The 51,322-nt window shown below is 48.3% G+C and carries 50 protein-coding genes and 1 other RNA gene; 42 read left to right on the forward strand and 9 right to left on the reverse strand.

The features are described from left to right. Positions 1–53 precede the first annotated feature (53 nt). From ACTHSP_RS01805 to ACTHSP_RS01870, 14 genes are all read left to right on the forward strand, one after another. Positions 54–770 carry a lytic transglycosylase domain-containing protein gene (locus ACTHSP_RS01805; protein WP_440345508.1) on the forward strand — a complete coding sequence of 239 codons (717 nt, stop codon included), beginning with the start codon at positions 54–56 and terminating at the stop codon, positions 768–770. Between the two features lie 47 nt (positions 771–817). Continuing rightward, positions 818–1,207 carry a TrbC/VirB2 family protein gene (locus ACTHSP_RS01810; protein ID WP_314512421.1) on the forward strand — a complete coding sequence of 130 codons (390 nt, stop codon included), beginning with the start codon at positions 818–820 and terminating at the stop codon, positions 1,205–1,207. 9 nt (positions 1,208–1,216) lie between these two features. Then, on the forward strand, positions 1,217–1,522 hold the full coding sequence (locus ACTHSP_RS01815) for a type IV secretion system protein VirB3 (RefSeq protein WP_036472428.1): 306 nt from the start codon (positions 1,217–1,219) through the stop codon (positions 1,520–1,522). 62 nt (positions 1,523–1,584) lie between these two features. Continuing rightward, positions 1,585–4,035: a VirB4 family type IV secretion/conjugal transfer ATPase gene (locus tag ACTHSP_RS01820; RefSeq protein WP_440345509.1), complete on the forward strand. Its 2,451-nt coding sequence runs from the start codon at positions 1,585–1,587 to the stop codon at positions 4,033–4,035. 143 nt (positions 4,036–4,178) lie between these two features. Then, positions 4,179–4,949: a hypothetical protein gene (locus ACTHSP_RS01825; RefSeq protein WP_308881183.1), complete on the forward strand. Its 771-nt coding sequence runs from the start codon at positions 4,179–4,181 to the stop codon at positions 4,947–4,949. A 94-nt stretch (positions 4,950–5,043) separates the two neighbouring features. Further along, a complete protein-coding gene (locus tag ACTHSP_RS01830; protein WP_314512427.1) occupies positions 5,044–6,177 on the forward strand; it encodes a type IV secretion system protein in 1,134 nt (377 codons plus the stop codon). Between the two features lie 42 nt (positions 6,178–6,219). After that, positions 6,220–6,729 (forward strand): DUF4189 domain-containing protein, encoded by a 510-nt coding sequence (locus ACTHSP_RS01835; RefSeq protein ID WP_314512428.1) that lies wholly within the window; start codon positions 6,220–6,222, stop codon positions 6,727–6,729. 80 nt (positions 6,730–6,809) lie between these two features. Beyond that, a complete protein-coding gene (locus ACTHSP_RS01840; RefSeq protein ID WP_314512430.1) occupies positions 6,810–7,118 on the forward strand; it encodes a TrbM/KikA/MpfK family conjugal transfer protein in 309 nt (102 codons plus the stop codon). A gap of 45 nt (positions 7,119–7,163) precedes the next feature. Continuing rightward, positions 7,164–7,817, forward strand: coding sequence for a type IV secretion system protein (locus tag ACTHSP_RS01845; protein ID WP_440345522.1), 654 nt, complete (start codon positions 7,164–7,166; stop codon positions 7,815–7,817). Between the two features lie 20 nt (positions 7,818–7,837). Then, entirely contained in the window at positions 7,838–8,359 is a 522-nt protein-coding gene (locus ACTHSP_RS01850) for a DUF4189 domain-containing protein (RefSeq protein ID WP_049328285.1), read from the forward strand. Positions 8,360–8,451: 92 nt separating this feature from the next. Continuing rightward, positions 8,452–8,760 (forward strand): TrbM/KikA/MpfK family conjugal transfer protein, encoded by a 309-nt coding sequence (locus tag ACTHSP_RS01855; protein ID WP_314512432.1) that lies wholly within the window; start codon positions 8,452–8,454, stop codon positions 8,758–8,760. A 130-nt stretch (positions 8,761–8,890) separates the two neighbouring features. Beyond that, positions 8,891–9,379 carry a hypothetical protein gene (locus tag ACTHSP_RS01860; RefSeq protein ID WP_440345510.1) on the forward strand — a complete coding sequence of 163 codons (489 nt, stop codon included), beginning with the start codon at positions 8,891–8,893 and terminating at the stop codon, positions 9,377–9,379. Between the two features lie 56 nt (positions 9,380–9,435). Further along, a complete protein-coding gene (locus ACTHSP_RS01865) occupies positions 9,436–9,945 on the forward strand; it encodes a DUF4189 domain-containing protein (protein WP_440345511.1) in 510 nt (169 codons plus the stop codon). Between the two features lie 81 nt (positions 9,946–10,026). Then, complete coding sequence (locus ACTHSP_RS01870; protein WP_440345512.1) at positions 10,027–10,335, forward strand: TrbM/KikA/MpfK family conjugal transfer protein; 309 nt, start codon at positions 10,027–10,029, stop codon at positions 10,333–10,335. A gap of 244 nt (positions 10,336–10,579) precedes the next feature. Here ACTHSP_RS01870 and ygiD read toward each other — a convergent pair whose 3' ends face one another. Further along, positions 10,580–11,365 carry a 4,5-DOPA dioxygenase extradiol gene (gene ygiD / locus ACTHSP_RS01875; RefSeq protein ID WP_440345513.1) on the reverse strand — a complete coding sequence of 262 codons (786 nt, stop codon included), beginning with the start codon at positions 11,363–11,365 and terminating at the stop codon, positions 10,580–10,582. Positions 11,366–11,609: 244 nt separating this feature from the next. Between ygiD and ACTHSP_RS01880 the strand changes: the two genes are divergently transcribed. The 4 genes from ACTHSP_RS01880 (at position 11,610) to ACTHSP_RS01895 (ending at position 14,149) form a co-directional block, all read left to right on the forward strand. Continuing rightward, complete coding sequence (locus ACTHSP_RS01880; RefSeq protein WP_440345514.1) at positions 11,610–12,128, forward strand: GbsR/MarR family transcriptional regulator; 519 nt, start codon at positions 11,610–11,612, stop codon at positions 12,126–12,128. Between the two features lie 262 nt (positions 12,129–12,390). After that, positions 12,391–12,780, forward strand: coding sequence for a DoxX-like family protein (locus ACTHSP_RS01885; RefSeq protein ID WP_440345515.1), 390 nt, complete (start codon positions 12,391–12,393; stop codon positions 12,778–12,780). Further along, entirely contained in the window at positions 12,777–13,259 is a 483-nt protein-coding gene (locus ACTHSP_RS01890) for a DUF2269 domain-containing protein (RefSeq protein ID WP_314512444.1), read from the forward strand. The genes ACTHSP_RS01885 and ACTHSP_RS01890 overlap by 4 nt, the downstream gene beginning before the upstream one ends. A gap of 41 nt (positions 13,260–13,300) precedes the next feature. Then, positions 13,301–14,149, forward strand: a complete 849-nt coding sequence (locus ACTHSP_RS01895; protein ID WP_440345516.1) for an NAD-dependent epimerase/dehydratase family protein — start codon at positions 13,301–13,303, stop codon at positions 14,147–14,149. A gap of 128 nt (positions 14,150–14,277) precedes the next feature. Here ACTHSP_RS01895 and mobA read toward each other — a convergent pair whose 3' ends face one another. Next, the gene (gene mobA, locus ACTHSP_RS01900; RefSeq protein ID WP_063075735.1) at positions 14,278–14,859 is read right to left on the reverse strand and encodes a molybdenum cofactor guanylyltransferase MobA; all 582 of its coding nucleotides are present in this window, start codon (positions 14,857–14,859) and stop codon (positions 14,278–14,280) included. Positions 14,860–15,119: 260 nt separating this feature from the next. Here mobA and ACTHSP_RS01905 point away from each other — a divergent pair, with 260 nt between their 5' ends. The 3 genes from ACTHSP_RS01905 (at position 15,120) to trmB (ending at position 18,386) form a co-directional block, all read left to right on the forward strand. Further along, positions 15,120–16,880: a histidine kinase gene (locus ACTHSP_RS01905; protein ID WP_440345517.1), complete on the forward strand. Its 1,761-nt coding sequence runs from the start codon at positions 15,120–15,122 to the stop codon at positions 16,878–16,880. Next, positions 16,877–17,533, forward strand: a complete 657-nt coding sequence (locus ACTHSP_RS01910) for a response regulator (RefSeq protein ID WP_003680203.1) — start codon at positions 16,877–16,879, stop codon at positions 17,531–17,533. The genes ACTHSP_RS01905 and ACTHSP_RS01910 overlap by 4 nt, the downstream gene beginning before the upstream one ends. A 136-nt stretch (positions 17,534–17,669) precedes the next feature. After that, positions 17,670–18,386 carry a tRNA (guanosine(46)-N7)-methyltransferase TrmB gene (trmB, locus tag ACTHSP_RS01915; protein WP_295863935.1) on the forward strand — a complete coding sequence of 239 codons (717 nt, stop codon included), beginning with the start codon at positions 17,670–17,672 and terminating at the stop codon, positions 18,384–18,386. Positions 18,387–18,445: 59 nt separating this feature from the next. Here trmB and ilvA read toward each other — a convergent pair whose 3' ends face one another. Beyond that, positions 18,446–19,969, reverse strand: coding sequence for a threonine ammonia-lyase, biosynthetic (gene ilvA / locus ACTHSP_RS01920; RefSeq protein ID WP_070647156.1), 1,524 nt, complete (start codon positions 19,967–19,969; stop codon positions 18,446–18,448). Positions 19,970–20,174: 205 nt separating this feature from the next. Between ilvA and ACTHSP_RS01925 the strand changes: the two genes are divergently transcribed. Then, on the forward strand, positions 20,175–21,392 hold the full coding sequence (locus ACTHSP_RS01925; protein ID WP_314512454.1) for a D-alanyl-D-alanine carboxypeptidase family protein: 1,218 nt from the start codon (positions 20,175–20,177) through the stop codon (positions 21,390–21,392). 223 nt (positions 21,393–21,615) lie between these two features. On the opposite strand, the gene ACTHSP_RS01930 is transcribed toward ACTHSP_RS01925, so the two are convergent. After that, a complete protein-coding gene (locus tag ACTHSP_RS01930; RefSeq protein WP_003683571.1) occupies positions 21,616–23,244 on the reverse strand; it encodes an ABC-F family ATPase in 1,629 nt (542 codons plus the stop codon). A 185-nt stretch (positions 23,245–23,429) separates the two neighbouring features. Between ACTHSP_RS01930 and ACTHSP_RS01935 the strand changes: the two genes are divergently transcribed. The 5 genes from ACTHSP_RS01935 to ACTHSP_RS01955 all read left to right on the forward strand — a co-directional run bounded on the left by ACTHSP_RS01935 (position 23,430) and on the right by ACTHSP_RS01955 (position 27,099). Then, positions 23,430–23,624, forward strand: coding sequence for a hypothetical protein (locus ACTHSP_RS01935; protein WP_036491242.1), 195 nt, complete (start codon positions 23,430–23,432; stop codon positions 23,622–23,624). 13 nt (positions 23,625–23,637) lie between these two features. After that, entirely contained in the window at positions 23,638–24,087 is a 450-nt protein-coding gene (locus tag ACTHSP_RS01940; protein ID WP_314513556.1) for a DUF4124 domain-containing protein, read from the forward strand. Positions 24,088–24,247: 160 nt separating this feature from the next. After that, positions 24,248–25,084, forward strand: a complete 837-nt coding sequence (gene cysT / locus ACTHSP_RS01945) for a sulfate ABC transporter permease subunit CysT (RefSeq protein WP_314513558.1) — start codon at positions 24,248–24,250, stop codon at positions 25,082–25,084. An 84-nt stretch (positions 25,085–25,168) separates the two neighbouring features. Next, on the forward strand, positions 25,169–26,029 hold the full coding sequence (gene cysW, locus ACTHSP_RS01950; protein WP_314513560.1) for a sulfate ABC transporter permease subunit CysW: 861 nt from the start codon (positions 25,169–25,171) through the stop codon (positions 26,027–26,029). Beyond that, positions 26,026–27,099: a sulfate/molybdate ABC transporter ATP-binding protein gene (locus ACTHSP_RS01955; RefSeq protein ID WP_314513562.1), complete on the forward strand. Its 1,074-nt coding sequence runs from the start codon at positions 26,026–26,028 to the stop codon at positions 27,097–27,099. The genes cysW and ACTHSP_RS01955 overlap by 4 nt, the downstream gene beginning before the upstream one ends. A gap of 54 nt (positions 27,100–27,153) precedes the next feature. Here the strand turns inward: ACTHSP_RS01955 and ung are convergent, their stop codons facing one another. Beyond that, complete coding sequence (gene ung, locus ACTHSP_RS01960; protein WP_440345518.1) at positions 27,154–27,813, reverse strand: uracil-DNA glycosylase; 660 nt, start codon at positions 27,811–27,813, stop codon at positions 27,154–27,156. A gap of 125 nt (positions 27,814–27,938) precedes the next feature. Between ung and ACTHSP_RS01965 the strand changes: the two genes are divergently transcribed. From ACTHSP_RS01965 to ACTHSP_RS01990, 6 genes are all read left to right on the forward strand, one after another. Continuing rightward, positions 27,939–28,364, forward strand: coding sequence for an NfeD family protein (locus ACTHSP_RS01965; RefSeq protein WP_314513566.1), 426 nt, complete (start codon positions 27,939–27,941; stop codon positions 28,362–28,364). 9 nt (positions 28,365–28,373) lie between these two features. Beyond that, a complete protein-coding gene (locus tag ACTHSP_RS01970; protein WP_003683281.1) occupies positions 28,374–29,336 on the forward strand; it encodes an SPFH domain-containing protein in 963 nt (320 codons plus the stop codon). A 75-nt stretch (positions 29,337–29,411) separates the two neighbouring features. Continuing rightward, on the forward strand, positions 29,412–30,674 hold the full coding sequence (locus ACTHSP_RS01975) for a multifunctional CCA addition/repair protein (protein ID WP_314513568.1): 1,263 nt from the start codon (positions 29,412–29,414) through the stop codon (positions 30,672–30,674). Beyond that, positions 30,674–31,312: a hypothetical protein gene (locus tag ACTHSP_RS01980; RefSeq protein ID WP_314513570.1), complete on the forward strand. Its 639-nt coding sequence runs from the start codon at positions 30,674–30,676 to the stop codon at positions 31,310–31,312. The genes ACTHSP_RS01975 and ACTHSP_RS01980 overlap by 1 nt, the downstream gene beginning before the upstream one ends. Positions 31,313–31,375: 63 nt before the next feature. After that, entirely contained in the window at positions 31,376–31,687 is a 312-nt protein-coding gene (locus ACTHSP_RS01985; protein WP_036490806.1) for a hypothetical protein, read from the forward strand. Between the two features lie 167 nt (positions 31,688–31,854). Beyond that, the gene (locus tag ACTHSP_RS01990) at positions 31,855–33,072 is read left to right on the forward strand and encodes a uracil-xanthine permease family protein (RefSeq protein ID WP_003679234.1); all 1,218 of its coding nucleotides are present in this window, start codon (positions 31,855–31,857) and stop codon (positions 33,070–33,072) included. A gap of 117 nt (positions 33,073–33,189) precedes the next feature. On the opposite strand, the gene ffs is transcribed toward ACTHSP_RS01990, so the two are convergent. Further along, positions 33,190–33,286: signal recognition particle sRNA small type (ffs, locus tag ACTHSP_RS01995), an RNA gene on the reverse strand. Positions 33,287–33,546: 260 nt separating this feature from the next. On the opposite strand from ffs, the gene ACTHSP_RS02000 reads away from it, so the two are divergent. After that, positions 33,547–37,380, forward strand: coding sequence for a DUF3683 domain-containing protein (locus ACTHSP_RS02000; protein WP_440345519.1), 3,834 nt, complete (start codon positions 33,547–33,549; stop codon positions 37,378–37,380). A gap of 172 nt (positions 37,381–37,552) precedes the next feature. Here ACTHSP_RS02000 and ACTHSP_RS02005 read toward each other — a convergent pair whose 3' ends face one another. From ACTHSP_RS02005 to ACTHSP_RS02015, 3 genes are read right to left on the reverse strand one after another with little or no spacing between them, the layout of a single operon-like run. Then, positions 37,553–39,007 (reverse strand): LutB/LldF family L-lactate oxidation iron-sulfur protein, encoded by a 1,455-nt coding sequence (locus tag ACTHSP_RS02005; protein ID WP_314597963.1) that lies wholly within the window; start codon positions 39,005–39,007, stop codon positions 37,553–37,555. Then, a complete protein-coding gene (locus ACTHSP_RS02010) occupies positions 39,004–39,705 on the reverse strand; it encodes a LutC/YkgG family protein (RefSeq protein ID WP_107867384.1) in 702 nt (233 codons plus the stop codon). The genes ACTHSP_RS02005 and ACTHSP_RS02010 overlap by 4 nt, the downstream gene beginning before the upstream one ends. After that, entirely contained in the window at positions 39,702–40,481 is a 780-nt protein-coding gene (locus ACTHSP_RS02015) for a (Fe-S)-binding protein (protein WP_049323225.1), read from the reverse strand. The genes ACTHSP_RS02010 and ACTHSP_RS02015 overlap by 4 nt, the downstream gene beginning before the upstream one ends. A 666-nt stretch (positions 40,482–41,147) precedes the next feature. On the opposite strand from ACTHSP_RS02015, the gene ACTHSP_RS02020 reads away from it, so the two are divergent. From ACTHSP_RS02020 to ACTHSP_RS02055, 8 genes are all read left to right on the forward strand, one after another. Next, positions 41,148–43,058 carry an alpha-amylase family protein gene (locus ACTHSP_RS02020; protein ID WP_440345520.1) on the forward strand — a complete coding sequence of 637 codons (1,911 nt, stop codon included), beginning with the start codon at positions 41,148–41,150 and terminating at the stop codon, positions 43,056–43,058. Between the two features lie 154 nt (positions 43,059–43,212). Further along, positions 43,213–44,037 carry an amino acid ABC transporter substrate-binding protein gene (locus ACTHSP_RS02025; RefSeq protein ID WP_049333849.1) on the forward strand — a complete coding sequence of 275 codons (825 nt, stop codon included), beginning with the start codon at positions 43,213–43,215 and terminating at the stop codon, positions 44,035–44,037. Next, positions 44,027–44,743 (forward strand): amino acid ABC transporter permease, encoded by a 717-nt coding sequence (locus ACTHSP_RS02030; RefSeq protein WP_049333847.1) that lies wholly within the window; start codon positions 44,027–44,029, stop codon positions 44,741–44,743. The genes ACTHSP_RS02025 and ACTHSP_RS02030 overlap by 11 nt, the downstream gene beginning before the upstream one ends. Positions 44,744–44,752: 9 nt before the next feature. Then, positions 44,753–45,520: an amino acid ABC transporter ATP-binding protein gene (locus tag ACTHSP_RS02035; RefSeq protein WP_049333845.1), complete on the forward strand. Its 768-nt coding sequence runs from the start codon at positions 44,753–44,755 to the stop codon at positions 45,518–45,520. 171 nt (positions 45,521–45,691) lie between these two features. After that, the gene (locus tag ACTHSP_RS02040) at positions 45,692–47,611 is read left to right on the forward strand and encodes an ATP-binding cassette domain-containing protein (protein ID WP_070712911.1); all 1,920 of its coding nucleotides are present in this window, start codon (positions 45,692–45,694) and stop codon (positions 47,609–47,611) included. A gap of 47 nt (positions 47,612–47,658) precedes the next feature. Beyond that, complete coding sequence (locus ACTHSP_RS02045; protein ID WP_070585344.1) at positions 47,659–48,012, forward strand: nucleolar protein; 354 nt, start codon at positions 47,659–47,661, stop codon at positions 48,010–48,012. A 36-nt stretch (positions 48,013–48,048) separates the two neighbouring features. Next, a complete protein-coding gene (locus tag ACTHSP_RS02050) occupies positions 48,049–48,597 on the forward strand; it encodes a hypothetical protein (protein WP_285070147.1) in 549 nt (182 codons plus the stop codon). 188 nt (positions 48,598–48,785) lie between these two features. Beyond that, positions 48,786–51,230: a DNA translocase FtsK gene (locus tag ACTHSP_RS02055; RefSeq protein WP_440345521.1), complete on the forward strand. Its 2,445-nt coding sequence runs from the start codon at positions 48,786–48,788 to the stop codon at positions 51,228–51,230. Positions 51,231–51,322 lie beyond the last annotated feature (92 nt).

Consider the following 51,322-nt stretch of genomic DNA (forward strand, 5'->3'; position numbering starts at 1 on the left):
AGAAGGTACTCATGGAAAATCCCCTAAATGTCTTAGTAGGAATTTAGGGGATTTTGGGGAATTTTGCAAAGGTCTCAATCTGTGCTAAATTTCACGTCAATACAAATTCATATTTTCATCTCAACATCATGTTTTTTTCCTGCGCCGACTTAGCTGTCCCGCATGATATTATGCATCATGTCGTGAGAGTTGAATCCTCAGGCAACCCATATGCTATAGGTGTTGTAGGCGGACGCTTACAAAGACAGCCTAAAAATTTGGCTGAAGCAGTTGCTACTGCTAAAATGTTGGAACAAAAAGGATTTAACTTCTCCTTAGGATTAGCTCAAGTTAACCGATACAATTTAAAAAAATACGGGTTGCATTCCTACGAACATGCATTCCAAGTGTGCCCAAACGTCAAGGCAGGTTCGCATATATTGCGAGAATGCTACAATCGTGCAAAAGACTGGGGTAAATCTTTCAGCTGTTATTATTCCGGTAACTTTGTAACTGGTTATAAGCATGGATATGTGCAAAAAATTTTTTCATCTATGGGGAAAGGGAGAGCAATCCCACAAAATGCCATTCCAGTCATCAGCAATACTATGAATACCCCTCACCCTATGGGCCAAATGCCAGCACAACAAGCTAACCGCCCAAATTTGACAGTTACCGCTAATCCACAACCATACTCGGCCACTGTCTCTAAAAAACAACATTCCTTGCAAGATAATAGTACTGCACAAGCGAAAAGCAATACTTATAAAGATAGCGCAGCAGTCTTTTAGATAGTTTTTTTTCCACATCAACCTGTAATAAACATAGGAAATTTCAAATGAAAAACACTCAAATTCAAAAAAAATCCCGCTTTACTGCTGAAAATGTCGCAACAGCAGCTTTTGTTGCTGCAGCATTTTTAGCACCGACTGTAGGTATGGCAGCCGATGATTTCACCTCAGCTTCTGGTGGAGCCTGTAAATTCATTAAAAACATCCATACCGTATTGAACTTGATGTCTGTCGCTGTCGTAACCATCGCCATCATCTTTGCCGGTTACCAAATTGCTTTTGCGCACAAACGCATTTCCGACGTCGCACCTATTTTAATTGGTGGTGTGTTGATTGGTGCGGCTGGTCAAATCGCAAAAATGCTGGTTGGTAATGCGGACTCCTGCTCTGCAGCTACAACTTCAGCAATGATGCAAGTATTGCAATTCTTCGCATAATTATTCATTATGCAAAAAAACATCGTTTTTCGAGGATGTACACGTCCGGCAACCTTTCTCGGCGTCCCCTATATACCTTTCTTTATAGGAGCTGGCTCAGGATTATTAATGGGAATGTACTTCAATTTGTTTTTTTTGCTAACCATCCCCTTCATCATTCTGATTATGAGGCAGATGGCCAAGCGAGATGACATGATTTTTCGTTTTCTAGGCTTACGCCTGAAATTCAGGCTTAAAGCCAGAAATCGAGAAGAGTTTCCTGACACATGGTGCTTCTCGCCTAACGAGTACCGCAACAATCCTCCCAAACAATGACAACAACACGTCCGACAGATGCTTTTGTCTGTCGGACAATTCCAACACAAAAAACAAATAAAATGTTTACTCCTGACGCATCAATCAGTCAATTCGTATCCCTCTCCACTCATGTCTCTCCAACCATTGTCAAAACCACTGGTGGAGATTACCTGACAACATGGCATCTATCTGGCCTTCCCTTCGTAGGTCGTGAAGAATGGGAGCTTGAGCACAAGCACAATACATTTAACCGTCTGCTCCAATCCCTGCGTGCACCCGACTACGTAAATGTCGCCTTTTGGGTACATGACATTCGACGTCATCGTAGTATCGATTTACGTCCTGAATTTCAAGAGTCTTTCAACCAAAGCCTCTCTGATCGTTATTTCTCTCGACTCTCCCAAGAAAAGCTCATGAATAACGAGCTTTACTTGACCATGATCTATCGCCCAGTTGTTGATGGCAAAAAATTCGTTGATAAATCGGGTAATATCGATCGTCTCAAAGCCGAGCAGGAACAAGCTATTGGTACACTTAACGAATTAGCAACCAACCTTGAGGCTGTTCTCAAAGACTACCATCCATACCGACTTGGTATGTATGAAGGTAAAAACGGAACTGTATTCTCTGAAACCCTCGAACTTTTCGGTTACATCCTTAACCGCGTTAACGAGCCAGTTCCCGTACTACCAGCCCCAGTTTACAACTACTTACCCCTTAGTCGACATCTCTTTTCTTCCAAAACCGGCGACTATATCGTCCGTACTCCCGAGGGTAAAAACCACTACGGTGCCATACTCAACCTTAAAGAATATCCTGATGGCACCTACCCTGGGATACTGAATGGTCTCAAATATTTGGATGTTGAATACGTCATCACCCATAGCTTCAGCCCAATGAGCCGATACGATGCTATGAAAACCCTCGAGCGCACTCGTGGCATGATGATCTCTTCCGGCGACAAATCATTTACCCAAATTGCAGAACTCGACCATGCAATGGACCAGCTCGCATCTGGCAATTTTGTTCTTGGCGGCTACCATTTCAGCCTTGCTATTTACGCCGACAGCCAAGAGCAGCTTTCCCAAAACATTGCCGCTGCCCGAGCAGAGCTTTCCAACGCCGGTTTTGTAACGACTAAAGAAGACTTGGCCGTCTGCTCCGCATATTATGCCCAACTTCCGGGCAACTGGAACTACCGCACCCGTATTGCCAACCTCTCATCGTTAAATTTCTTGGGTCTTTGCCCCCTCCACAACTTTGCCACAGGCAAACGTGAGGGCAACCCGTGGGGGCAATGCGTTACCGTTCTTCAAACAACCAATGGTCAGCCCTACTACTTCAACTTCCATGCAACCCTTGAAGGTGAAGATTCCGAAGGTGAAAAAGCCATTGCCAACACCATGGTTATTGGTAAGTCCGGTACAGGTAAAACAGCCCTTATCAACTTCCTCCTCAGCCAGGTACAAAAATACGATCCCAAACCCACTATCTTCTTCTTCGATAAAGACCGTGGTGCCGAGATCTTCGTCAGAGCTTGCGGCGGTGCTTATATGGCGCTGGAAAGCGGTCAGCCGACCGGCTTCAACCCCTTCCAATGCGAAAATACAGAGGCAAATGTCCAATTCCTCTGTGGCCTTATGAAGCAATTAGGTGGCAAGGCGCACTATTCAGCAGCAGAAGACGACGATATCCTGCGCGCCGTTCGAGCCATGCTTGATACCCCAATGGCACTGCGCAGTATTTCCAACTTCCAAAAATCGCTGCCCAATACCGGCGACGATTCCCTCTATGCCAATATCCGCAAATGGACTAGAGGAAACAGTCTCGGCTGGGTCTTTGATAACCCTCAGGACAAAATCGACTTCAGTGGTGCCAACATCATCGGCTTCGACTACACCGACGTGATTGAAAACCCACAGGTACGCGATCCAGTCATCGGTTATCTTATCCATCGAATGGAAGAGCTTATCGATGGTCGCCGCTTCATCTACATTATGGATGAATTTTGGAAAATCCTTGATGGCGAAGGCGGCTTGAAAGAGTTTGCCAAAAACAAACAAAAAACCATCCGTAAGCAAAACGGTATGGGTATCTTTGCCACCCAGTCTCCGGAAGACGCCCTCAAAAGCGATATTTCTGCAGCACTGATTGAGCAGACAGCTACCATGATACTGCTGCCAAATCCGAATGCAGATAAAAAAGACTACATCGATGGACTGAAGCTGACCGATTCAGAGTTCCAAGTGATTAAAAGCTTGGACGAGCGCAGCCGTTGCTTCTTGGTCAAACAGGGCCATGCTTCCGCAGTATGCCAACTCAACCTACGCGGATTTGACGATGAATTGGCAGTCATCTCCGCCAGTACCGACAATATCGACATCATGGACGGCATCATCAAGAAAACGGCCGAACGTCTTGGTGTCGGCATTGATGCGGTAAGACCGGAGGATTGGTTACAGACCTTCTACGATGAACGTAAGGGTTCTGGTAAGAAAGCAAGCGCCAATGTGATGCGCAACGCGGATTAGTCGTATAGACGAATAAACCCAAAGGCCGTCTGAAAGCAGCAAGTATTTCAGATGATCCTTACTGAAAAACAAAAAACTTGGATACGTTTAAATAATTTAATTTAATTTAATTTAAGAAAGATTGTAAGCAAATGAAAAACACAATGAGAAAACTGTCTGCAGTTTTAGTGTGCGCAGGAATGCTGGGAAATACATCCGTAACAGCAACAGGTATTCCTGTATTTGATGGAGCAGCGATGACCAATGCCTTCCAGCAGCTGATGAACTGGCAGGCTCAATTATCCGCTCTCACTCGTGGGGGGTTGGACAAATTAAAAGGCGCAGATACAAATGTTCGAGAATCTTCTCAAGTAAAAAGAATGTTTGAACGACGCAAGAAAAAATGTAGGGCAATACAACGTGACAACCCTGCTTCGGGTGCGATTTGTCTAAAAATTACAGAATTAGAACAAAATAAATATGACCTTTTGATTGAAATAGATGACGATCTTAAAAAAGATTTTGACAGAATCAATGGCTTAGTAAAATCCCAAGGCACATCAGCAAGTTCAATGGCTGCTGCAACCCCTTTGTCTAAAGACACGAAAGGTTTTAATTACTCGAATCAGGCAGGCAAAGCTGAAACTGCCGAAAACAATGTACAGATACAAGTAAATGCCGTAATTGCCAAGTACAATCAGTACAAGAACAAAATTGAATTTTTAGACAGCCAGATTGCATATTACAACTCAATGCGCAAAATGCTGACCAAAGAACAGCTTACCGGCAGCAGTTTGAACAAAAACATCACTAAAGGAGCTGCTTACGGCAAACTAACTATTGCTACGGATCACTTTAGACAAAAAGCAAAAGACGTAGTTAAAGATAGACAAGAAATCGAAAGCAAAACCAAACCGATCTATAAACCCAATTGAGTATAAGGCCGTCTGAACCGGATTGATTTCAGACGGCCCAAACAAATCGATCATCTCATCGTTTTACAAAAATTAATCGAAAGCTCTTCTCATTATGATGGATTTACTCCTTTATACCGGCATTCGCGACTATCTTTATGCGCGAATCGGCTACTTTACCGAAGTAGTCTTATCTAAAAACTTAAACCTCGCCCTTACAATGGTTTTGGCATTGCTGACATTATGGATTATGGTTCAGGGCTATCTGATCGTAACAGGTCGGAGTCAGGAAGGCCTCAAAGGATTTATTTTCAGCCTTGGTAAAAACTATGTCGTCATTGCCATTGCACTTGGGGTCTCCTTAGGCAGCAGCTTTAGCGTCCGTGTATTGACTGATGATCTTGCCAATGGCATCAGTCAAGTTATGCATGGCAATAACGATTTCGGCAGCGAGTGTCTGACCGAACAGACCTCCTATATTACCGGCTGTAAAATCGACTTGAACCTGAAAACCACTCAACTTGTCCTATCCGGCCTTTCTGCCATTGATACCGCAGATGACGACCATCTGGAAGATAAGCTTTCCGAAGCCAAATGGTTTGCCGGGGTAGGTACGGCAGGTCCTGCCATCGTGGCGGGCACCATGCTCATCATGTACCGTATCGCGATTTCCCTGTTTGTCGGTTTCGCGCCTATCTTTATTTTGTGCCTCCTGTTCAAAAGAACCGCCCCGCTGTTCCAAAAATGGCTATACTTCGGATTAGCTACTATCTTCTCCAGCGTCTTGCTCGGCGTCATGGCGGAGATTTCCATGGACTTGGTGGGCCACTTATTCGGCGGCGCGGCAGCCGGCAAATTTGTGGCAACCGTCATCGGCGAAGGAGGCACAACCGGCATTATGGAAACCGTTACCCAGCAGCTGGGCTTGGGTTTGATGCTCTCCACCCTACTGATTACCGTACCGCCTATGGCAGGTATGTGGTTTAACGGTGTGATGGGTAGCTTCAGCGCCTACTCAGTTATCGGCAATGGAAATGGAAATCGCCAAGAAGTTCCGCCGCATTTGGATGGTGGGGCAAGTCAGCGGGCTAGCTACGATGTACAGAATAGAGTTACGAATAATGTTGAGAAGTTGGATGCAAATACTAATCAACACACATGGACAATGGGTGGAAGCCAGTCAGGAAGTACAACTACAGATGCAATGAAACTGGCTGAGCAACCTCGTAAGGGAGATAACAAATCCTAGTATTTCACGAATTAAAGATTTAAATAATAGATTGGAAATGAAATGAGAAAATTACTTTTTATGTTATTAGGGTTAATAAACCTTAATATCTGTGCCGCTAATCCTACCTACGATGCGACTAGAGGTGCATTGCAAAATGACCCTGGCTTATGTCAATACGGCTATAATCCCAACTGTGCATCATCTCGTCAACATCAACGAAATCAACCTACGGAAATTGTTCATATTAAAGTACCTTCAAAATACGGAGCATGGGCAATCAATCCTAAAACAGGTATATCAGGTGGCGCGCTCGATATGGATTCACTCGCTGCAGCAAAAAAACAAGCCATTAAAACCTGCGAACAAGGTGGAAAAAATAAACCGTGTAAAATTGGTGCTTGGGTTCGTAATGGCTGTATTGCAGCTGCCCAAAGAAAAGATGGTAGACTTTTTTTCGGTATAAACGACCCTGGTCTTGCTGAAGTGGAAGCATTGAGGAAATGCCAAGCTTCAGGTGGAATTCAATGTAAAATTACAACTCCCGAAGGTTGCTCTATGCCTAAATTCTAATAGACCCAAAGCCGTCTATTTTCAGATGGCTCTTGATATCCTCCTCTAATTACCAATTTAATTTTAACGAGTACGACACGATGAAACATTTATCCATTTTTGTTTTAACAGCGGCTATGCTGCCGTTTTCTGCCTCTGCCGTCAACGCTTCAGATATTGCCGGAAAACTGCTGACAGGCGATAAAAAATATGCCTGCGAGGCCATTACCTGCCTGACTTCTCCGGGTACGCCGCCTAAAGAATGCAACCCTGCACTGCACAGGTTCTATTCCATTCACCACAAATACGCGCAAGACACCATCAGCGCTCGCCGCCGCTTCCTCCAGCAGTGTCCTGCTTCCCGTGACAAAGAGATTGCCCCTATTATCGAAATAGTCGTACATCGATAATCTATCTACACAAAGGCCGTCTGAAATTCAGACGGCCTTTTGTAAATAGTTGGTTTCGCGCCCATCTTTATATTATGCCTCCTGTTTAAAAGAACCGCCCCGCTGTTCCAAAAATGGCTATACTTCGGATTGGCTACCATCTTCTCCAGCGTCTTGCTCGGCGTCATGGCGGAGATTTCCATGGACTTGGTGGGCCACTTATTTGGCGGCGCGGCAGCCGGAAAATTTGTGGCAACCGTCATTGGTGAAGGCGGCACTACCGGCATTATGGAAACCGTTACCCAGCAGCTGGGCTTGGGTCTGATGCTCTCTACCCTGCTGATTACCGTACCGCCTATGGCAGGCATGTGGTTTAACGGTGTGATGGGCAGCTTCAGTGCTTACTCAGTTATCGGCAATGGAAATGGAAATCGCCAAGAAGTGCCACCGCATTTGGATGGTGGGGCAAGCAGGCAAATGACGGAGCATAGGGCCAACCAGGTAACCGAACGGCTGGCACAGGGTCAAAGCCCGCATCAACCTGCTACTCCAAATTGGGCCGCAGGAGGTTACGGGGGCAGTACAACTACCAGTGTTGACCCCAACGCGATAAAAACCCCGTTACAGACTCAATATGGCCTGGCCAGCGGCCCGAAGCCGCCCCAGCCCACACCACAGCCGAAACCCGATCCGAAACAGCAGCCCGACGACTCCATATAACCCGACAAAAGGATGACCTTATGAAAAAACTGTTCTCGTTGGCATTGGGATTAATCAGTCTTAATGCGTATGCCGATCCCACCTATGATGCAACTAGGGGGGCGTTGCAAAATAATCCGGCATTGTGCAGTTATGGTTATAATCCGAACTGTTCCTCAGGCAGCAGCACACCGCCCCCGAAAAAAATCATCTACCACGATGTCATGGTACCTTCCAAATTCGGGGCCTTGGCTGTCAGTGTGAAAGCTGGATATATTGCAGGTTCATTGAATCACGGTTCAAAAGAGGAAGCCCAGCGCGAAGCAGTAAAACGCTGCCGACAAGGCAGCCGCAATACCCCTTGCAAAGCCATCACATGGGTAAGAAACGGCTGCCTTGCTGCCGCAAAAGGAAAAGTAAAAAACAACCAATTTATTTTATCTGATGCAGCAGGTCCACAAGGAACTGTCGAACAAACGGCTTTGCAGAATTGCAGAAACAGAGGGGCGACCGAATGCGAAATTATCATGCCTGAAGGCTGCTCCCTGCCCCAATTGCAGTAATTCAACCCCGTCCGAAGGCCGTCTGAAAATTCTTTCAGACGGCCCTTGAAACCCTCCTCTAATCCCTATTCTATTTTAACGAGTACGACACGATGAAAAATTTATCCATTTTTGTTTTAACCGCAGCTCTGTTGCCGTTTTCAACCTCTGCCGTTAATGCTTCAGATATTGCCGGCAAGCTGCTGACAGGCGATAAGAAATATGCCTGCGAGGCCATTACCTGCCTGACCTCTCCGGGTACGCCGCCTAAAGAATGTAACCCTGCACTGCACAGGTTTTATTCCATTCACCACAAATACGCGCAAGATACCATTAGCGCACGCCGCCGCTTCCTCCAGCAGTGTCCTGCTTCCCGTGATAAAGAGATTGCGCCTATTATCGAAATAGTCGTACATCGATAATCTATCTGCACAAAGGCCGTCTGATATTCAGACGGCCTTTTGAAAATAGTCGGTTTCGCGCCTATCTTCATTTTGGAGCCTCCTATTTAAAAGAACCGCCCCGCTGTTCCAAAAATGGCTATACTTCGGATTGGCAACCATATTCTCCAGCGTCTTGCTCGGCGTCATGGCGGAGATTTCCATGGACTTGGTGGGCCACTTATTCGGCGGCGCGGCAGCCGGAAAATTTGTGGCAACCGTCATCGGTGAAGGAGGCACAACCGGCATTATGGAAACCGTTACCCAACAACTGGGCTTGGGCCTGATGCTCTCCACCCTGCTGATTACCGTACCGCCTATGGCAGGCATGTGGTTTAATGGTGTAATGGCTTCATACTCCGGATACAATGCAATGCAGGGTTGGGGAAACGGTCAGCCTGCTACGCCTCCGGGGATGAATAGTCAACAGACGCAGAGTAATTATATTGTGAGGAGTCATGCTGATAATACTATTGATAATTCAAAACCAGATACTGTTCAGCAAAATCTATGGACGACTGGTGGCAACCAATCCGAAAGAGCAACTACCGATACGATTAAACTGACCTCTCAACCGCATAAAGAAGATAATAAATCCTAGTATTTTTGTCGTAGCCGACTAATAAAGATTGAGATAATCAATAGATTGGAATTGAAATGAAAAAGTTACTTACCGTACTGTTAGGCTTTGCAAGTCTTGATGTTTATGCTAACGGCTGTGGTGGAGAATACCAACCTGCAACAGGCACCTGTCGCATTATCGATAGTTCGGGTCGACAGATTCTATATAACGTAGGAAGACCTAACGGTTACACTCAGAGCCAACCAAGTGTTGTCAATATTGATGTTCCTTCAAAATACGGAGCATGGGCAGTTAATCCTAAAACAGGTATATCAGGTGGAGCACTCGATATGGATTCACTTGCCGCTGCAAAAGAACTAGCCATTAAAACCTGCGAAGAAGGTGGAAAAAATAAACCGTGTAAAGTTAAGGCTTGGGTTCGAAATGGCTGTATAGCAGTTGCTCAAAGAAAAGATGGAAAAGCCTTTTTCGGAATAACTTCCCCAGGCTTAGCGGAAACGGAAGCTTTGAGAAAGTGCCAAGCTTCAGGAAGGTTTCAATGTATAATTACAACTCCTGAAGGATGCTCTATGCCTAAATTCTAATAGACCCAAAGCCGACTGTTGTTCAGAAGACCTTTGATACCCTCCTCTAATCACCAATTTAATTTTAACGAGTACGACACGATGAAACGCTTATCCTTTTTTGTTATAACCGCAGCCCTGCTGCCGTTTTCTGCATCTGCCGTCAACGCTTCAGATATTGCCGGCAAACTGCTGACAGGCGATAAAAAATATGCCTGCGAGGCCATTACCTGCCTGACTTCTCCAGGTACGCCGCCTAAAGAATGCAACCCTGCACTGCACAGGTTCTATTCCATTCATCACAAATACGCGCAAGACACCATCAGCGCACGCCGCCGCTTCCTCCAGCAGTGTCCTGCTTCCCGTGACAAAGAGATTGCACCTATTATCGAAATAGTCGTACACCGATAATCTATCCGACACAAAGGCCATCTGATATTCAGACGGCCTTTTCTCTTCTCAAAATAGGTTAAATTTCAAAACTCTTCAAATACAACCTCATCTTCTGCTCAAATTATTTACATTCTAAACTTACAGACTTAATCTGATCTTTGCCATATTAAGGCTTTTATGTAGATATAAAATGCCGTCTGAAACAACTTGGCACCATCCACAAAGTGGATCGAACAAATGCTTTGTTCTGATTTTTCCCTTTTTATCCCACTAAAACCGACGTCATACTAAGCGATCCCGCAATCAAATTATCATTGAAAAACGTAATCTCGTCTTGCGGTTCACGTAATGCCATGATGTACAGCAACGGCAAGTAATGATCCGGCGTTGGTACAGAAAGCTTAGCCTTTTCGCCTAATTGCTCATAATGCACCAAAGTTTCATCATCTCGTGTTGTAATCGCTTGATTGACTGTTTCCCGAAAAGCAAACGCCCAGTCATACCCTGCACCGATTTGATCAATATGCTCCCAGCTTATCGCCCTCAGATTATGCACAATATTGCCACTGCCGATAATTAGCACACCTTGTTCTCGTAAAGCAGCTAATTTTTTTGCCAAGTTGAAATGCCATTCTGCCGATTGCAAACGGTTAAGGCTAAGTTGCACCACAGGAATATCGGCATCGGAATAGAGATATTTCAACACCGCCCATGCGCCATGATCAAAACCACGCGTTGGATTTAGCTCGACATTTTCCGGCTGTAATAATGACCGCACTTGCTCCGCCAACTCAGGCGAACCGGGCGCGGGATATTGCACTTGGCTGAGTTCATCGGGGAAGCCGTAGAAATCGTAAATCATTTCAGGGTGTTTGTCAGACGTAACCTGCAAACGGCTGCTGTACCAATGCGCTGAAATCATCAAAATGGCTTTTGGTTTGGCAAACTGTTGCGTAATTAGGCTGAAATTCTGATTGAACGGGTTTTCTTTATCTAACACATTCATCGGGCTACCATGCCCCACAAACAATACAGGCATTTTTTTCATGATTTACTCCTCGTTATCGGATACAGCGGATTGTACGGATAAATTTTTATTCAAAAAATACCGGTTTATGAACAACATCTTTTACTGATAAGAAATCATGACTGATAGGGGCTTGAGTTTCTGAGAGAATATGTAGGATAAGGATTTATATAAAAGGCTGTCTGAACATTTTATTTCAGATGGCCAAAAATTTCTTTATTTCTGTATTGACAGAAATAAAAGATAAAAATAGAATACCATCACTATGAAACTAAATCCGACCACTGAAAAATTTATCCTCCACTGGGGCGAAATGGGTACCAAATGGGGTGTAAACCGTACCGTTGCGCAAATCCATGCCCTGCTCTACATCTTAGGCAGACCGATGAACGCCGAAGAAATTACCGAAACGCTCGGCGTAGCGCGCTCCAATGTCAGCACCAGTATTAAAGAGCTGCAAAACTTGAGACTGGTTCATACCGTGCATATCTTGGGCGACAGGCGCGATCATTTTGAAACTTCGGATGATGTCTGGACTTTGTTCCGCACCATTGCAGAAGTGCGTATGCAGCGTGAAATCGAACCGACGCGGCAATTTTTGCAAAGCCTGATCGACAGCCCTGAATTTAGTCAGGAAAATGAAACTGCCAAGCAGCGAATCCAACAAACCCATGATTTCATCAATACGCTGACCATGTGGACAAATGAAATGCTGAAGCTTTCTACTTCAACCATGGTGAAAATTTTGAAAATTGGCGCTGGAATACAAAAATTTTTCCGTTGATGGCAATGGGCTTGTTCTCAATAAGCATAACCAATGCTATTTAGGATATGGAAACATGCTCATAGTATCCTTGTATGGGCATGTTTATCTGAAGCTTGATGTTCTTTGGTAGATTTTGAATCACTGAATATGGATTTCCCTCTTAAAGAAACAATCCAAAAGCCTATCTAAAATTTTTACCCTATAATTTCTCTTTTAACAGAAATTATAGAAATTTCAGACTGATTATATTTTTAAACTGAAATGAAATTAGGAAACCAATATGTCCGACCACACTGCACATACCCTCCCCGCCTACCTGCCTTACTCGATGGGGCTGCTATGGCTCTGGAGCGGTACCCAGCCTCTGCTTTTCATGCCTGAAATGTCATTGGATTTACTGCATTCGGTCGGCATTCCCGATCCGTTGCAATGGCCTACATTAATCGCCGCTTCACTATTGGATATCGGTTTTGCCCTTTTATGCTTCAGCCGCCTTCGTTCCCATTCCTCAGTATGGCTGCTGCAATTGATAACCGTCGCGGCATACAGCCTGATTATCGCCTTCAGGCTGCCTGAAATGTGGGCGCATCCATTTGCGCCTTTGGTAAAAAACCTGCCGATTATGGCTACTTTATTTTTCCTGTATCAATCCGTAGGAGATAAAAAATGAACACTTATTTAATTGTTAAAACCCTGCACATCATCTCGGCTACCTTAATGGTCGGTACCGGTTTTGGTACAGCGTTTTACCTCTTTTGGGTAAACCGCAGCGGTTCGGTTGCCGCACAGTCGGTCGTCTCGCATTGGGTTGTCAAAGCAGATTGGTGGTTTACAACCCCCGCCGTTATTTTCCAACCCCTGTCCGGCTTATGGATGCTGTATGAACGCGGCTACACTGTTGAAACTATGCTGGAACAAAATTGGATATGGATGACACTAGCCTTATACATCTTTTCAGGCATTTGCTGGCTGCCTGTTGTCTGGCTGCAAATCCGCATGGCCAAGATTGCCGAAAAAGCGCACAAAGAAAACGCAGACACCATTCCGGAGCCCTACTGGCATTATGCTAGACGCTGGGAATTACTCGGTTATCCTGCCTTTTGCGCCACTATTGTGATTTACTTCCTGATGGTGATAAAACCGATTTAAAGGTTTTCAGACGGCCTCAGCAACAATATAAAGAAAAACATATGAACATCATCATTTTTGGAGGCAGCGGCTTCATCGGTAGCCGTACCGCTCAAATCCTCAAAGAACAAGGTCACCAAGTTTGCACGCACGACCGCCGCGCCTTCGATTTTCTTCATCCCGACAAAACCGCCGCACGCCGTTTATTGGAAGGGCAAGACGTTCTCATCAACTGCATTGGAATTATGAGCCGGCATGCCGAAATACTTGAAACCGTGCACCACCACACGCCCAAACAGCTCGCCGTATGGGCAAAAGCAGCAGGTATAAAACGCTGGGTGCAACTATCCGCGCTGGGTGCCGATCCATCTCAATCCATCAACTTTGTCGGCAGCAAAGGGCGTGGAGATGATGCCGTCGCCCAAAGCGGCATACCGATTGCCATAGCCAGACCATCCGTCGTTTACGGACGAGGAGGAACCAGTTGCGAGCTATTCATCAAACTAGCCCGCCTCCCTTTACTTCCCTTACCGGAAGCCGGTCGCTTTCATTTACAGCCTGTACACCTTGCCGATGTTGCCGAAGGTTTGGCAAAACTTGCCGTCCAAGCCGTCCCAGCCGACAATAACCATAGCATCATTAATATGACCGGTAGCAAAACGCTGACTTTGGCGGAATACCTGACCACCATCCGCCAAACCCTGCACCATAAACCGCCACAACGTATTCTGTCTTTCCCCCTACGCCTGCTTGACCCAGCGCTGCCGTTGGCAAACATCCTCAGCAACGGCATTATCAGCCGAGACAGCTTTTCCCTACTCAAGCAAGGCTCATGCGCCGACTATTCTGATTTTGCAGCTTTACTAGGCAGGGAACCATTGGTGGCAGAAAACTTTGCTGGTTGCCTATAATTCATTTAACTTTAAAATGACAAAACAAAGGCCGTCTGTTTGTTGTTCAGACGGCCTAAAGCTTTTATAAAATACTTTATTGCAAAACAATTCAGTTCATCAGAGACTTATTGCTTCCACCTACCCAACTACAAAGGCTGGGCCAAATCGTTTTCCGTGTTGTAGCTGATAAAATCCTGCTCATAAGGGAAATGGACAACCCGCGCGCGCTGTTGCTGCAACCAGCCGCGGATGCTGCGCATTCCTGAATAAAGGTATGGCACGGTGCTTTGCAGGATTTGCGGACGGATAAACATCACGCTGTAATGCGGTCTGGACGGGGTTTCAACGTAAAATGCATTGCACAACGGCGTGCGTTTGGCGATAGTCTCAAACTGGGAAACCAAGTTTTCCGGCAAACGCGGCATATCGCAGGATACGATGAGCAGCCAATCGGCAGTGGCAATTTGTAAATCGTTGGCGGCAGTACATAAGGCGGCTAAAGGACCGTAATGCTGCCATTGGCGCGCATCCGAGAAAACGTGCGCGCTGCGTTGGGCGTAAGATTCGAGATTGCGGTTGGCACTGATGGCGATATGGCTGACTTGCGGGCGGATTTTTTCGATAACGTGGTCTATCAAGGCTTTATTGTGCCATTGCACCAACCCTTTATCGACACCTCCCATCCGGCTTCCCTGCCCGCCGGCCAATATCAGTGCAAAAATTTTCATTTTGGTAGTCCTTTGCAAAGCAGAGTGTGTAAGTGTTATTCGCGATGTTGTATTTATGGAATAAGTTTTTAAGGCTTCAGGCCGTCTGAAATCTGATTTTGTGATTTAATTCACTTAAGATGAATTTTATCATAACATGATTTTACATTAAACCCCTGTTTTTTCTTATCATAACCATACAATTATTTTAGACAGGTTGTTTATAAGCCGAAAGAATGATATTTTTATAAGATTATCGGATTAGTCTTCCTGCGTGCTTTATGCGTTTATTCTCCGGATCTTCAGACGGCCTGAGCCTGTCCTCACGTTTAAAACTACTGACTGTGTTATGGGTCGGCTCGGCTTTTTTATCGATTGCCTTTACCCTGCTGCTTTCTTGGCGTTTGGAAAGCGCGGCTAAAACGATTGAAGATGCGGGCAGCTTGAAAATGCAGGTGTATCGCTTGGCTTATATGGCAAGCGTCCGTACGCCCAATGCTCAAATTGACAACCAAATCAAAGAATTTGAACGTACGCTGGCCAATGTAACGCAAAGCGATGCCATTCATCCGCTGATTCCGTCACAAATGCCGCTGGCTTACGATTTGATCCAATCGATGCTGTTAATTGATTGGGAATCCAACATCAAGCCTTCTTTGCAACATTACGAGCGGCCGACCCAAATCGGCTTATACCGTTTTGCCGGCAATATCGAGCTGTTTTTACAAGCGATGGAAAACGCCAACGAGCAAAATACTTTGTGGCTGCGCCGTTTTCAAATGGCGATGATGTTGATGATTTTAGTGGCTGCCGGCTTGATGATTGTTTGGCATTATTCGTGGATCATCCGGCCGCTGGAAAAATTGCGCGACGGGGTAGAAACCATCAGCGAAGGTCGTTTCGGGGTACAAATCGATACAGACCAAATTCGTGAATTCGCCCAAGTCAGCAAGGGCTTCAACCAAATGAGCCGCCGTCTGAAAACGCTTTATACGGATTTAGAAGGACAGGTTGCCCAACAAACCCAAGACTTGGCCCGGCAAAATCGTGACTTGACTCTGCTCTACCAGACTACGCGCAACCTGCACCAAACCTTTACGCCGCAACAGGCCGCAGAAGAATTTTTGGCTCAGATTCTGCCGGCGTTTTCCGCTTTGGGCGGTACAGTATATCTTTCCGATGAAGAACGCAAACGCTCTGACTTGGCGGCAAGTGTCGGTGAAACCGAAGAGGGAAATCGTGTAGAATTCCCAATCGTTTACCAAGACGAACAGCTCGGTGTATTGGCCCTGTATTTTTCAGACGGCCATATGCCCAATGAGCAAGATGAAAAATTGTTGCAGACTTTAAGCGGGCAGCTGGGGATTTCCATCGCCAACAACCGCATGGAACAAGAACGCCGCCTGCTTGCCGTCTTGCAGGAGCGTAACTTGATTGCGCAAGGTTTGCATGACAGTATTGCACAAGCCCTGACCTTTTTGAATTTGCAGGTGCAAATGTTGGAAAGCGCGTTTGCTTCAAACCAACGCGAGCAGGCTGAAGAAAACATCAGCTTTATTAAAGACGGCGTGCAGGAATGCTATGAAGACGTCCGCGAGCTTCTGATGAATTTCCGCACCAAAATCAGTAATAAAGATTTCCCTGAAGCGGTAGAATCGCTGCTGGCGCGTTTTGAACGACAAACCGGTATTCCAGTTGATTTAAAATGGCAGGACGACGGACAGGCTTTGAATTATGATGAGCATTTGCAAATCATCTTCATCTTGCAGGAAAGCCTGTCCAATATCCGGAAGCACGCGCGTGCGCAACATGTCAGCGTCGAAATTGCTAACCACGGCGATTTTGTCATGACGATTCGTGACGACGGCGCGGGCTTTAATAAAGAACATCTATCAAACCGGCCTTCAGGCGAACATGTCGGCTTGGGCATTATGCAAGAACGGGCCCAACGGATTAACGCAGAATTGGCCATTACATCGCAGATTGGGCAAGGTACGGCGGTTATGCTGACTTTGCCGCAACAAATGAGAACAGCATCATGACGATTAAAATTACCCTTATTGACGACCACACCCTATTTCGCAGCGGTATCAAGGCCTTGCTTTCGCGCCAGCCTGATTTTGAAGTCGTCGGCGAAGCTTCAGACGGCCTGGCCGGCGTAAAAATGGTTGAGCAGCTCAAGCCTGACGTAGTTTTGCTGGACTTGGATATGCCGGTCATGAACGGCCGCGAAGCATTGGCTCAAATTCTGAGCATCAATCCGCAACTGACCGTCATCATGCTGACTGTTTCCGAAGACAGTGACGACTTGACCGAATGTATGCGTATGGGGGCAAAAGGCTTTTTGCTGAAAAACATCAACGCCGACTTCCTCTTGGAAAGCATCCGCAAAGCCGTCGACGGAGACAATGTATTCTCCCCTGAAATGACCAGCCGCTTGGTGCAATCGCTGATTTCCCCTTCTCCTTCCCGCTCAGACCATCTGCTGGAGCAACTGACTCCGCGCGAGATGGAAATCTTGGGCTATCTTGCCGCCGGACACAGCAACAAAATCATTGCCCGCCATTTGAATCTGGCAGAGTCAACCGTCAAAGTGCATGTGCAAAACCTGTTGCGTAAGTTGAACCTAAGCAGCCGCGTCCAAGCAGCGGTTTATGCGGTGCAACACAAAGTACCGCAACCGGTATTGTCTTAATCAGGCCGTCTGAAACCTTCTTTTTAAAAGGTTTCAGGAAAAGCGTTTATTCGCTATAATCACGCCGATTTATATGCAGGGTTGTCTGATTTTTCAGACGGCCTTTTTATTTGATTTCTCACTGATTTAAAACGATATGTCCGAAAACATTCCAGAAAATACGCCCGAAAATACCGTTCCAGAAGAACACAAACGCAGTATCCGCAGTTTCGTTTTGCGCCAAGGCCATATGACCGCGGCCCAACAGCGCGCTATCGATACGATGTGGCCGCAATTTGGTGTGGACTTCCAAGAAGCCCCTTTGGATTTGAACCGCGCTTTTGGACGGGACAACCCTAAAGTTTTGGAAATCGGTTTCGGTATGGGCGTCGCGACAGTGGAAATCGCCAAACGTCTGCCCGATACCGACTTTTTAGCGATTGATGTTCACGGCCCGGGCGTCGGCAATATCTTGAAGCTGATTGAGGAAGAACACATTTCCAATATCCGCGTGATGCGTCATGATGCAGTGGAAGTAGTAGAAAAGATGCTGGAAGACGGTTCTTTAGACGGCATTCATATTTTCTTCCCTGACCCTTGGCACAAAAAGCGCCATAACAAACGCCGCTTGGTACAAGTGCCATTTGTTGAAAAGCTGTTGCCCAAACTCAAAAGCGGCGGCTATGTCCATATGGCAACCGACTGGGAAGAATACGCCGTGCAAATGCTGGAGGTTTTGAGCAGTTTCGACTCTTTGCAAAACACGGCTGCCGATTACGCCCCTACGCCTGATTATCGTCCTGAAACCAAATTTGAAGCCCGAGGCAAACGATTGGGTCATGGCGTTTGGGACTTGGTGTTCCGTAAGAAATAAAGCCAAACATAAAACACAAGGCCGTCTGAAAAATTTCAGACGGCCTTTTATCTTACTGATTAAGCCAAGAAAAGTTTATAAGCCGGATTATCGGTTTCTTCTTTATAAACATAACCCAAGCTTTCCAAGAAGTCGGTAAAGGCTTCATTGTCGCTTTCAGGTACATCGATACCGACCAAAATACGGCCGTAGTCCGCACCATGATTGCGATAATGGAACAAGGTAATATTCCATTCGGCACGCATATGGTTCAAGAAACGGGACAATGCGCCGGGGCGCTCCGGAAATTCAAAGCTGACCAAACGTTCGCTGGATACTTTTTCCGTACGTCCGCCGACCATGTAACGGATATGGATTTTGGCGATTTCGTCATTGGTCAGGTCAACATTTGGCAAACCTGCGTCAGCCAGTTGTTTGCTGATAACGGCCAAGTCTTGCGCACCGGCAGTTTGCAGACCGACAAAAATATGAGCATTGTTGTCATTGCCGTAGCGATAGTTGAATTCAGTAATATTCCTACTGCCCAAAACATTGATAAACTTGAGAAAGCTGCCTTTTTCTTCAGGAATGGTAACGGCGAAAATACCTTCGTTGCCCTCGCCCAGCTCGCTGCGTTCTGAAACATGGCGCAGGCGGTGGAAGTTCATGTTGGCACCACTGGTGACGGCAACCAAATTTTGACCTTGGATATTGTTTTTCGCAACGTAAGCCTTCAAGCCGGCAAGGGCCAATGCGCCCGCAGGCTCGGTAATGCTGCGCGTATCGTCAAAAATATCTTTAATCGCGCCGCACAACATATCCGTATTGACCGTAATAATTTCGTCCAACAGCTCTTTACACAGGCGGAAAGTTTCCTCGCCCACCACTTTAACCGCCGTGCCGTCTGAAAACAGACCGACATCTTTCAAATGTACGATTTCCCCTGCTTCTACCGATTGCTTCATACAGCAAGAGTCATCGGTTTGCACGCCAATCACTTTAATTTCAGGGCAAACCTGTTTGATAAACGCCGCTACGCCTGCTGCCAAACCGCCGCCGCCAATCGGAACAAAAATCGCATTGATATTGCGGTGTTGTCGGAGGATTTCCATGCCGATGGTTCCCTGACCGGCAATTACGTCAGGATCATCAAATGGTGCAATATAGGTCAGTTTTTCCTTTTCTGCCAACTCCATCGCATAATCATAGGCATCGTTATAAGACACGCCTTTCAATACCACTTCGCCACCTCGGCTCTTGACCGCATCGATTTTGATTTTAGGCGTTGTTTCCGGCATCACAATGACGGCGCGGCAACCTAAATACTGTGCCGACAAAGCCACACCCTGCGCATGGTTGCCCGCGCTTGCTGCAATCACGCCACAATCCAAGGCTTCTTTAGGCAGTTTCGCCATTTTGTTGTACGCGCCGCGAATTTTGAACGAAAACACCGGCTGCAAATCTTCGCGCTTGAGCAAAACCTGATTGTTCAGACGGCCTGACAAACTGCGTGCCAAATCCAAAGGCGTTTCTACGGCCACATCATAAACGGAAGCGGTCAAAATACGGGTTAGATAATCAGAAAGAGGAAGGGAATGGTTCATAGTATTTTTAGTGTTCGGAAATAAATTGCAATTCGGTCAAATCGACCGGAGGAAAAAGTTAAAACCATACCCCTGAGGCCGTCTGAAGGCAAGAAAAATCTTAGCAAAACCTAAATGAGACGGTATAATGTCCGCTTAATATCTATTTAATATGCCAAACTGTTTGCCTCATAACAGTGTCCACTCATATTCAAATCTACAAATAATGATGAAAAAAACGCTACTTAGCTTAATTTTTGCTGCCCTCCTGAATACTCCTGCCCTCGCTACCGACCCGGTTGCATCCGCACCTGCCGTACAAGGCGAGGCTCAAACGCAGCCGCTGCTACACAGCATCAACAGCCCGACAACGCCGCCGGAAATTGCGGCGACTGCCTATATCGTTACCGACCTGCACAGCAAGCAAACCTTGGCATCCAACAATGCCGATACACCTATCGAGCCAGCCGCATTGACGCAAATGATGACCGCCTACCTTGCCTTTAAAGCACTGGAAAACGGTACACTTGAAGCAAGCCAAATGCTGACCGTTTCCAATGCTGCATGGAAGGTCGAAGGTTCGCGTATGTTCCTCGATCCCAAAGTTCCTGTCAGCGTCAGCTCCTTGATTAAGGGTACAACCATCCAATCGGCCAACGATGCCGCCATTACCCTCGCTGAAGCCCTTGGCAACGGCTCTATCGACGAATTCGTCAAACAAATGAATGAAGAAGCCAAACGCTTGGGCATGAAGCACACCCACTTCAACAACCCGACCGGTATTTCTTCTAACGGCCATGTTTCAACCGTTGGCGACTTGGCCATTTTGGCAGCCGCGCTGATCAACGACTATCCGAAATATTATCCTTTATTTGCAAATAAATCTTTCAAATACAATAATATCGAGCAGCCCAACCGCAATCTCCTGCTCTATCGCGACAGCAGTATCGACGGTTTGAAAACCGGCTATAGCGAAGGCGCAGGCTACCATCTCGCCGCTTCCAGCAAACGCAACAACCGCCGTATTGTTTCCATTCTTGCCGGTGCCGAATCCACCGAAGCGCGCGCCAGCGAAAGCAGCAAACTGCTCAACTGGTCATTGCAGGCATTTGATACGCCTAAACTTTACAACGGCGGAGAAGTGATTTCCCAAGTCAAAGTTTACAAAGGCAGTACCAAAGCCGTAGATATCGGTTTCTTGGACGATGTTTACATTACCATTCCCCACGATACCGGCAAAAACGTCAAACCAATCTTAGAAACGCTTCAGCCCGTCCTCGCCCCGATTGAAAAAGGCCAAGTATTGGGCAAGCTGAAAGTCATGAAAGACGGTAAAATCATTGCCGAAAAAGATGTCGTCGCTCTGACCGGCGTGGAAGAAGGCAGCTGGTTGCGCCGTATGTGGGACGCGATTGTGTTGTGGTTTAAAAGTTTATTCGGTTAATCCTCTTTCTATCAAAACATAAATAAAGGCCGTCTAAAATATTTCAAACGGCCTTTTGTATATCTGCTTTATGGCTTTAATAAAAATTTCTAACAAGAAATTTATCCATTTTAATCTTAGCAGTTTCAGTGATTGACAATATGAAACGCTTCAAAAATGCCGTCTGAAAACACAACGGTTTTCAGACGGCATTTCAATACCTTAATAGCTTATCAGTATGAGCTTAAACTAAGCCTTTTTTCTCCAGATAGCTTTCGTAATCGCCCAAGTAGTGTTCATATCCGCCTTTACCATCCAATTCGATGATTTGGGTAGCCAGCGAAGATACAAACTGACGGTCGTGCGATACAAAAATCAGCGTGCCGTTGTATTTTTCCAGCGCCATGTTCAAGGATTCGATGCTTTCCATGTCCATATGGTTGGTCGGTTCGTCCATGACTAAGACATTGGGTTTCAACAGCAACAGTTTGCCGTAAAGCATACGGCCTTTTTCGCCACCGGAGAGAACCTTCACTTTTTTCACGACATCGTTGCTGCCGAAGAGCAAGCGGCCTAAAGTGCCGCGGATGACTTGTTCGTCATCGCCTTCCTGACCCCATTGGCGCATCCATTCGCTCAGGTCCATATCGACGTCGAAGTCGTTTTCATGGTCTTGCGGGTAGTAGCCGACACTGGCTTTTTCCGCCCATTTGATGGTGCCTTCGTCCGGCAGCAGGCCGTCTGAATATTCGGGGTTGTATGCGCCGGCCAAGAGTTTCAGCAAGGTAGATTTACCTGCGCCGTTCGGGCCGATGATGGCAAGGCGTTGGCCTGCTTCAAGGATGAAGTTCAGGTTTTTAAACAACTGGGTTTCAAAACGTTTGGCCAGTTTTTCAACTTCCACTGCCTGACGGTGCAACTTGGCTTTTTCATCGGCTTCAAAACGGATATATGGGTTTTGACGGGTAGAAGGTTTGACTTCGACCATCTCCGATTTGATTTTGTCGGCCTGCTTCAGACGGCTGGTTGCCTGACGGGCTTTGGATTTGTTGGCAGAGAAGCGGGCAACAAATTCTTGCAGCTCTTGCAGTTTCTCTTTGGCTTTGGCGTTGTCTTTTAGGGCGCGCTCACGCGATTGGGCAGAAGCAAGCATGTAGTCATCGTAGTTGCCCGGATAGATGGTGATGGTGTTGTAGTCCAAATCCGCCATGTGGGTGCAGACTTCGTTCAAAAAGTGACGGTCGTGCGAGATGATGATCATGGTGGAGTCGTATTGGTTCAACACGCCTTCCAACCAACGGATGGTATTAATGTCCAAGTTATTGGTCGGTTCGTCCAAAAGCAATACATCTGGTTTGGAGAACAGGGCTTGCGCCAGCAATACGCGCAACTTGAAGCCCGGGGCAACTTCTGCCATGGTCGCATTGTGCAAATCTTCGGAAATGCCCACGCCGCTCAACAATTCGGCAGCGCGTGCTTCGGCGGTGTAGCCGTCGTATTCGGCGAACTTGGCTTCCAGTTCGGCGGCTTTCATGTAGTCGTCTTCGGTGGCTTCGGGGTTGGCGTAAATTGCATCACGCTCAGTCATCGCCGCCCACATTTCTGTATGACCCATCATCACCACGTCCAGCACGCGCATATCTTCGTAGGCAAACTGGTCTTGGCGTAATTTACCCAAACGCACGCCGTTTTCAATTGCTACTTCGCCGGCAGTCTGTTCCAAATCGCCGCCGAGGATTTTCATGAAGGTGGACTTGCCTGAGCCGTTGGCGCCGATCAAGCCGTAACGGTTGCCTTCGCCGAATTTGACGGATACGTTTTCAAACAGCGGCTTTGCGCCGAACTGCATGGTGATGCCGTTGGTAGAAATCATTATTCGTAAAACCTTTATAAATAGAATGTTATAATCGGACGCGATTGTAGCATATTTTTGCAAAGACCTCAGGATTGAGTCCATGGCAAATGTGCCCAATTTCGATACAAGATGAAAACAGACAACGCTTCACGCAAAAATGCGTTGTAGGCAGCCTTTCAGGCCGTCTGAAACGGAGAAACGATATGGAAACGCACAAAATCTATTACGCCGTGATTATTTTGGTATGCGCCGCTTCCATGCTGCTCAGCCCGTTTTTCTATATCCGCCGCACGCGCTCGGGCGCTGAATTACGACGTGCGCCCAGACAGTGGAAACCTATCCTCTTCGCCAACATCATCATGATTGCGGCTTTGTTTGTTTGGTGGAAATGGTTTTAAGGAAAAATAAAAAATGAACAAAATCTGGATCAGCACATTACTACTCACTTTGACAACTGCGGTTTCCGCCGCGCCTATTTTTGAATGTACCGATTCTGCAGGCCGCAAAGTCTATACCCAAGCCGGCGGTAAAAACTGCAAAGCCAGCAATATCGGCAAACCGTCCGTATATACTTCTGCACCTGTTTCAACACCGGCAACGCCGACTTCCCCAAGCAAAACCGAGCAAGCAGAAGAAGCTGTCGCCCCGGTCAATCCGGCTGACGTCGGCGCAGCCAAGCGTGCTTTAGATACCGCCAAGAAAAATCTGGAAGAAGGCAAAAAAGTGCGTTATGGCAATGAGCGTAACTACGCCCGTTATCTCGAACGGATCAACGGTTTGGAAAAAGCCATCCGCTCGGCTCAGGAAAACTATGACGCGGCGCAACACCAGCCTGCATCTCAAGATCCTGTTGCCTATTGATCCTTACCACACCAGCAATGCCGTCTGAAATTTGATGTTCAGACGGCCTTTTCATCTTTTCAATATAACAAAATCGTCTTTATACCAAACAAAGCATTCTTTCCAGTTTTCAGACGGCCTTGTTAAAGTAAGCGTGTATTAAATTCTGACGGTTGCCATTATGTTGTTACTCAAAACGCCCTCTGTATTGCCGGGTTTCAAGCTCAGCCTGGGTTTGACGGTTTTGTGCCTGTCGCTTTTGGTGGTTTTGCCGTTTGCGATGATGGCGGCCAAAGCGGCGGAAATCGGCTGGAGCGGATTTTGGAACACGATTACCGAACCCAATGTCTTGGCGGCCGTCTGGCTGAGCTTGCGGATGTCGTTTTATGCGATGTTGACCAATATCGTGTTCGGTACGTTGGTCGCTTGGGTATTGGTGCGCTACGAATTTCCGGGCAAAGGGTTGGTAAACGCCTTGGTCGATTTGCCGTTTGCGCTGCCGACGGCGGTAACAGGCATTGCGTTGGCAACCCTGTATGCGCCCAATGGTTGGATAGGCCGTTTTTTCGAGCCTTTGGGCATCAAAATCGCCTTTACGCCCATCGGCATTTGGATTGCGCTGATTGTCGTCAGCCTGCCCTTTATCGTCCGCGCCGTGCAGCCGGTATTGGAAGAATTGTCGGGCGAGTATGAAGAAGCGGCGGCAACTTTGGGCGCAAGCCGTTGGACTACGTTCCGCCGCGTCCTCTTGCCTGAAATCACACCGGCCCTGTTGACCGGCGCAGGCATGATGTTTGCCCGCTCTACCGGCGAATACGGCTCGGTCATTTTTATCGCGGGCAATATTCCGATGGTGTCTGAAATCCTGCCCTTGATTATTACCGGCAAACTGGAGCAATACGATGCTCAGGGCGCATCAGCCGTTGCTCTGTTTATGCTGATGATTTCGTTTGTTATCCTGCTGATTTTAAACATTATGCAATGGACTTTAAGCCGCCGCGCCGGAACGAGGGTTTAACAAACAACAGGCCGTCTGAAACATCAAGCAAAAATTTTTCAGACGGCCTAAACGGATACAAGAATAAATAGAGACTTCACTAACATGAAAATCCATTCCACTAATCCAAACTTGAGCGAACCGCGTTGGCTTCGCGTGTTGCTGACCGCTACCGCCTTGGGCTTTCTGCTGCTGATGCTGGTCGTGCCTTTGGTTGCCGTATTCTACGAGGCCTTAAAAGGCGGTTGGGATTTATACCTGCAATCCTTGACCGATCCCGAGGCATGGTCTGCCATCAAATTGACGCTGATTACCGCGCTGATTGTCGTCCCCGTCAATGCCGTATTGGGCGTAGCGATGGCGTGGCTGCTGACCCGTTTCGACTTCCGCGGCAAGCAGTTGCTGACCACCCTGCTCGATTTGCCGTTTTCCGTATCACCCGTGGTGGCCGGTTTAATGTTCGTCTTATTGTTCGGCGCGCACACGGCATTGGGCGGCTGGCTCGAAGCGCAAGGCATACAGATTATCTTCGCCATCCCAGGCATTATTCTGGCGACACTGTTCGTTACCTTCCCCTTTGTCGCACGCGAAATCATTCCTTTAATGCAAGCACAGGGAGACAGCGAAGAACAGGCCGCGCTGATACTCGGCGCAAGCGGCTGGCAGATGTTTTGGCGCGTTACCCTGCCCAACATCAAATGGGCGCTGCTCTACGGCATCATCCTTACCAACGCCCGCGCGATGGGCGAGTTCGGCGCGGTCAGCGTAGTGTCGGGACACATACGCGGCGAAACCAACACCATCCCGCTTTTGGTTGAAATCTTCTACAACGAATACAACTTCACCGGCGCATTCGCCCTCTCCGGCGTATTGGCACTTTTAGCCTTGGCCACATTGCTGGTGCAAAACATCATCACAAAATTACAAGACAAAAAACTCGCCGCCGCCGAAAGGAACGCAGCATGAGCATTACTATTCAACATCTAAACAAACACTTCGGAGCGTTCCACGCGCTGAAAAACATCAACCTCAACGTCCCCACCGGCAAACTCGTTTCCCTGCTCGGCCCATCAGGCTGTGGCAAAACCACGCTCCTGCGCATCATCGCTGGGCTGGAAAACGCCGACGGCGGCCAAATTCTCTTTGACGGCCAAGACGTAACCGCCAAGCATGTGCGCGAGCGCAAAGTCGGTTTCGTATTCCAACACTACGCCCTCTTCCGCCATATGAACGTGTTTGACAACGTTGCCTTCGGTTTGACCGTATTACCCAAGTCCGAACGCCCGTCCAAAGAACAAATCCGCGCCAAAGTCGAAGAACTGCTCAAACTCGTGCAGCTCTCCCACCTCGCCAAATCCTATCCGCACCAACTCTCCGGCGGTCAACGCCAGCGCATCGCCCTTGCCCGTGCCCTCGCCGTTGAACCGAAACTCCTGCTTTTGGACGAACCCTTCGGCGCGCTGGATGCCAAAGTGCGCAAAGAATTGCGCACTTGGTTGCGCGATATTCATCACAACTTGGGCATAACCAGCATTCTGGTTACACACGACCAAGAAGAAGCCCTCGAAGTTTCCGACGAAATCGTCGTCATGAACCACGGCAAAATTGAACAAACCGGCAGCGCCGAAGCCATTTATCGCAAACCTGAAAACGCCTTCGTTACCGAGTTTCTCGGCGAAACCGACGCATTTGAAGGACGCATCGAAAAAGGCATCTGGCATTACCACGGTTTCGAATGGAAATTGGACGCACACTACAAATGGCAGGAGCAAACCGCCATCGGCTATATCCGTCCGCACGAATGGCAGCTTGCTGCCGAACATGAAACACCGATGATCCGCGCCGAAATCGAAAAAATCCACGCCGTCGGCGCATTGACGCATATTTTGGTGAAACACGATAAACAAGACGTGCATATCACGCTGGCAGGCAGCGATACCGCGCGTTACCAAATCGCCGAAGGCAAAGAATTGAGGCTGATTCCGAAACAGGTTTATGTCTTTTCTCAAAACGAGCTGATTGAATATTCGATTTGAGACTAAAGCATAAGGCCGTCTGAAAATCTGCTTTCAGACGGTCTTTCATCTTATTCAAACCTGCCAATCAATCGGCTCTAAACCATGTGCCTGCAAATAAGCGTTTGCCTGCGAAAAATGTTTGCAGCCGAAAAAGCCGCGATATGCCGATAAAGGCGAAGGATGCGGCGCAGTCAGCACCAAATGACGGTTGCGGTCGATAAACACGCCTTTCTTCTGCGCATGGCTGCCCCACAGCATAAAGACTAAATGCTCGCGTTCCTTATCCAATTGTCGGATGACTTCATCGGTAAACGCCTCCCAGCCCAAAGTCGCATGAGAATGCGCCAAACCGGCGCGGACAGTCAACACCGTATTCAACAGCAACACGCCCTGTTCCGCCCAATGCTGCAAATAGCCGTGTTGCGGAATCTGAAAGCCCTCAATATCCGTCGCCAACTCTTTATAAATATTGACCAACGACGGCGGCACCGCAATTTCAGGTTGCACGGAAAACGCCAAACCATGAGCCTGACCCGCACCGTGATACGGGTCTTGCCCCAAAATCACTACTTTTACATTTCCGAATTCAGTCATCCGAAAAGCATTGAATACGTCACGCTCAGGCGGATAAATGGTTATCCCCGCCTGCCTTTCATGGCGTACCTTCTCCAAAATCGTTTGAAAATACGCCTTTTCTTTTTCCGCACCAATTGCCTCGTGCCAAGTCTGCATTATTTACCGCTCCGTATTTGAATAGACTTATTATAACTGGAATAATTTTCAACCTTAGCCTTTTCATTTTAAGCCGTTGCCATTATGATAAGGATTATCAAAAGATTATTAAAAGGATATACCGTATGACGATATGGTTTGTTGCCGCCGCCGTTGTTCTGATTGTCGAATTGTTTATCGGAACGGTTTATCTTTTGGTGGTCAGCGTAGCACTGGTCGCTGCCGGAATCATGTACGGATTAAGCGGACACTTTTCTGCCGCAGTTTTGACCGCCGCCATCATCAGCGCACTCGGTATCTGGCTGGTACACGGCCGTCTAAAAAACCGGTTGGCTCCCCAAGCGCTCAACGATGATTTGGATATTGGGCAAAACGTCCGCATCCTACGTCACCTGCATGACAATATTTACGAAGTCGCCTACCGCGGCACACACTGGCAGGCGCAAGCCGAACGGCCCCAAGATACTTTTCAGACGGCCTCAAGTGCAGTCATTACTGCCAAAAACGGTAATCTGCTGATTATCCGCACACTCTCCCAACCATCATTATAAGGAAACATTATGGAATTTCTGCTCAGCCCCATCGTCCTCTTCTTCATCGTCGTTGTTGTTTTTGGTTTCAAATCCTTTATCGTTGTGCCGCAGCAGGAAGTTTATGTGGTCGAACGATTGGGCCGTTTTCACAAAGCGCTGACCGCAGGTCTGAACATCCTTATCCCATTTATCGACCGTGTCGCCTATCGTCATTCGCTGAAAGAAGTTCCTTTGGATGTTCCCAGCCAAGTCTGTATTACCCGCGACAACACTCAGCTGACTGTGGACGGCATTATCTACTTCCAAGTTACCGATCCTAAACTCGCTTCATATGGTTCCAGCAACTACATCATGGCGATTACCCAGCTTGCGCAGACAACTTTGCGCTCTGTCATCGGCCGCATGGAATTGGATAAAACCTTTGAAGAACGTGACGAAATCAACAGCATTGTTGTTGCTGCTTTGGACGAAGCCGCAGGCGCATGGGGTGTGAAAGTCTTGCGTTATGAAATCAAAGACTTGGTTCCGCCGCAAGAAATTCTGCGCTCAATGCAGGCGCAAATTACTGCCGAACGTGAAAAACGCGCGCGCATTGCCGAATCCGAAGGCCGTAAAATCGAGCAGATCAACCTTGCCAGCGGTCAGCGCGAAGCAGAAATCCAACAATCCGAAGGTGAAGCGCAAGCCGCCATCAACGCATCAAACGGTGAAAAAATTGCCCGCATCAACCGCGCACAAGGTGAAGCCGAAGCCCTGCGCCTAGTGGCCGAAGCCAACGCCGACGCCATCCGCAAAATCGCCGAGGCTGTCCGCTCAGAGGGCGGTGCTGAAGCCGTCAACCTGAAAGTTGCCGAGCAATACGTTGCCGCCTTCAGCAATTTGGCTAAAGAAAGCAACACGCTGATTATGCCTGCCAACGTTGCCGACATCGGCAGCTTGGTCTCCGCCGGTTTGAAAATCATCGACGGCAACAAGCCTAAAGCGTCATAATAGCGTTCTGACCCAGGCCGTCTGAAAACCCAATACGGCTTTTCAGACGGCCTTTTTATATCGTTCGATTTTTATATGAATACACAAACCATCAAAACCTATCTTGTCGGCGGCGCCGTCCGCGACCATCTTTTAGGCCTGCCCGTCAAAGACCGCGACTGGGTAGTCGTCGGTGCAGATGCGCAAACCATGCTGGCTCAGGGTTATCAGCCGGTTGGCAAGGATTTCCCCGTCTTTCTCCATCCGGACAGCCACGAGGAATACGCCCTCGCCCGTACTGAACGCAAAACCGCCAAAGGCTATGCCGGATTCAGTTTTCATGCCGATAAAGACGTTACGCTAGAACAAGACCTGATGCGCCGCGACCTGACCATCAATGCCATGGCTCAGGATTCAGACGGCACGATCATCGATCCTTTTGGCGGACAACAAGACTTGGCGGCCGGCATCCTGCGCCACGTTTCGCCTGCCTTTGCCGAAGACCCCGTGCGGATTTTGCGTATCGCCCGTTTTGCAGCGCGTTATGGTTTTCAAATTGCCGATGAAACCATGTCGCTGATGCGGCAAATGGTAGAAAACGGCGAAGCGGATGCCTTGGTTGCCGAACGCGTCTGGCAGGAATTGGCCAAAGGCTTGATGGAGAAAAATCCACGCCGAATGATTGAAGTTTTGCGCGAATGCGGCGCACTCAAAGTTTTACTGCCCGAGCTTGATGCCCTTTTCGGCGTACCGCAACGCGCCGACTATCATCCCGAAATCGACAGCGGTATTCATACGCTGATGGTTGTACAACGAGCCGCCAAGATGAACCTGTCCCTCGCCGAACGCTATGCCGCCTTATTGCACGACTTGGGCAAGGCAAAAACACCGGCCGATATACTGCCGAAACACTACGGACACGACGTCAACGGCGTCGAACCCGTCCGCGAAGTCAATCAACGGCTGCGCGCGCCGAAACACTGCGCCGAGCTTGCCGCACTCGTCTGCCGTTGGCACATCATGCTCCATCAAGTCGGGCAATTCAAAAGCAAAACCATTTTGAATGTTTTGAAAAAAACCGATGCATTCCGCCGCCCCGAACGTTTTCAGACGGCCTTAAACGTCTGCGTGGCCGACAAACAAGGCCGTCTGAACCTTGAAGATACCCCCTATCCGCAACGCGAACACTGGCTGGCCTTACTTGAGGCCGCCAATCAAGTAGATGCAGGCAAAATTGCCGCCGAGTGCCGCGCGCAAGGGAAAGCCCATTTAATTGCCGAACAAATCGATCATGCCCGCTTGGCGCAAATTAGGCCGCTACAAAAAGCGTATCAGGCTGAAAAAATAGGAGGCTATTAATGGCATCTTCGCGTTATAAAATCGAGCGTATGCCCGACGGCATTGCCGTATCTGCGCGTGTTGTACATGATTCGCAGGAAATCGGTTTTACCGCGGTATTTCTTATGTTTTCCTTTGCTCTGACATGCATCGCACCGTTTTACCCTGAAGAGCACTATTTCACTAATTTAGAAGCCATTCTCATCCCTTTACTTTTTACTTTCTACTTAGTGGGTTCACTTGTTTACGGCCTTCTTTGGCAACTTTTCGTACGTGAAAACATCAAGATCCGTAACCATACGCTGTCTCATGGTTATACCTTGTTCTCCATTGGGCGTTGGCGTAGTTTCCCGTTGTCAGAAATCTCCGAATGGCATTCTCGTGACCATATTCCCAAAGCTCCTATTGCACAAGGAAGAAAACAGAGGTTGCCAAACGAAAGCCTCTACCAAAATGGTATGAAACGAAAAATTCACAATATTCCCAATATTTTACGTATCCAAAAATGTGAACAAGGCGCATGGTCTTTCGATTATCAGGGAAAAACCATACGTATCGGCGATTTTTTTGATAGCCGCGATTTTCAGGCAGTCAATATTGAATTGAACAGATTTATCCCCACATCCGCCAAAGCTCGTCAACTTAAAGACGCCCTTTGAAACAGCCGCCACGATATCCGCTATAATCCACACCTTGACCATCTTATTTCAACAATAAAAATCATGACTATCCAGACCGATTTACTTCACGAAAAAATCAGCAATGAAGATTATCAACGCCTCATTGTTAAACACAGCGAATCTTTCAGCGACGGCGAAATCCGCCTATTGAATGAGATTTTGGAAAAATTTGAATTTGATGTCGTACAGGAACAAGCATTGGCGCAAGCCGTGATGCAGCAGGTGCGCTTTGACCCCAATGCCTACCACATCGACAGCGACGACGAAGACACAACCGGCATCTGCCCCCACTGCATCAATCCGCCCATGCCGCCCCTGCGCGATTATTTGGTTTGGCGCGAAACACGCGGTTAGGAATTTTCCTAATCGATTTTGATAAGTTATTAACCATTCACTATCAAACAAGGCCGTCTGAACAGGTGTCATCGTTACATTTGTTCAGACGGCCTTTTGTAAATAAATGTTCATGACTAGGATAAATCAGTATAATCTGCGCCGTTTGAATTTTCTTCGGAGCTTTTATGAACCAGCTTAAAACGGCGGTAGCCGGTGCACAGATTTTGTTTGTCGCATTCGGTGCCATGGTGCTTGTGCCGCTTTTGACGGGACTGAACCCGGCTTTGGCATTATTGGGTGCAGGCTTGGGCACCTTGTTGTTCCAATTGGTTACCAAACGTAAAGTGCCGATTTTCCTCGGCTCTTCTTTTGCCTTTATTGCACCGATTATCTATTCCATCGGCGAATGGGGCCTGCCTTCTACCATGTTCGGCCTGTTTGCGGCAGGTTTCATGTACTTTGTCTTTGCCGCGCTAATTAGATGGCGTGGTCTGGATGCGGTACACAAACTGTTGCCGCCCGTGGTTATCGGTCCGGTGATTATGGTAATCGGTTTGTCCGTAGCCGCTGCAGCCAGCAGCATGGCTATGGGTCAGGCGGATGGAAAACAGGTCATCGACTATATCGACTCGCTGATTCTCTCCGGCTTTACCTTTGCGGTAACCGTCATTGTTTCTGTCTTCGGCAGCAAGATGATGAAGCTGATTCCGATTCTGATCGGCGTGGCTTCAGGCTATGTGTTGGCTTTGATCATGGGCTTGGTCGATACCAGCGCCATCATCAACGCTCCTTGGTTTGCCGTCCCTCATTTTGAAACGCCTCAAGTCAATTGGCAGGCTGCCTTGTTTATGTTGCCCGTTGCCATTGCCCCGGCTATCGAACACATCGGCGGCATTATGGCCATCGGTAATGTGACCGGCAAAAACTACACCAAAGACCCGGGCTTGGACAAAACCCTCGCCGGCGACGGCTTGGGCGTGTGCGTGGCCGGTTTGATTGGCGGCCCTCCTGTGACCACTTACGGTGAAGTAACCGGAGCGGTGATGATTACCAAAAACAGCAACCCCGTCATCATGACTTGGGCAGCAATTTTTGCGATTTTCATGGCGTTTTTCGGTAAATTCAACGCGTTTTTGGCTTCGATTCCTATGCCGGTTATGGGCGGCATTATGTTGCTGCTGTTCGGTACAATCGCCTCTTTGGGCATCAAAACATTGATTGATGCAAAAGTCGATTTGATGCAGCCGAAAAATCTGGTTATCGTCAGCTCCGTATTGACAACCGGTATCGGCGGCATGATTATCAAAGTAGGTACTTTGAGCTTCGCCGGTGTAGGTTTGTGCGCCGTATTGGCCATTATCCTGAACTGCGTTTTGCCCAATACAAAATCAGAAGAAGCATAAATAGCTGGTTCATAAACTCAAAGGCCGTCTGAAAATAAGGTTTCAGACGGCCTTTTTATTACGCTTTATACAATGAAAAATGCCAGAGACTTTATCATCTCCGGCATTTTTGAATAAGGTGGCGAGCCGAACCCCCGGCACTGGCTCATCAGAGTGGGCTGCTGGCTTCCGCCCCTGACCCGGTGTTCCGAATTACCATGCGGGGAGACCCGCCATAGAAGAAACGCATTATAGCGGTTTTACAGAAAAACTCAAGCGATAAAATCTATCAGGCCGTCTGAAAACCATTTACACGACAAGATTGTAAACAATATTACCTAGTTGCAAATCATTCCCATTGAAATGTTTATCGTCTTTTCCGTTGAAAAATATCGAAAATTACACTACATTAACACTTTACGGCATCAAGAAGAAATTGCATTTTTCAGACGGCCTTTAATATAAAAACATTACATCCATCAACGGAACACAACCATGACCACGACTACTGCCCCTCAGCGTATTCGAGAAATTCCCTATAACTATACTTCTTATACCGACCGCGAAATCGTCATCCGACTGTTGGGCGACGAAGCGTGGCAAATCCTGCAAGACCTGCGCGGTCAACGGAAAACAGGACGTTCGGCACGAATGCTGTTTGAAGTATTGGGCGATATTTGGGTGGTCGTGCGCAATCCGTATCTGGTCGATGATTTGCTGGAGCACCCAAAACGCCGCGCCGCGTTGGTACGCGAAATGCGCCACCGCTTAAATGAAATCCGCAAACGCCGCGACGATAATCCGCAAGTCGATGTATTGGTGGCGGCGGCGGAAAAGGCGGTCGAGCGTTTTGACGGCAGTTTTGATGAAACCAGCCAAAAACGCCATCAGATTTTGGAACGCTTAAGCAAAATCACCAAGCCGCACAACATCATGTTTGACGGCTTGGCGCGGGTAACACACGTTACCGATGCAACCGACTGGCGCGTCGAATATCCGTTTGTCGTCGTCAATCCTGATACCGAGGCAGAGATCGCTCCTTTGGTGCGCGCTTTAATCGAATTGGACTTGGTTATTATCCCGCGCGGCGGCGGTACGGGTTATACCGGTGGCGCAGTACCTTTGGACGCAAACAGCGCAGTCATCAATACCGAAAAACTCGACAAGCATCGCGGCGTCGAATACGTTGAGCTGGCAGGTTTGGACGGCAGACATCCGATTATCCATTGCGGCGCAGGCGTAGTAACCCGCCGAGTGGAAGAAACCGCGCATCAGGCAGGTTTGGTGTTCGCCGTTGATCCGACTTCCGCCGATGCGTCTTGCGTGGGCGGTAATGTGGCGATGAATGCAGGTGGCAAAAAAGCCGTACTGTGGGGTACTGCCTTGGATAACCTCGCCTACTGGAACATGGTCAATCCTCAAGGCGAATGGTTGCGTATTGAACGCGTGCGCCACAATTTTGGCAAAATCCATGATGAAGAAACCGCCGTGTTTGACGTACATACGCTGGATTCAGACGGCCGCAATATCGTCAATACCAAACGTTTGGAAATTCCCGGTCACAAATTCCGCAAAGTCGGTTTGGGCAAAGACGTTACCGACAAATTCTTGAGCGGCCTGCCCGGCGTGCAAAAAGAAGGTACGGACGGCATCATCACCAGCGTTGCCTTCGTATTGCATAAAATGCCGAAATACACGCGCACCGTGTGTATGGAATTTTTTGGTACGGTCGCCACCGCCACGCCGTCCATTGTCGAAATCCGCGACTTCTTGCTCGCCCACGACAGCGTACGACTGGCCGGTTTGGAACATTTAGACTGGCGTTACGTCCGTGCCGTCGGTTACGCCACCAAAGCGGCAGGCAAAGGCCGACCTAAAATGGTCTTGCTGGCAGACGTGGTTTCCGACGATGAAGCCGCCGTGCAGGCAGCCGCCGAACACATTTGCGAACTCGCCCGCGCCCGCGACGGCGAAGGCTTTATCGCCATATCTCCCGAAGCCCGTAAAACCTTCTGGCTTGACCGCAGCCGCACTGCCGCCATCGCCAAACACACCAACGCCTTTAAAATCAACGAAGACGTGGTGATTCCGCTGGAGCGGCTGGGCGAGTATTCGGACGGTATCGAACGCATCAACATCGAGCTTTCCATCCAAAACAAACTCACCCTGTGCGCCGCATTGGAGCAATATCTTTCGGGCAAACTCCCCATCGACAAAATGGGCACGGACCTGCCGACCGCCGAACTTTTGGGCGAACGCGGCAAACACGCCCTTGCCCACGTTTCCGCTGTCAAAGCGCGTTGGGAATGGTTGCTTGCTAACTTAGACGCACCACTTGCCGACTATAAAGTCCGCTATGGCGCAGCCGTCCACGCCGCGCCCGAAGCCAAAGACAATGAAAGCTGCTTTATTGCCTTCCGCGATTTCCGCCTGCGCGTGTCTGTCAAAGCAGATGTAATGAAGCCGCTTTCTGAAATCTTCAGCGGCAAAACCGACACCAAAATTATCCAAGGCTTGGGCAAAATCCATGCCAAAACCGTACGCAGCCGCGTCTTCGTCGCCCTGCATATGCACGCCGGCGACGGTAACGTCCACACCAACATTCCGGTTAACTCAGACGATGCCGAGATGCTTCAGACGGCCTATCGTTCGGTCGAACGCATCATGAAAATCGCCCGTTCGCTCGGCGGCGTAATTTCCGGCGAACACGGCATTGGCATCACCAAGCTCGAATTTTTGACCGATGAAGATTTGCAACCGTTTTGGAACTACAAAAACCAAGTCGATCCGAAACATACCTTCAACCGTCACAAACTGATGAAAGGCTCGGACCTGCGCAACGCCTATACGCCGTCTTTCGAGCTTTTGGGGGCGGAATCTCTAATTATGGAAAAATCAGACCTCGGCACCATCGCCGATTCCGTCAAAGACTGTCTGCGCTGCGGCAAATGTAAACCTGTTTGCTCTACTCACGTTCCGCGTGCCAACCTGCTGTACAGCCCCCGAAACAAAATTCTCGGCGTAGGCTTGCTGACCGAAGCCTTCTTATACGAAGAACAAACCCGTCGCGGCGTTTCCGTCAAACATTTTGAAGAACTGATGGACATCGGCGACCACTGCACTGTGTGCCACCGCTGCGTTAAGCCTTGCCCTGTCAACATCGACTTCGGCGACGTTACCGTAGCCGTCCGCAACTACCTTGCCGATTCCGGCCACAAACGCTTTGCGCCTGCGGCTTCAATGGGCATGGCATTTTTGAACGCCACCGGCTCAAAAACCATCAAAGCCCTTCGCGCCGCCATGATACAGACCGGCTTCCCTGCGCAAAACTTTGCCTACAAAATCGGCAAGCTTCTTCCGATTGGCACTAAAAAGCAAAAAGCCGAACCGAAAGCCACCGTCGGTACCGCCTCAATCAAAGAACAGGTTATCCACTTCATCAACCGTCCTTTGCCGAAAAGCGTGCCTGCCAAAACTCCGCGCTCCATGCTGGGCATAGAAGACGACAAGAGCATCCCCATCATCCGTAATCCGGCTTCTCCGGAAGATGCCGAAGCCGTGTTCTACTTCCCAGGTTGCGGCTCTGAGCGTCTGTTCAGCCAAATCGGACTTGCCGTTCAAGCCATGCTCTGGCATGTCGGTGTACAAACCGTCCTGCCACCCAGCTATATGTGTTGCGGCTATCCGCAAGATGCTGGCGGCAATAGGGCCAAAGCCGAAGAAATGAGCACCAACAACCGCGTAGCTTTCCACCGTATGGCAAACACCCTCAACTACCTCGACATTAAAACCGTCGTCGTCAGTTGCGGTACCTGCTACGACCAACTGGAAAAATACCGTTTTGAGGAAATCTTCCCAGGCTGCCGTATCATCGATATCCACGAATATCTGCTTGAAAAAGGGGTGCAACTAAACGGCGTGAAAGGTCAGCAATACCTCTACCACGACCCTTGCCATACCCCAATCAAAACCATGAATGCCACCCAAATGGCCAGCAGCCTGATGGGACAGAAAGTCGTCTTAAGCGACCGCTGCTGCGGCGAGTCCGGTATGTTTGCCGTCAAACGGCCAGACATTGCCACTCAGGTCAAGTTCCGCAAACAAGAGGAAATTGAGAAAAACCTCAAAGAGCTGCCGCAGGGCGAACCTGTCAAAATGCTCACCTCCTGCCCAGCCTGCCTGCAAGGCCTGAGCCGCTATGCCGACGACAACAATATGCCTGCCGACTACATAGTCATTGAAATGGCGAAACACATCCTCGGCGAAAACTGGCTGGATGAGTTTGTGAAAAAAGCCAATAACGGCGGTGTAGAAAAAGTATTGCTCTAAGGACTTAGACAAAAACTTGTGGCTGTAATAAAGGCCGTCTGAAAATCTTTCAGACGGCCTTTTTATTCAAAAGAATCAAAATACAATAATCAAATCAAATACCTTTACAAAAGCAGTATTCAATAAAAAATAAAACCTGAGGCTTTTATCCCCCAGGTTTTATTTTCAAGTCTTATGCTTTTTCTTGCTGACGTTTTCTTTCTGCCATCATCTCATGCAATGTTTGCTTGGCAGGTTTCATCGGAACATGGTTATTGGTCCAGCTTAACTGCTTGCTTGGCGTCAATACACGGAATTTGGTAGCAGCCCAGCCGAATGCTCGATAAGCTTTACTGCCGCTGAAAATACCGTTAAACGTACGCCATGCCATTTGTTCGCCGAAAGTATGCGATGCACCTTGACCACGGATAGGATGTGGAACGGTTTCGGTTGGCGAACGTTGCGCTTCAACACGCAGACGTTGCATTTGTTCGGTAATCGGAATGCGTACCGGACAAACTTCGACACAGGCGCCGCACATGGTACACGCAGTCGGCAGATCGCGTGTCGCATCCAAACCTAACAAATGCGGAGAGATAATCTCGCCAATCGGGCCGGGATAAGTCGTACCGTAAGCCGCGCCACCGATACGGGTATAAACCGGACAGTGGTTCATACACGCACCGCAACGGATACATTGCAAGGTACGGCGCATTTGATCTTCGGCATATGCTTGGCTTCGGCCGTTATCAAGCAGTACCAAGTGCATTTCCTGCGGACCGTCCAGCTCTTCGCTACGGCGAGGGCCGGTAATCATATTGAAATAAGTGGTAATGTTCTGACCAATGGCGGAGCGTGGCAACAGGCTGTACAAAGGCGGAACATCCGACAGCTTCGCAACCACTTTTTCAATACCGGTAATGGCGATGTGCACAGGCGGTACAGTGGTACTCAAGCGGCCGTTGCCTTCGTTTTCGACCAGACACAAAGTGCCTGTTTCTGCAACGGCAAAGTTCACACCGCTCAAACCGACATCGGCAGTGCTATAAATATCACGCAAGGCTTTACGCGCAAATCCGGTCAGCTGGTCTACATCGTCTGTTAATGGAGTGCCAAGGTTTTGATGGAAAAGCTCGCTAACCTGCTCTTTGGTCTTGTGAATGGCAGGCATCACGATATGGGTTGGTTTCTCGCCAGCCATTTGAACGATAAACTCGCCCAAGTCGCTCTCAACTGCTTTGATGCCTTGGTCTTGCAGATAATGGTTCAGCTCAATCTCTTCGCTGACCATAGATTTGCCTTTCACCATCAGCTTGCCGTTTTTATCGGTAATGATGTTGTGAATGATTTGGCAGGCTTCGGCCGGTGTTTCCGCCCAGTGGACTTTAACGCCCAGCTTGGTCAGGTTTGCTTCTAATTGTTCCAATAATGCAGGTAATTTGGACAACGAACGTTGACGGACATGCTCACACAGGTCACGCAGGCTTTGCAGCTCTTCTTCATCTGTCAAAACAGCTTTGCGCTTGGTCATCAGCATATCCATCGCTGTGCGCAAGCTTTTACGCAGAGGCTTGTCTTGCAAAGAAATCGCGGCGTTTTGCTTGAATGTTTCCGGCTTCATATGGAATTTAATGGTTTGGGAACTCATGCTTTTTCCTCCAAATCGGCAGGGGAAATGTGATCAGGCAGAACGGCCAAAACCACCAAATCGCGCGGGCCGTGTGCACCATAGGCCAAAGTCAATTGAATATCGGCAGTCTTAGACGGGCCGGAAATCAAAATAACGTTGGTAGGCATGCCTTTTTCTACCAGTTTTTCGCCTTCAACAGCATTATGGAATTCGTTGTACATTTTGCTGGTGTCAAACAGGCAGAAATGCACGGGCGGTACCAAACTAAGACTGCGCGGCTCGACCGTGCTGGACTCCAGCATAATCGTACCGGTACGGGCAATACCACATTTAGAGCCGCTAAATCCGGCCTCAATATCTGCAAAGAATTCGTTTTTCCAGTCGTCGATTTTTCGCTCAAAACCGCGCGGTTCGATATCGGTATCGGCCAAAGCTGCACGGGCCAGCTGACCATGTTCTGTTTCCAATGGGAGCAGAATGTTTTTCAAGCCTTTGCCTTCGGCTGCTTGACGGAATACTTGCGGCCAGTTGGATTTGGTAACCCAATAGATTTCCGTTTTTACGGCACGCATGGCAGCCGCCCAATGTTTCAAACGCTCGACATCGTTTGCCCAAGAAACACCCATTTCACGGTAATAATCGAAAACCGGCGGCTCTTCCATCGGCAAGGCATCGGCTTTTTTCAGTTTCGCTAAAATATTTTCGCGCGCGCTCATGCTTTACCTCCGGTACGTTCCAACAGGAAAGATGCAATATGTTTCGGACGTGGCATATTGGGTTCGTCTTTGGCAATTTTGCCACCGATATTCATCATGCAGCCGCAGTCCGCGCTGATGATTTCAGTTGCGCCTGTTTCTTTCAGGGCTGCAACTTTGTCGGTTACCATCGCACCGGAAATATCAGCTTGTTTCACAGAGAATGTACCGCCAAAACCGCAGCACTCGCTTTCATGGTCGTGAACGATACGTTCAACATTTTCCATGCCGTCGATCAGCTGCCAGCCTGACAAATGTACATTCATCTCGCGACGCGCCGCGCAGGAAGTATGGACAGCCACTTTAACCGGCTCGCCTTTATCTTCAGGTTTGTAACCAATCGCCAGCAGGAAGTGGGTAAATTCAATGATACGGTTGGCGCAATCAATGGCTTTTTGTTCGTACTCGGTGCCTTTGAACAAAGTCGGCCAGTGGTGTTTCATCATGCCGCCGCAAGAACCAGAAGGCACGACAATAGGCCAATTTTCAGGGAATAAATCCAGTTGCGCTTTGGCAACATCAAAGGCTTCTTTAGGATGACCTGACGAATAGGCCGGTTGACCGCAGCAGCTTTGCTCCATCGGATAATGGATACGAATGCCCTGTTGTTCGATTAAAGTAATGGCATCCATGCCTGCTTCAGGCATGAAAAGGTCGAGAACGCAAGTACCGAAGAAATAAGCATCGGTTGGCTTGCTGTCGAATACAGTGATTTGTGGTGGTTTGATTGCGCTCATTTTTTAGAACGGGACAACCCGTTTTCTTGTGTAAAAATAAGATGGATACTTTAAGTAATTGCTTGTAATGGGTCAAGTCTAATTTTAAAAAATAATATTAAAAAAGCATGACAAACCAGACAAACACCTTTTCCTTATTAACTTGATAATCTACATAATAACCACTATCAATAAGAAAACTGATGGATTCATTTTTTAATGAATGAAGCTCGTACATTCTCTCTTTATTTAAAACACAATAACTGCCTCTTTATAGAATCTTGATTTACATCAGAAGTCATGAACTTAATCTCTATGACTCATTTTTAAACAAAATAAGCGACCCATTATGCTGTACATATGTTTCAGACGGCCATATTGGAATAAAAAGATGTCTAAGATAATAAAAATAAAAGTTTTTCTCACAAGACTCAGGCCGCCTGAAAGATAAGTTCGTCAAAAGGCCGCTTTCCATATGCTCAACCTTACTTTTAATCAAAATCAAACACTTGAAAAATCATCCTTCTTAACCTTGAAAACTCTATGCACACTCAAGCACTTCCAGTATCATTGAGACAGTCTCTTGACGCAAAATTACAGTCTTAGCCGCCCACAATCGGCATGAATTTGCAAAAGAAGTGAAACCAAGCTTCAAAACAATTTCACCTTAACTTCGGAGTAGGCATTATGTTGACCCAGACTCAACAGGTTGATTTGACCTTGCATCACCTTAAAGAGCGCACCCTATCGATTTATACCCCCGAACAGCGTGCAAGCATCGAGACATCTGAAGACTGGAAACAGTTTGACAGACGACTTGAAGAACACTTCCCAAAACTGATGCACGAGCTGGACAATGTTTACAACAACAACGAAGCCGTCCTCCCCATGCTGGAGCAACTGATTGCCCAAGCATGGCAAAGCTATTCCCAACGCAACTCATCCTTAAAAGACATCGATATTGCGCGCGAAAACGATCCCGATTGGATTTTGTCCAACAAACAGGTTGGCGGCGTGTGCTACGTCGATTTGTTCGCAGGCGATCTACAAGGCCTGAAAGCCAAAATTCCTTATTTCCAAGAATTGGGCCTGACCTATCTGCACCTGATGCCCCTGTTTAAATGTCCCGAAGGCAAAAGCGACGGCGGATATGCGGTCAGCAGCTACCGCGATATCAATCCGGCACTGGGTACAATAGACGACTTGCGCGATGTCATTGCCGCCTTGCACGAAGCAGGTATTTCCGCCGTTGTCGATTTCATCTTCAATCACACTTCTAACGAACACGAATGGGCAAAAGGCTGCGCCGCCGGTGATCCGCTCTACGACAACTTCTACTATATCTTCCCCGACCGCTGGATGCCCGACCAATACGACCGCACCCTGCGTGAAATCTTCCCCGACCAACACCCGGGCGGCTTCTCCCAACTGGAAGACGGACGCTGGGTATGGACAACATTCAACTCCTTCCAGTGGGACTTGAATTACAGCAATCCATGGGTATTCCGCACTATGGCAGGCGAAATGATGTTCCTTGCCAACTTGGGCGTTGATATTCTGCGCATGGATGCCGTTGCCTTTATTTGGAAGCAAATGGGCACAAGCTGCGAAAACCTGCCACAGGCACACGCTCTGATTCGCGCGTTTAACTCCGTAATGCGTATCGCAGCGCCAGCCGTGTTCTTCAAATCCGAAGCCATCGTCCATCCTGACCAAGTTGTCCAATACATCAGCCAAGACGAATGCCAAATCGGCTACAACCCTCTGCAAATGGCATTGCTGTGGAACACCCTCGCCACGCGCGAAGTCAACCTACTCCATCAAGCACTGACCTACCGCCACAACCTGCCCGACCACACAGCATGGGTCAACTACGTCCGCAGCCATGACGACATCGGCTGGACATTTGCCGATGAAGACGCATGGCAGTTCGGCATCCACGGCTACGACCACCGACAATTCCTCAACCGCTTCTTCGTCAACCATTTCGACGGCAGCTTCGCGCGCGGTGTACCGTTCCAATACAACCCAAGCACAGGCGACTGCCGTGTCAGCGGTACAGCCGCAGCATTGGTCGGCTTGGCACAAAACGATCCATATGCCGTTGACCGCATCAAACTTTTGTACAGCATTGCTTTGAGTACCGGCGGCCTGCCGCTGATTTACCTAGGCGACGAAGTCGGTACGCTCAATGACGATGACTGGTCGCAAGACAGCAACAAGAGTGACGACAGCCGCTGGGCACACCGTCCTCGTTATGATGAAGAGTTATATAACCAACGCCATGACGGCTCGACCACTGCCGGTCAAATCTTCCAAGGTTTGCGCCATATGATTTCCATCCGCCAAAGCAATCCGCGCTTTAATGGCGGCAGGCTGGTCACCTTCAACACCAACAACAAACACATCATCGGCTATATGCGCAACAACGCGCTTTTGGCATTCGGCAACTTCAGCGAACATGCGCAAACCATCAGTGCGCACACCCTGCAGGCCATGCCGTTTAAAGCGCACGATTTGATCAGCGGTCAAACCGTTTCTCTGAATCAGGATTTGGTCCTGCAACCCTATCAAGTCATGTGGCTTGAAATTGCATAAGCTGAATTTTTTATACATCATTCAAGGCCGTCTGAACAAATCAGCATTCAGACGGCCTTTTAAGGCATAAGATGTATTTTGTATTTTGGGCAGTTTCGCTTAGAATGCACGCTTTAATACCAAATGACACACTTAAAGTCAGGAGTAAAAATCCATGTTGAAAAAATTCGTACTCGGTACCATCGCTGCAGTAGTTTTGGCTGCTTGCGGCGGAGAAGGCAGCAACTCAGCTTCTTCTGCTCCGGCACAATCCGGTGCGGCCTCCGGCTCACTGATTGAGCGTATCAACAACAAAGGTACCATCACTGTCGGTACGGAAGGTACTTACGCACCATTCACCTATCACGACAAAGACGGCAAATTGACCGGCTATGATGTCGAAGTAACCCGCGCAGTTGCCGACAAACTGGGCATCAAAGTTGAATTTAAAGAAACACGTTGGGACTCCATGATGGCAGGTTTAAAAGCCGGCCGTTTTGACGTAGTCGCCAACCAAGTTGGCCTGACCAGCCCTGAGCGTCAAGCGACTTTTGACAAATCCGAACCTTACAGCTGGAGCGGTGCTGTATTGGTTGTACGCAAAGACAGCAACATCAAATCCATAGATGACATCAAAGGCGTGAAAACCGCACAATCCCTGACCAGTAACTATGGTGAAAAAGCCAAAGCTGCAGGCGCAGAACTCGTACCGGTAGATGGTTTGGCACAATCTCTGACCCTGATTGAACAAAAACGTGCCGACGCAACCCTGAACGACGAATTGGCAGTATTGGACTACCTGAAAAATAAACCTGATGCTGGTGTAAAAATCGTTTGGTCTGCCCCTGCTGATGAAAAAGTCGGCTCCGGCTTGATTGTCAATAAAGGCAATGATGAGGCATTGGCCAAATTCAGCACAGCCATGACTGAGCTGAAAGCCGACGGCACGCTGAAAAAGCTGGGCGAACAATTCTTCGGAAAAGACATCAGTGTTAAATAATTTTCTTGCTTCTCTGCCGTTTATGACGGAAACACGCGCTGATATGTTCATCAGCGCGTTTTGGCCTATGGTCAAAGCCTGCTTTATAGTATCTCTTCCTCTGGCGATTGCTTCTTTCGTTATCGGTATGATTATTGCCGTAGCCGTTGCTTTGGTAAGAATCATGCCACCAGGTGGAATTCTTCAAAAAATTCTACTTAAAGTGGTTGAATTCTATATTTCGGTCATTCGTGGAACACCGCTTTTAATACAACTAGCAGTGGTCTTCTACGGTCTGCCATCTGTTGGTATTTATATCGACCCGATTCCTGCCGCCATCATCGGCTTTTCGCTCAATGTCGGCTCATACGCTTCCGAAACCATACGCGCGGCAATTTTGTCCGTACCTAAAGGCCAATGGGAAGCCGGTTTCTCCATCGGTATGACCTATATGCAGACTTTCCACCGCATTGTCGCTCCGCAGGCATTCCGCGTTGCCGTACCGCCTTTGAGCAATGAATTTATCGGTTTATTCAAAAATACCTCGCTTGCAGCTGTTGTAACGGTAACTGAATTATTCCAAGTTACCCAACAGATTGCGAATCGCTCCTATGACTATCTACCGGTTTATATCGAAGCCGCATTGGTTTATTGGTGTTTCTGTAAAGTGCTGTTTTTGATTCAGGCGCGTTTGGAAAAACGTTTCGACCGTTATGTCGCCAAATAAGGAGTTGTCATGATTAAAATCCGCAATATCCATAAGACCTTTGGCGAAAATACCATTTTGCGCGGCATCGATTTGGATGTCGGCAAAGGACAGGTGGTGGTTATCCTAGGCCCGTCCGGATCAGGCAAAACCACGTTTTTACGCTGTTTAAACGCTTTAGAAATGCCTGAACAAGGTCAGATCGAGTTTGACAATGCGCAGCCGTTAAGCATCGATTTTTCCAAAAAACCAAGCAAACATGATATTTTGGCACTGCGCCGCAAATCCGGCATGGTGTTCCAACAATACAACCTCTTTCCTCACAAAACTGCGTTGGAAAACGTCATGGAAGGGCCGGTTGCCGTACAAGGCAAGCCTGTCGCTCAAGCGCGTGAAGAGGCTGTCAAATTGCTTGAAAAAGTCGGTTTGGGCGATAAGATTGACCTCTACCCCTACCAGCTTTCCGGCGGTCAACAGCAGCGCGTCGGCATTGCCCGCGCATTGGCGATTCAGCCTGAACTGATGCTGTTTGACGAGCCGACTTCCGCGCTCGACCCTGAATTGGTACAAGATGTTTTGGATACCATGAAGGAATTGGCACAAGAAGGCTGGACCATGGTTGTCGTTACGCATGAAATCAAATTCGCCTTGGAAGTGGCAACCACCGTTGTCGTGATGGACGGCGGCGTTATTGTCGAACAAGGCAGCCCGCAAGATTTGTTCAATCATCCCAAACATGAGCGGACACAAAAATTCCTGCGCCAAATCCGTGCAGACAATGCCGATCTTCAAATTTAATTGAAACGACAGACAATTTGAAAGCATTTCCGACCGTCATTTCATAAAGGCCGTCTGAATAAGTGAAATAGAAATCGTTGATTTCGTTTTCATACTTGTTCAGACGGCCTTTTATATATCTTTTCAGGTAAAATAACGCCTTTCGTTTTACTCATCCCCTTGCCTGCCATCATGATAGAAATTAAAAAACTCACCTTACAACGCGGTTTGAAAGTCCTGCTCGATAAAGCCGATGCCGTAATCAACCCTGGCCAACGCGTTGGTTTAATCGGTAAAAACGGTACGGGCAAATCCAGCCTGTTTGCGCTAATAAAAGGTGAAATCACTCAAGATGGCGGCGAAATCCTTATTCCCAAAACATGGCGCCTTGCTTCCGTCTCTCAAGAAACGCCTGATTTAGATATTTCCGCTTTAGACTACGTTTTACAAGGCGATGCCGAATTGCAGGCTTTTCAGACGGCCTTGGCTCAAGCAGAAGCGCAAAACGACGGCATGAAGCAAGCCGAATATCACGCCAAACTTGAAGAAATCGATGCCTACACTGCTCCGGCACGTGCCGCCAAACTGCTTAACGGCTTAGGTTTTGCACAAGAAGAACATACGCGCCCCGTCAAATCCTTCTCCGGCGGCTGGCGTATGCGCCTCAACCTTGCCCAAGCGCTGATTTGTCGTGCCGATTTGTTGCTTTTGGACGAACCGACCAACCACTTGGATTTAGAAACCGTGTTATGGCTGGAAAACCATCTCGCTTCCCTGCCCTGTACGCAAATCATCATCTCCCATGACCGTGACTTCTTGAATGCCACCACAACGCACACCATCGAGCTGTCGCAACAAAAACTGACCCAATACGGCGGCAATTACGATTTCTATCAAGCCGAACGCGCCCAACGTCTGGCGCAACAACAAGCCGCCTACGTCAAACAGCAGGCGCAAATCAAACATCTGCAATCCTTTATCGACCGTTTCAAAGCCAAAGCCACAAAGGCCGTACAAGCCCAAAGCCGCATGAAGGCATTAGCCAAACTTGAGCGCATCGCTCCTGCGCATTTGGATAGCGAGTTTTCCTTTGAGTTTGCCAATCCGACCCATCTGCCTAATCCATTATTGAAACTCGACCATGCCGACTTGGGTTATGGCGACAATACCGTTTTACACGATATCACCTTGTCTTTGGAAAGCGGCGCACGTTACGGCCTATTGGGCGTTAACGGCAGCGGTAAATCTACATTTATCAAAGCATTGGCAGGAAAAATCGATTTACTTTCCGGCAGCATCGTACGCTCCGAGAAGCTCAATATCGGCTATTTTGCCCAACACCAACTAGACACATTGCGCGCCGATCAAAGTCCGGTTTGGCATATCCAGCAGCTTTCGCCCGAAGTCCGCGAACAGGAAATCCGTAACTTTTTAGGCGGTTTCAACTTTATCGGCGATATGGCGGTTCAAAAGACCGAGCCCTTTTCTGGCGGCGAAAAAGCGCGGCTCGCCCTTGCCATGATTATCTGGCAAAAACCTAATCTGCTGCTGCTTGACGAACCGACCAACCACCTAGACTTGGATATGCGCCACGCCCTGACACTTGCTCTGCAAAGTTTCCAAGGCGCATTGATTGTCGTATCACACGACCGCAGCCTGCTTGAAGCGACTACCGACAGCTTCCTATTGATTGACAAAGGCCGTCTGAACAACTTCGACGGCGATTTGAACGACTACCGTCAATGGCGGTTGGCACAAGAAAACGCCGCAGCAGCCCCCGCCGCATCTGCACAAAGCCAAAGCCGCAAGGACACCAAGCGTATCGAGGCACAAATCCGTCAGGAAAAAGCCAAACGCAGCAAACCGATTCAGCAGAAAATCGACAAAGCCGAAAAAGAAATCACGCGATTGACTGATATTCAGACGGCCTGTGAAGCATTTTTGGCACAAGAATCTGCTTATTCAGAAGAAAATAAACCCAAATTGCAAGAGACACTCGCACAATTAACAGAAACTAAAGTAAAATTAACGCAACTGGAAGAAAACTGGCTGCAATGGCAGGAAGAGCTTGAGCAAATCCAAGTGGATGTCGAAGCCGAGTTTTCCCAATAAAAATAGAGCCATCAGGCCGTCTGAAATAAAACACAATACGGAAAAACATGACTTCAACCATCAAACAAGCCGGATACTTCCTCGTATCCTCTTTCGTCTTGGGCATTTCTCTTCACGCAGCCGCCGCAGTTTATTCCTGCGGCAACGGCAGCTATACTTCCGAACCCAAATCCTCCTGCGCACAGGCACAATTGCCTAAAATCAGCGGCCATCAAGGCAGCGGTTACCACCTCAACATCCGCAGCCTCAATGCCTCTAATGAACGCGCAAGTGCAAAGCCTAAGAAAAAGGCACGCGCGGAAAAATCCGATAAACAAGAGAAAAAAGCCGACAAACCGAGCAAAAACAAAAACGGTACAAAAGCTAAAAAACAGCAGCCCATGCCGTCTGAACAAGAATAAAATGCTCAACTGCAACGAATCGGCCCTACCTGAATCATGAAAAAATATCTGCTTACCCTATCCCTGCTGCTTGCCGTTTTCAACAGCCAAGCCCACGCCGCAAAAATCTACACCTGTGAAGTCAACGGCTCGATTGTCTATACCTCGCGCCCAAGCGGCAACTGCCAGGCCGTCAACGATTTGCCGATTGTCGGCAAATACAGCAGCAGCGGATACGACGCCCCGGTTAACGATGCGCCCACACTCAACGCACCGACATCACAAACGGCTCCGGCAAAAAGCAAAAACACAGCGGCAAAATCCAACCATAAGGCAATACCCAAACCTGCCCCTATCCGCACTGCTTCTGAAACGGCTCCTCCTCCGGTTCCAAAATCCTCCGGTGTCAACAGTCGCCGCTCTATTCTGGAAACCGAGTTATCCAATGAACGCGCGGCTTTGGCCGATGCCAAAAAGCAACTGAGCCAAGCGCGGACAGCCAAAGGTGGCAGCGTCAATCAACAGGCCATCAGTACGCTGCAAGGTGCGGTTTTGGATAGAGAGAAAAACATTCAAGCCCTCCAGCGCGAACTGGGCAGAATGTAAGTCCAAATCAATCAAAACATCAGGCCTTCTGAATAGGTGGAAACGAAATCCAAAATTTTCGTCATGCCAAACAGACGGCCTGAATCCTATAATGATTACGCCCGTTTCAATTTCTTGTGCCTAGTAAATACGGTATAATTTGCCCTTTACGCACATTACCTCCGGTCTTTTCAGACGGCCTTTATCTCATGACTGCAAAATCTTCTAAAACCCAAACAAAAAAACGCGTCTCTACCAAACCGGCAGCCAAACCGACCACACGCAAATCCACCAAAGCACAAACTCAAGCCGACAATAAAGTCTCCCAACGCCTCAAGGCCGCCAAAGAGCTGCAAAAAAACGAAGAAAAAAAAGCGCGTCCCGAGCATGTCGTCAACTTGATTAATGATGCTTTATGGCTGTTTGGCTTGGTTATCACCATTTATCTGGCCATTTCCCTGGCCAGCTTCAGCATGGACGACCCTGCATGGTCGCGCAGCGTTCCCAAAAGCAACGATGTCGCCAACCTCGGCGGCCTCTTTGGCTCCTATCTTTCCGATGTCGGATATTATCTGTTCGGCCTATCGTTTTGGTGGTGGATAGCTGCCTCTTGCGTTTTCCTCTACAAAAATTTCCGCCCCATGAAAAAGCAGGAAAACCACAAGCCCTACAATCACGGCGTAGCCGCTTTGGCATTGTTTCTCCTGCTGGTGTGCAGCCCGATTATCGAACATTTCCTGTTTGACAATGCATTGAGCGAATCCCTTCCCGTCGGTGCAGGCGGCTTGGTCGGCTTGCTGGCGGGTTCAGGCTTGGCTTGGCTGTTGGGTAAGTCGGGCAGTCTGTTGATTATGCTGGTGATGTTGCTTTTATCCATTTCCCTGCTGGCTCAGGTGTCATGGTTGGAAGTCATGGCCAAATCCGGCAGCCATATGGGTGGTCTGTTTGGCAACCTGATGAAAAAACTGTCTCAGTTCCGAAATAAAAAAGAAGATGTCTGCTCCGAAGCTTTGGAAACCCAAAATACGCGCCGCATGGTTAAAGAAGCCAAAACCATTACCGCCACTCCGGTGGCTCCGTTGGCAGGTAGCAGCAGCAACCGTAAAACCGTTGCCGTATCCGTTGCGCCGCCCCCTAAAATCCAAACTTCCCTGTTTGACGATACTGAACCTAAAAACAACGGCGAATACCACAAACCCAACATGAACCTGTTGCGTATGCCGTCTGAAGAACCGGTTGCCGTCAATCCAGATGAATTACAACAGACCGCAGAATTAATCGAGGCCAAGCTGGCTGAATTTGGCATCGGCGTACAGGTTGTTTCCGCCACTTCCGGCCCCGTGATTACCCGCTACGAAATCGAACCGGCACAAGGTGTCAAAGGCAGCCAAATTGTCGCGCTATCCAAAGATTTGGCGCGCTCGATGTCTCTGCAAGCGGTACGTATCGTAGAAACCATTGCCGGTAAAAACACCATGGGCATTGAATTGCCCAATGAGAAACGCCAAGACGTGATGTTGAGCGAAATCCTCTCTTCACCCGTGTTTACCGACGCCAAATCCAAACTGACCGTTGCCTTGGGTAAAGATATTGCAGGTACGCCCGTTGTCGGCGACTTGGCAAAAATGCCGCATCTTTTGGTTGCAGGTATGACCGGATCGGGTAAATCCGTCGGTGTGAACGGCATGATTATGTCCATGCTCTTCAAAGCCACGCCTGACGAAGTCCGCTTCATTATGATTGACCCGAAAATGCTGGAATTGAGCATTTACGACGGCATTCCGCATCTGCTCTGTCCGGTTGTGACCGATATGCGCGAGGCAGGACAAGCGTTGAACTGGTGCGTTGCCGAAATGGAAAAACGTTATCGCCTGCTTTCTCATGCCGGCGTGCGTAATTTGGACGGCTTCAACCAAAAAGTCGAACAAGCCAAAGCAGCAGGCAAACCATTACTCAATCCGTTCAGCTTAAATCCTGACGATCCTGAGCCTCTGGAAAAACTGCCGTTGATTGTGGTCGTTATCGATGAGTTGGCTGACTTGATGATGACCGAACGCAAATCCGTTGAGCAGCAAATCGCACGTCTTGCCCAAAAAGCGCGTGCGGCAGGCATTCACATGATTGTCGCCACCCAGCGCCCGAGTGTCGACGTGGTTACCGGCCTGATTAAAGCCAACATTCCGACACGCATGGCCTTTACCGTACAAAGCAAAATCGACAGCCGCACCATTCTTGACCAAATGGGTGCAGACGAATTGCTCAAATACGGCGACTCGTTATTCCTGCAACCGGGCAGCGCGGAACCGACACGCCTGCAAGGTGCCTTTGTTTCCGATGATGAAGTGCATCAGGTCGTCAATTTCGTCAAAGAACAGGCTCCAACCAATTATGTGGAAGGCCTGCTCAGTGGCGAAGCGGCCATCGAAACCACCAATATTGTCAATCCGAACGCAAACAGCGATGAGTTATTCGATCAAGCCGTTGCCTTCGTATTGGAAAGCCGGAAAACTTCCATTTCCGCACTGCAACGCCAATTACGCATCGGCTACAACCGTGCCGCCAATTTAGTAGATGCGCTTGAAAATGCCGGTGTTCTCTCTCCTGCAGACATCAACGGCAGCCGACGGATTCTGGCGCAAAAAGACCAGCTGTAAAAAACAACAATATCGAAACACAAAGGCCGTCTGAAAAGAATTTCCTACTTTTCAGACGGCCTTTTTATGTTATTCGTGAAACATTGTGTTAT

Source organism: Neisseria sp. P0001.S005, from assembly GCF_051963715.1.

Excerpts from the sequence above, each read along its gene's own strand:
- ACTHSP_RS01905 (WP_440345517.1), top strand. The coding sequence starts at position 15,120 with ATGCGTTTATTCTCCGGATCTTCAGACGGCCTGAGCCTGTCCTCACGT.
- trmB (WP_295863935.1), top strand. The coding sequence starts at position 17,670 with ATGTCCGAAAACATTCCAGAAAATACGCCCGAAAATACCGTTCCAGAA.
- ACTHSP_RS01880 (WP_440345514.1), top strand. The coding sequence starts at position 11,610 with ATGAAACTAAATCCGACCACTGAAAAATTTATCCTCCACTGGGGCGAA.
- ilvA (WP_070647156.1), bottom strand. The coding sequence starts at position 19,969 with ATGAACCATTCCCTTCCTCTTTCTGATTATCTAACCCGTATTTTGACC.
- ACTHSP_RS01835 (WP_314512428.1), top strand. The coding sequence starts at position 6,220 with ATGAGAAAATTACTTTTTATGTTATTAGGGTTAATAAACCTTAATATC.
- ACTHSP_RS01840 (WP_314512430.1), top strand. The coding sequence starts at position 6,810 with ATGAAACATTTATCCATTTTTGTTTTAACAGCGGCTATGCTGCCGTTT.
- ACTHSP_RS02015 (WP_049323225.1), bottom strand. The coding sequence starts at position 40,481 with ATGAGCGCAATCAAACCACCACAAATCACTGTATTCGACAGCAAGCCA.
- ACTHSP_RS02035 (WP_049333845.1), top strand. The coding sequence starts at position 44,753 with ATGATTAAAATCCGCAATATCCATAAGACCTTTGGCGAAAATACCATT.
- ACTHSP_RS01855 (WP_314512432.1), top strand. The coding sequence starts at position 8,452 with ATGAAAAATTTATCCATTTTTGTTTTAACCGCAGCTCTGTTGCCGTTT.
- ung (WP_440345518.1), bottom strand. The coding sequence starts at position 27,813 with ATGCAGACTTGGCACGAGGCAATTGGTGCGGAAAAAGAAAAGGCGTAT.
- ygiD (WP_440345513.1), bottom strand. The coding sequence starts at position 11,365 with ATGAAAAAAATGCCTGTATTGTTTGTGGGGCATGGTAGCCCGATGAAT.
- ACTHSP_RS02005 (WP_314597963.1), bottom strand. The coding sequence starts at position 39,007 with ATGAGTTCCCAAACCATTAAATTCCATATGAAGCCGGAAACATTCAAG.
- ACTHSP_RS01870 (WP_440345512.1), top strand. The coding sequence starts at position 10,027 with ATGAAACGCTTATCCTTTTTTGTTATAACCGCAGCCCTGCTGCCGTTT.
- ACTHSP_RS01930 (WP_003683571.1), bottom strand. The coding sequence starts at position 23,244 with ATGATTTCTACCAACGGCATCACCATGCAGTTCGGCGCAAAGCCGCTG.
- ACTHSP_RS02020 (WP_440345520.1), top strand. The coding sequence starts at position 41,148 with ATGTTGACCCAGACTCAACAGGTTGATTTGACCTTGCATCACCTTAAA.
- ACTHSP_RS01890 (WP_314512444.1), top strand. The coding sequence starts at position 12,777 with ATGAACACTTATTTAATTGTTAAAACCCTGCACATCATCTCGGCTACC.
- ACTHSP_RS02000 (WP_440345519.1), top strand. The coding sequence starts at position 33,547 with ATGACCACGACTACTGCCCCTCAGCGTATTCGAGAAATTCCCTATAAC.
- ACTHSP_RS01940 (WP_314513556.1), top strand. The coding sequence starts at position 23,638 with ATGAACAAAATCTGGATCAGCACATTACTACTCACTTTGACAACTGCG.
- ACTHSP_RS02055 (WP_440345521.1), top strand. The coding sequence starts at position 48,786 with ATGACTGCAAAATCTTCTAAAACCCAAACAAAAAAACGCGTCTCTACC.
- ACTHSP_RS01810 (WP_314512421.1), top strand. The coding sequence starts at position 818 with ATGAAAAACACTCAAATTCAAAAAAAATCCCGCTTTACTGCTGAAAAT.
- ACTHSP_RS01975 (WP_314513568.1), top strand. The coding sequence starts at position 29,412 with ATGAATACACAAACCATCAAAACCTATCTTGTCGGCGGCGCCGTCCGC.
- ACTHSP_RS02040 (WP_070712911.1), top strand. The coding sequence starts at position 45,692 with ATGATAGAAATTAAAAAACTCACCTTACAACGCGGTTTGAAAGTCCTG.
- ACTHSP_RS01815 (WP_036472428.1), top strand. The coding sequence starts at position 1,217 with ATGCAAAAAAACATCGTTTTTCGAGGATGTACACGTCCGGCAACCTTT.
- ACTHSP_RS01985 (WP_036490806.1), top strand. The coding sequence starts at position 31,376 with ATGACTATCCAGACCGATTTACTTCACGAAAAAATCAGCAATGAAGAT.
- ACTHSP_RS01970 (WP_003683281.1), top strand. The coding sequence starts at position 28,374 with ATGGAATTTCTGCTCAGCCCCATCGTCCTCTTCTTCATCGTCGTTGTT.
- ACTHSP_RS01935 (WP_036491242.1), top strand. The coding sequence starts at position 23,430 with ATGGAAACGCACAAAATCTATTACGCCGTGATTATTTTGGTATGCGCC.
- ACTHSP_RS02045 (WP_070585344.1), top strand. The coding sequence starts at position 47,659 with ATGACTTCAACCATCAAACAAGCCGGATACTTCCTCGTATCCTCTTTC.
- ACTHSP_RS01825 (WP_308881183.1), top strand. The coding sequence starts at position 4,179 with ATGAGAAAACTGTCTGCAGTTTTAGTGTGCGCAGGAATGCTGGGAAAT.
- ACTHSP_RS01925 (WP_314512454.1), top strand. The coding sequence starts at position 20,175 with ATGATGAAAAAAACGCTACTTAGCTTAATTTTTGCTGCCCTCCTGAAT.
- ACTHSP_RS02010 (WP_107867384.1), bottom strand. The coding sequence starts at position 39,705 with ATGAGCGCGCGCGAAAATATTTTAGCGAAACTGAAAAAAGCCGATGCC.
- ACTHSP_RS01980 (WP_314513570.1), top strand. The coding sequence starts at position 30,674 with ATGGCATCTTCGCGTTATAAAATCGAGCGTATGCCCGACGGCATTGCC.
- ACTHSP_RS01990 (WP_003679234.1), top strand. The coding sequence starts at position 31,855 with ATGAACCAGCTTAAAACGGCGGTAGCCGGTGCACAGATTTTGTTTGTC.
- cysW (WP_314513560.1), top strand. The coding sequence starts at position 25,169 with ATGAAAATCCATTCCACTAATCCAAACTTGAGCGAACCGCGTTGGCTT.
- ACTHSP_RS01955 (WP_314513562.1), top strand. The coding sequence starts at position 26,026 with ATGAGCATTACTATTCAACATCTAAACAAACACTTCGGAGCGTTCCAC.
- ACTHSP_RS02025 (WP_049333849.1), top strand. The coding sequence starts at position 43,213 with ATGTTGAAAAAATTCGTACTCGGTACCATCGCTGCAGTAGTTTTGGCT.
- ACTHSP_RS01895 (WP_440345516.1), top strand. The coding sequence starts at position 13,301 with ATGAACATCATCATTTTTGGAGGCAGCGGCTTCATCGGTAGCCGTACC.
- ACTHSP_RS01965 (WP_314513566.1), top strand. The coding sequence starts at position 27,939 with ATGACGATATGGTTTGTTGCCGCCGCCGTTGTTCTGATTGTCGAATTG.
- ACTHSP_RS01830 (WP_314512427.1), top strand. The coding sequence starts at position 5,044 with ATGATGGATTTACTCCTTTATACCGGCATTCGCGACTATCTTTATGCG.
- ACTHSP_RS01850 (WP_049328285.1), top strand. The coding sequence starts at position 7,838 with ATGAAAAAACTGTTCTCGTTGGCATTGGGATTAATCAGTCTTAATGCG.
- ACTHSP_RS01885 (WP_440345515.1), top strand. The coding sequence starts at position 12,391 with ATGTCCGACCACACTGCACATACCCTCCCCGCCTACCTGCCTTACTCG.
- ACTHSP_RS02050 (WP_285070147.1), top strand. The coding sequence starts at position 48,049 with ATGAAAAAATATCTGCTTACCCTATCCCTGCTGCTTGCCGTTTTCAAC.
- mobA (WP_063075735.1), bottom strand. The coding sequence starts at position 14,859 with ATGAAAATTTTTGCACTGATATTGGCCGGCGGGCAGGGAAGCCGGATG.
- ACTHSP_RS01910 (WP_003680203.1), top strand. The coding sequence starts at position 16,877 with ATGACGATTAAAATTACCCTTATTGACGACCACACCCTATTTCGCAGC.
- ACTHSP_RS01820 (WP_440345509.1), top strand. The coding sequence starts at position 1,585 with ATGTTTACTCCTGACGCATCAATCAGTCAATTCGTATCCCTCTCCACT.
- ACTHSP_RS01865 (WP_440345511.1), top strand. The coding sequence starts at position 9,436 with ATGAAAAAGTTACTTACCGTACTGTTAGGCTTTGCAAGTCTTGATGTT.
- cysT (WP_314513558.1), top strand. The coding sequence starts at position 24,248 with ATGTTGTTACTCAAAACGCCCTCTGTATTGCCGGGTTTCAAGCTCAGC.